This window comes from Verrucomicrobiia bacterium, assembly GCA_019634635.1.
Classification (GTDB): domain Bacteria; phylum Verrucomicrobiota; class Verrucomicrobiia; order Limisphaerales; family UBA9464; genus UBA9464.
This window is the reverse complement of the sequence record JAHCBB010000029.1, coordinates 1-57,671: the sequence shown is the minus strand read 5'-3', so window position 1 is coordinate 57,671 and position 57,671 is coordinate 1. Positions and strand designations below refer to the sequence as shown.

Sequence of the window (57,671 nt, the reverse complement as noted above, 5' to 3'; positions counted from 1 at the left end):
GTTGTCCCGGAGCCCAATGCGTCGTCCGAATCCTGGTGGCCGCCGGATGCCTCCGGCTCGCCGCGGTGACTCCGGCCCCGGACGTCGTACGCCCTCCCCAGCCGCCGCTTCCTGAAATCACCACGCTGCGCCTGGAACCCGCGTCGCTGACCCTGGGGGACGGCCGGGATGCCCGGACGGTGCTGGTGGTCGGCGAGCGGGCGGACGGCGGGGTGCTGGACCTGACCGGCATGGCGCGCTTCGCGCCGGATTCGGCGGCCGTGACGGTCTCCGAGGACGGTTTCATCTCCGGACACGTCGTCGGTGACGCCTCGGTCACGGTGTCCGCCGCCGGTCGAACGGTCCGCCTGCCGGTCGCTGTGAAGGGCACGAACCATCCCCCTGTGGGCTTTGTGCGCGACATTGAGCCGATCCTCAACCGGGCCGGCTGCAGCCAGGGGACGTGCCACGGATCCGCCGGCGGCAAGAACGGGTTCAAGCTGTCCCTGCGTGGCTACGACCCGCACTACGACTATCAGGCACTGGTCAACGATCTGAATGGGCGCCGCTTCAACCGCTCGGCCGTGGATGAGTCCCTGATGCTCCTGAAGCCCCTCGCCGACCTGCCCCATGAGGGCGGCCAGGTGCTCCGCCCCGGATCCCGCCAGCACGAACTCCTGCGTCAATGGATCTCCGAGGGCGCCCGGTTCGAGCCTCTCGATGTCCGCGCAACAGGCCTGACCATCCTGCCGGAAACGGTCGAACTGGACCTGCCCGGACGCGAGCAGCGGTTCCTCATCCTTGCCCAATATCCGGACGGCTCGACCCGCGACGTCACCCGGGAGGCCATCCTGTCGAGCAACAACGAGGAGGTGGCCCTGGTCCGTGGCCACACCCTGACCGCACTCCGGCGGGGGGAGATGGCCGTGCTGGTGCGCTACGAGGGGCTGTATGCGGCGCGCGAGGTGGTCGTGATGGGGGATCGAACCGGGTTCGATTTCGCACCGATGCCCGAACACAACTTCGTGGACCGCCTGGTCAACGCGAAGCTGGAACGGATGAAGATCAATCCTTCGGACCTGTGCACCGATGCCGAGTTCATCCGCCGTGTCTTTCTGGACCTCACCGGCCAGCCCCCGACGTCGGACCGGGTCCGTGCCTTTCTGGCCGACCTCTCGGAGACGCGCGCCAAGCGGGAGGCCCTGATCCAGGAACTCCTGGTGTCCCCGGACTACGCCGCCTACTGGGGCAACAAGTTTGCCGATCTCCTCCAGTGCAACTCGGAGAATCTTGGAAAGAAGGGCGTGTGGGTGTTCCGGGAGTGGATTGGACGCCAATTCGCCACCAACCGGCCGTACGACGCATTCGTCCGTGACCTGATCCTGGCCAAGGGGAGCACCTTCGAGAACCCCGCCGGGAACTACCTGCGGGCCCTTCGTGATCCCGACAAGATGACCGAGGACATCTCCCAGACCTTCCTCGGGGTGCGGTTCAACTGCAACAAGTGCCACGATCATCCCTTCGAACGCTGGACCCAGAACCAGTACTACGAGTTCGGCGCGTTCTTCTCCCAGGTTGCATTCAAGCGCGGAACGCTGGGGCGGGACGTCCTGATCCGCGGCAACGAGACCTACGCCTCGGAACAGGTCTCGGAGGACGTCGTTTACCACAATTACAACGGCGGCGAGGCGCGGCACCCAAGGACCGCCCAGGTGGTGCCGCCCCGGGTTCCCTACGGGACGACCCCTCCGGTGCCGTCGGGCGACGACCGCCGGATGGCGTTCGCCGCCTGGCTGACCTCGCCGGACAACCCCTATTTCGCGAAATCCACGGTGAACCGCTTCTGGAGTTACTGCTTCGGCCGCGGCATCATTGACCCGGTGGATGACATCCGCGCCGGCAACCCACCCAGCAATGCCGCGCTGCTCGACGCGCTGACCGAAACGTTCGTGGCCGGCGGCTTCGACGTCCGCAGACTGCTGCGCACCCTCTGCGAGTCGCGAACCTACCAGTTGAGCATCGTCCCCAACCGCTGGAACGAGGACGACGCGGTCAATTTTTCCCACGCCCTGCCCCGACGCCTCGGCGCCGAGCAACTGCTGGATGCCGTCGCCGTGGCGACGGGGTACCGCCCACCGTTCAAGGATCTGCCCGCGGGCCTCCGGGCCGTGGACCTTCCCGACGGCATGGTGCGCGGCAACGATTTTCTGGCGCTGTTCGGGCGTCCGAAACGACAGAGCGCCTGCGAATGCGAGCGTTCGTCCAACGTCACGCTTTCCCACGCCCTCAACCTGATCAATGGTCCGACCCTGGGCGAGTGTGTGACCAGCCCGCACAATCGTTTGAAGGCGCTCGTGGAGTCGGAGCCCGACGATCGCAAGGTGATCGAGGAGCTGTATCTCGGCTGCCTGAACCGCCCGCCCACCGAAGCGGAACTGGCCGCAATCCACCTCGGCGAGGGCCCGCAGCGCCTCGAAGCGGCACAGGATCTCACCTGGGCCCTGCTCAATACCCCTGCGTTTCTGTTCAACCGATGATCCCATGATCTCCATTCCCGGCGAATTCGGCGCCACCTGCGACGGCTTCAGCCGCCGCGAATTCCTCCGCCTGGGTGGGGCGGGTCTGGTGGGGGTGAGCCTGGCCGACCTGCTGCGCATCCAGGCCGGCCAATCCCCCGATGCCGGGCCGGCACCCGGTGCCCCAAAAAACGGCTGGGGCCGCGCCAAATCGGTGATCATCCTCTACCTTCAGGGCGGTCCCAGCCACATTGACATCTGGGATCCCAAACCGGATGCACCGTCCAATGTCCGCGGTGACTTCAAGCCGATCCGCACCAAGGTCCCCGGCATCCTGCTCAGCGAGGTCATGCCGCAGCTTGCCGGCCAGATGGACAAGGCCACGCTGATCCGGTCCATGAGTTACACGCCGGTCGGTCTGTTCAACCACACGGCCGCCATCTACCAAATCATGACCGGTTACACCCCGGACCGCGTGTCGCCGTCGGGACAACTTGAACCGCCCGCCCCCAACGACTTCCCGCACCTCGGCTCGCAGATCGCGCGCCTCCGTCCGCCCGAGGTGCCGATGCTGCCCTTCGTGATGCTGCCGCGTCCCCTCCAGGAATCCAACGTGATCGGCAAGGGCGGCACCGCCGGCTTCCTCGGAGCCGCATTCGACCCGTACTATTTCTACCAGGATCCCGCAAAGGAGATCAACCTGGCGGACCTGACACTGCGCCAGGAGGTCTCGCGCGAACGGCTGGGGCGCCGTGAGTCGCTGCTCAAGACGGTGAATGAGGCGATGCCGGAGATGGAGCAGGCCGTCGCCAGGTACGCGCTCGACAGCTACTACCAAAAGGCGTTCGACCTGGTGAGCAGCGGACGCGCCCGCGACGCGTTTGACCTGGCCCGGGAACCCGATGCCTTGCGCGACCGGTATGGACGCCACACGTTCGGTCAGGGCTGCCTGCTGGCGCGTCGCCTGATCGAGGCCGGCACCCGGGTGGTGCAAATGAACTGGCCTGCGGTGGCGAACGGCGACCCGACGGTGGATGCGTGGGACACCCATGCGGCGAACTTCGGGCCCCTGCGCAATCTCCACTGTCCGAAGCTGGACTCGGGGTTGAGCGCGCTGATCGAGGACATGGATCAGCGCGGTCTCCTTGAGGAGACGCTGGTGGTGGCGCTGGGAGAGTTCGGCCGCAGTCCGCGCCTGGGCGTGAGCACGAGCGGCAACACCAACTCGCCCGACGGACGCGACCACTGGCCCTACTGCTATACCGCCTTCATCGCCGGCGCCGGCGTGAGCCGGGGGGCCCTGTATGGGAAGTCGGATGCCACCGCCAGCAGTCCGGCGGAGAACCCGGTCCACCCCACCCAGATTGTGGCCACCATTTATCACGCCCTGGGCATTGATCCCCACACCATGGTGATGAACCACCTCAACCAGCCCCGTGAACTTGTCCAGGCCGAAGCGGTCCTTGGGTTGTTCAGCTGACCGGGGTTTGCGGACAACCGTGGCCCGCCAGCCTTCCTCCATTGGCATGCGCGGGAGCACAGGCCCGGAATGCGAACCGGAAATGCCGTCACCTCCCGTCCCGGACCCTGAGTCGGGCGTGTGCCGGAACGGAATGCAGCGTACGATCTGGAACACCGCATTGTGGTTGCTGGTCCCCATGGGACTTCTGGCTCCGGCACAGGTGCACGCGCAACCGGTCCCCCAGCTGGGTTCAACTCCAGTCACCTGGTTTCAACGAGGCACCACCCTTGAAGTCACCCTGCCTGGGGAGGCGCTCGCCCCAGTGGATTTGGTCCTCCTGACGGGCAGCGGCATGTCGGGACTCCTGGTCCCCCGCCCCGAGTCGCCGCTGACGCTGGAAAGCTCGGCCGGGGGATTGTCGGCAGCGCCCGAGGCTTCGAAATCGCTCACGGTGCGGCTCACGGTAGACCCGGATGCCCCCCTAGGTGTCCGGGAACTCCGGGTCGCCAGCCCGGACGGTGTCTCCAACCCGCTGACCCTCGAGGTCAGTGACCTGCCCGAACTGCTGGAATACGCCGCGGCCGCCTCGGTGATTTCCCTGCCGGCCGGGATCTCCGGGGTGATCGGGGCCAACACCGAGGTGGACACCTTTCGATTCCGCGCGAACAGGGGCGACCCGGTCGTTCTCGACGTTCAGGCCAACCGGTTCGGCTCGCCGCTTGATCCCACCCTCGTCGTTCTTGATGCCGACGGAAAGGAACTGGCGCGCAGCGAGGACGTTCACGGACTCGACCCCTTCCTGGTGTTTCTTCCGCCGGCGGATGGGGAATATCGGATCCGGATCTCCGACCTGCGCTTTCAAGGCGGGGGCGACTACCGGTATCGCCTGGTCGCCGGCGCCCTGCCCTACCTGGAATCCCTGTTTCCGTTTGGCGGGCGGCGCGGATCCACCGTTGAACTTGAGCTCGACGGGCACCTCCTTGAGGAATCGCAGCGCATGGTCCTCGACATCGCGGCAGACGCCCCGACAGGGCGCCAGGAAATCCGTGCCCGAACCCCACGGGGCCGGTCCAATCCGCTGCCATTCGAGACCACCGATCTTCCCGAATTCCGCGAAACCGAACCCAACAATTCCAAGGACAAGGCAGGCGCCCTCCCCGCGCCAGGCGTTGTCAACGGAAAGATCGGGACCGCGGGCGACGTGGACTTCTTCCGGATCACCAGTGCCGCGGACCAGAACCTGGCGATCGAAGTCCACGCACACCGGTTTGGCTCCGCTCTGGACGCCCTGCTGACCCTGATGGACGACCAGGGAACCGTGCTCCAGCGCAACGATGACGCCGGCACTCCGGATGCCCGGCTGGAATTCGAGGCCCGCAAGGGAACCGCCTATCTGGTGTCGGTGCAGGATCTCACCGACCGCGGAGGTCCCCGATTTGGATACCGGCTGACGGTCCAACCGCCGGACCGCACACCGGACTTCGCAGTCCGCGCGCCCGCGGGACGATTCCGCATCCCGCGGGGTGGGCACCTTGCGATCCGTTGCGAGGTGGAGCGCCGGCACGGGTTTGACGGGATGGTGCGCATCCAGGGCGCGGGGCTCCCGCCGGGGGTCAGTTCGGGTCCCCTGGTCCTGGGCACTGGCACGAAATTCGGCTGGCTGATCCTGTCCGCCGACGAGGAGACCCCCTTGGGGCACGCGCCGCTGCGCCTCACGGCCTCCGGCGAACAAGGGGGGCGCGCCCTGGTTCACGACGTGAGTTTTCCCGAGGCCGCATGGCTCACCGTGTTGCCGGCGGTTTCGTTCTCCATTGCGGTCGCACCGCCCGCCATCGGCGCGGAGCAGAACGGGGCCGCGGAACTGGAGGTCAGCGTCTCGCGCCGCGATGGATTTGACGGGGCGATCCGGATTGTCGCCGAGGAGCTGCCTGGAGTGAGCGTGCCTGCGGTGGTCATCCCCGGCGACCAGTCCCGCGTCCGCGTCGCCGTGCGTCCCGCCTACAATTCGGAGACCGGGATCCGTCCGGTGATGTTGCGAGGCGAAACCGGCGAGGGCGCCGGGATGCGGCTCAGTGCCGCGCCGGCAGCCGTTCCCCTGAACACCAGCGGCATCCCGATGTTCCTCACCGCCATGCTGCCGGGGTCCCCCTTCTTCCGCACCGATCCCTTCCGGCTGTCTGCCGTCGCACTGCCCACCAACAGCGCCTCCGCCGCCAGCCGCACGGAGTTTGTCGTCAAGGTGGACCGCCGGGGCCTGCCGGGGGAGATCGCGCTGTCCCTGGACGATCTCCCGGACGGCGTGCTGGCCACGGTCGCTCCGATCCCGGCCGACAAGAACGAGGTGACCATCCGATTGCAGGTGACGGATGCCGCCGAAACCGGCCGGGAAACTCCGTTTACCGTCACCGGCTCCGCAACCCACAATGACCGGATCTGGCGCCAGAAGACCCAGCCAATCACCCTGGTCATTGCCGCGCCGGAGCCGGAAACAGCCGCCATTGCTCCGGCCCGGGACCAGCGGTAGATGGAATCCAAAACCCGACGCCATTGGATCCGGGGAACCGGACTGCTGCTGATGGGTCTGGCGGCCATCGCGGCGTGGGTGCTGTGGCCCCGGACGGCACCGCCGGTGGACGAGCGCCTGTTGAAACCCCGAATGCCCTCCGGATCCACCAATGGCAATGCGGTGTTCCTGCTGGAACGGGCAACGGCGCTCTTCTGCTCAACGAACGAACTCAACCAGATTGTCAGAAATCGGAACGATGACGCGCCACCGGATCGCGAGTCGGCACAAAGGCTCCTCGACGCAGAAGCGGAAGCCCTTGGGTTGATTCGCGAGGCATTCCGACAACCCCAGTGCGAACTCACCCGGGCACCGGAGTGGACCACCAACGATCTGGTGGTGCCCAACTGGGGCGCACTGGCGAGGCTCGCCAGCCTGGAAGCGGAGCTCTGGGCCGCAGACGGCGCGTCTGCGCCCGCCTGGAACCGGGCCGGCGATCTGGTCGCCCTCGGACACCGGTTGGAAGATTCCGGCGGCGACTGGTTCACTTATCTCGCGGCGTGCAGCACAAAACGGACGGGGCTTCGATTGATGCGGCGACTGGCGGCCCGCGGGGAAGTGTCCGCGGACCAACTCCAGCGACGCATTCTGCAACTCGAATCGTTCCCCTCGAATGGTGCCGGCCTGACCAATGCGGTCGCCTGGATGTTTCGACACGGGATCCTGGATCTGAGCAATACCATTACCATGGCCGGCGTCGCCTTCCCGGTTCCCGGAGGAAGCACACTGGCCCTCTCTCCGCCTCGACTGCTTTATGACCCCAATCGCACCCGGCGCCGGATGGCACAACAGCATCTCGACCTTCTGGCAGCCCTGGCGACGCCAGGCGAGGAGACGATTGACGATGCGGATTCACGCGGTGCACGGACTTCACCCTTTCTCCTCCTGATCCAGGGAAACGCTGTCGGGACAATCCTGGCCGACATGGCAGCGAGTTCAGGACAGTCTCTTTTCCGAACAGCGCGACGCGAAAACAATGAGGTCGCGGCGACGCGACTTCTCCTGGCGCTGAGGGCCTACCAGGAGGCCGAAGGCCACCTGCCCGAGGCCCTTGAGCGGCTCGTCCCCACATACCTCGACCGGCTGCCTCGCGACGCGTTTGACGGCGAGCCCCTGCGCTACTCGCGCGAGCGACGCTGCATCTGGTCGGTCGGCCCCAACCGGGTGGATGATGGCGGCATTGCGCGCAACGCCGCGAAAGAAATCCTGGATGACGTGTTTGAACTGGGATGGTAGCCGCCACGACACGACGAAACGCGTCAGAAGGGCGTCCTCCTGAACACTGCTCCGGACGGACGGGAATCCGAATCAAGGCCGCCTGGACGATCCGGCGCACGGAACGCAAACCACTGCGTCAGGCTGAACTTCGAGACGTTCGACCGCGATCGGCCCGCGGCACCGGCGGCATTGCCCGTAGGTGCCATTGCGAATGGCCTGCAGGGCATTGCGGACCCGCTGAAGCGCCTGCTGCTGCCGGGACTTCAATCCGAGGGCCATCTGCTGGGACTGGATCGCGTCCATTCGCGACAGGCGACCGATGGACGTGTCGAGCGTGACGGTTGCCGTGGAATCCGACCGGGCCTCCAGCGACGCACACAGCTGAGCCTCCCTGTCCTCCAGTTGTCTCCGAAACTGATCGAGCACTTCCCAGTCCATCGCGAACGAGCGTAGGTCAGACAAGTCCTCCCATCCACCGGGCACCTATCGGAACATCAGGATGGGAATGTCACAGGTCCGCACCATGTTCGTGGTCGTGCTGCCGAGGAGGAACGTCCGAATGGGGGAATGCCCGTAGGCCCCCATGACCATCAACTGGATGCCCTCGCGACCGATGACGTCGGCGAGGACCGCTTCCGGCGGGCCGGCGATCGCATGGGTGACGACGGGATATCCCACCTGCCGCAGCCGCGCGGCGGCCTCCTCAAGGTACCACTTCGCGGTGTCATCCACCTGCCCTGCCCGGAGGAGATGACAGCGCACCCCCTGGAGCAACGGATTCCGCATCACAAACTCCAGCGCGCGGATCACGCTGGGGCACGCCCACCACCCCGGGGTGCCAGTTCAACGCCAGGCGTACTGGGTTTGTTGGTGGCGGGAATGGGGCGAAACCCAGGGTGCCCGACAGCGCAAGGGGCCGATTCGCGGTGGTCCAGCGCAATTCACGAAGTCCAAGGCCGCCACCGACCCGCTTGCATCCGCGGGAAATCGGGCGCTTGATGCCCAAGGTTCCCGTTCCCGCCGTTTATGATCACCGGTTTCGGTTCTCCAATCCGTTCTGCACGAATCCTCGCGTGGATGATCGTCCTCAGCATGACCGCTCTCGGCGCGGACCGGACGCTCCACAGCTTCCAACGGCAAACCTTGAGCGACCAGTTCTGGTGCGAGGGGGCGAATGTCGCGGATTTCAACCGCGACGGCGTGATGGACATCGTCTCCGGTCCCTGGTGGTACGAGGGACCCGGCTTCACCAACCGCCACGAGATCTACCCTCCAGAAGCCAGCTTCGAGCTGGCCCTTGGGCCGCTGACCCGCGTGACCGTGCCGGGGTTCGAAGGGGCTCTCGGGGTCAACAACACCTATTCGGACAATTTTTTCGCCTTCCCTTACGATTTCAACCGGGACGGCTGGATGGATGTATTGGTCGTGGGGTTTCCCGGCAAGGAGACCGTCTGGTACGAGAACCCAAAATCATCCGGCCGCCACTGGCCGCGCCACGTGGTCTTCCACCAGACCGACAATGAATCCCCGACCTTCGCCGACCTCACCGGGGATGGGCAGCCCGAACTGGTTTGCATCACCGGGGGTGCCTACGGGTACGCCACCTGGGATCCGGCGGATCCTCAGAAGCCCTGGGCCTGGCACCGGATCACCCCGGTGAAGAATTACGGAAACTTCACCCACGGAATGGGAATCGGGGACGTCAATGGCGACGGACGTCTGGACTTGTTGGAGAAGGATGGCTGGTGGGAACAGCCTGCATCGCTTGCCGGGGATCCGGAGTGGACGTTTCACCCCGGACCGTTCGGGCTCGGCGGTTCGCAGATGCACGCCTACGACGTGAATGGCGACGGACTCAATGACATCATCACCGCCCTGACGGCACACGCCTACGGACTCGCCTGGTTTGAGCAGTACCGGGAGGGCGGCGACATCAAGTTCCGCGAACACATCCTGATGAACAAGGAACCCGCGGAGAACCGGTACGGCGTCAAATTTTCCGAGCTGCACGCCGTGGAACTCGTGGACATGGATGGCGACGGCTTGAAGGACATTGTCACCGGCAAGCGGTTTTGGTCCCACGGCCGCATGGGCGATCCCGATCGAAACCAGGCTGCCGTCAGCTACTGGTTCCGCCTGGTGCGCGGTCCGGGGGGCACCGTGGACTTCGTGCCCTACCTGATGGATGACCAGTCCGGAGTGGGCACCCAACTGGTGGTGGCCGATGTGGATGGCAATGGCCACCCCGACCTCGTGGTGGGCAACAAAAAGGGCACGTTCGTGTTGTTCCACGAGGCCCGGACGGTGTCCGAGGCGGAGTGGACCGCGGCCCAGCCACGACCGATCGCACGGTAGGCGCGACATCCACGGGCCATGAATTGTCGGGCCCTTTGGCGAACCCATTGGCCCGGCCCTGCCCTCGATTGCCCGACCTCCGATGGCGGTACATGGCGGATGCATCCGCCTTGACCGATCGGCGAGCCCCGGCTTTCTAGGCAAGGGCAACGGCATGCGCTCCCTATTCGAAACCGGGTTGGTCCCCGCGATGCTCACCGTGTTGCTTGCGGCTGTGGGGCTTGGGTTGTGGGCGGTGTGGCGGATCGTGAACGAGGCCGGACGCGCCGGGGCCGCGGTGGCGAAGGCATCCGGCGATGCGGCCGGTGCCGTCGCCGAGGGACTGGCCCGGGTCTTGCGCGACTCCTTCAATCTACAGCCGCATGTGACCGTTGCCGGGGAAACGCGCATTGAAGCGCCGCGATCCGCCAGGGAACTGGTCCTGATCAAGCAGACGATGGAGCGGCGCCACCGATGGACCCATCAGCGCCTGTGGAGCACCAAGCGGCTGGACGTCGGGGCGCTGTTCACCGTGAGCGTGGGCTTCGACCTTGGCCAGGCGATTGACATCGAGGTGAACCGCGGCGGACGCCAGGCGCGTGCCACGCTGCCACGGCCCCGAATTTTGTCCGTGAACCTCGACACGCTGCATCCCGCCCGCGAGCTGGACGGCTGGTGGAATCGCATCACGCCCGAGGATCGGGCCCAGGTACACGCGCACCTGCAGCGGCTGGTCGAAGACGACGCCCGGGCGGCAGGCCTCCTGGAGATGGCAGAGCAGGAACTTCGAAACGTGCTGTCCGCCGAAATGCACCGGCAGGGCGGCCAGATCGAATTTCGCAGTATTGCGGATCCAGCCTCCGGCAGTCCGACCAGTACTCCCGGCTTGTGACGCCACTCGTTGACCGTTCGCCGGAACATCCGGCGCTCCGGCGGCAATCCGGTTCCCTTCGCTCCCGCACGGCAAAATAGATGTCACCCACACCCCAACCGGGATCCTCCGCGAACCATCGTTGAACGAGGTTCGCGGAAACCGCTTCCAAGCGCGCACCACGGTCGGCAAAGCCACCGGTAAGGCAGCGGTTCGGGGCCGCGACAGCCGCATATCGGTCTGGAGTTTCTGTGGGGTCCCGGTAGCGTTCCACCGTGCAACCACCCCGATTTCGTCCGTCGGCCCGGAGTCGTCAGCTCTGCGGCTCAGCCGCCGCGATCCTTCTGCTGGCACTGGCTTCCGTACGGGGCCAGAACCTCGAAATTCGTGAAGCCTTGGAACTGCTGCTGCCCACGACCCCGGGAACAGTCCACGCACTGGAGCGTTCCGACGACCTCGCAGGGTGGATGCCGATCGAGTCGGGCATCCTGGGCGAGGGCCGGCCGGTGCGGCGATTTCTCCCGGCACCACCGGAAGGGTCCGCCTACTACCGCATGACCTCGGAGTCTCCGGACGACCTGACGCCGATGCTCGAGCCCATCCGCACCCGGACTCGCGTTCCGGCACTCGGAGCCATATTGGTCGTGTCCAATCGCGTCGTGGCGATGGGTGCGGTCGGCCTGCGTCGGCATGGCTCCAGCGTGGAAGTGACGATCACCGACAAGTGGCATCATGGTTCGATCACGAAATCCATGACCGCCACGGCCGCCGCGGTCCTTGTGGAGCGGGGCCAGCTGCAGTGGTCGGCCACCATGGGCGAACTCCTGGGGCCCTTGCTGCCCTCCATGGATGACGCATGGAGACCTGTGACCCTCGACCAGTTGTTGCGACACCGGGGCGGCGCCCCCACATCGGCCCAGATCGCAGGAGTCTGGGCGACCCTTTGGAACCACACGGGAAGTCCCCGGCAGCAACGCCTGACCTGGTTGGAACTGATCGCCTCGCGACCGCCGCCCAATCCCCCGGGCGGCGACTACCAGTACTCCAACGCCGGATACGTCTTTGCCGGCATGATGCTCGAGCAGGTCACCGGAAAATCGTGGGAGGAATCCATGGTGGAGCTGGTCTTCCGGCCGCTGCAGATGGATTCGGCCGGATTTGGCGTTCCGGCGACGCCCCGGTTTCTGGATCAACCTTGGGGACACCAATGGAACAGTGGCGTACCGCGCCCCGTCCCTCCGGGAAACGACTCGGACAATCCGGCGGGAATGGGACCGGCTGGCACGGTGCACTGCACCCTTCTCGATCTCGCCAGGTACGGCACGTTCCACGCGCGCGAAGGACGCGGAGACGCCAGCCCGTTGATCTCACCGGGCAATTTTTCCCGCCTCCATGAGGCGCTTTCGGGTGAGACCTATGCCTTCGGGTGGTCCACGGGGACGCGCCCCTGGGCCGGAGGTCGTGTCATCAGCCATTCGGGATCCAATGTGCAATGGTACACCAGCGTCTGGATCGCCCCGCTGAAGCAGGCGGTGCTGATCGCCGTCACCAACATCGGGGACAACACGGGGACCGTGGCGAGGGACACCACCAATGACGTCATCACCGCACTGATCAACAGCTACCTCCGCTGACACGGGGTGCCGGGGGCCACCGGGGTTGCTGCCACCCTTTCAGACGGACTTCAGCTGTCCGTCGTGCAGGTGCAGGATCCGGTGGCCGAGCCGGAACGCCGCCGGGCGGTGGGTGACGAGCAGGACGGTGCGGCCGCGCACCAGCATCGCCAGACCATCCAGGACCGCCGCCTCACTGGCTTCATCCAGGGCGCTGGTCGGCTCGTCCAGAAGCAGGACCGGGGCATCCTTCAGGAATGCGCGCGCGAGTCCGATCCGCTGCTGTTCGCCGACGCTCAACCGGGCCGCGCCCTCGCCGACGACCGTGTCGTAGCCCAGCGGCAGCCGCCGTATGAAACCGTCGGCGTCCGCAGCGCGTGCCGCCGCCTCCACGGCCTCGCGCGAAGCCCCGTCACGACCCAGGGCGATGTTCTCCGCAAGCGTTCCCGGCAGAAGCCGGGACTCCTGAAGGACCATCGTGATCCGGCGCCGGAGCCCCTCCACCGGATACGCGATCAGGTCCTGCCCGTTGAGCCGGATCCTCCCGGAATCCGGATCAAAAAATCGGGGCAGCAAATGCAGCAACGTGGATTTCCCGGAACCGCTCGGGCCCGTCAGCACGATCACTTCACCCGGCTCGATCCGGCACACAAGGTCGTGCAACACCGGCTGGCCCGGGACATGGGCGAACGACACGTGCTCGAACTCGATGGCCGGTGCGGTGTCCGGCAACGCCGCGGGGCCGAAGGCACCGTCGGCGGCCCGCGGAGCCCCCGGATTCGACTCCAGCAACTCCAGCACGCGCACGGTACCGGCCCGGGCCTGGCTGACCGTCGAACCGACATGCGACAGCTGGCTCAACGGCTCGTAGAGCTGGAAGAGGTAGGCCACGAAGACCAGCAATTCCCCGACGGTGAGGCGCCCGGCTTCGACACGGCCGGACCCTGCCCAGACAATCGCCCCCGTTCCCGTCGCCAGCACCAGGGCCACGAGCGCGAGATAGGCCACTTCAAGCCGGTGTTGCCGCCACCGGTTTTGGAAGGCCCCCTCAACACGCTCCGCGAACCGTGAGGTCTCAAAAGCCTCACGGGTGAACCCCTGGATGAGGGGCAGCAGCGCCACCCCCTGCTCCACGGCACCGGCCACCTGGGCATCCGCCGATTGCGCCGCCCCGGCCCGCTCGCCGAGTTGGGGGCCAAAGCCCCGCATGACAGCCATCAGCACCGGGATCGTGGCCAGGGCCACCAAGGTCAGGCGGCCGTCCAATTGCGCCATCACCAGCGTCATCGCCACCACCGAAAGGGTCGCCCCAGCCGCGGTGAACACCCCCTGGGTGAGCAGGGTTTGAAACGCGTAGGAGTCCCAAGTGGCCCGATAGATGAGATCCCCCGCCCGTGAACCCTGCAGGCGCCTGAGGGAAAGGCGGAGCAGCCAGGCAAATACGGCCTGGCGCACCCGGGCCAGCCCGCGCAGGCCGGTGACAATGACCACCCCCTGCTGCCACGCTCCCACCAGCGCATGGGCGCCGTGGATCAGAACCAGGGCGCCTGACAGGACGGCGATGAAAGCCGGTGTGGAACCCGTCCACATCGCGGCAACGCCAGCGTCCGCCCCGCTCAACCGGTCCACAATCCACGCCAGCGGCCACGGCTTGAGCAGCGCGAGCCCGGTGCTGGCCAACAGCAGCGCAAGGGCTCCGAGGATGTGCCGGCGATCATCCCGGAAGAACTTGAGGGCCTGAAGATAGGTGCGCATGGCCGGAGGCGGGGCAGTACGGACGCGAAGTTCAGCGCACCGCGACCCGCAGCCCGGTGGTGCCCGGGGCGCCGTGGAAGGTCATCCGGCCGTCCACGCATTCGACACCCCGGTAGGGGTCGTTGGTGATCAGGAGATTGCCATCGAGATCCAGATAATCGGTGAGGTCCGCCAGATGTGCGGCCGCGGTGATCAGCACGGAACTTTCGATCATGCACCCCAGCATGGTCTTCAATCCAAGGCGCCGCGCGGCCTGCAGCGCCTCAAGGGCGCCGGTGACGCCGCCGGTCTTCACGAGCTTGACGTTGACCCCGTGGAACCGCTCCGCACACGCCTCGGCGTCGCGCGCCGACTGGTACGATTCATCCCCCATCAGCGGGAGCGGGGACCGCTCCTTCAGCCACAGGGCATCGGCCCTCGGCGTGGTGGCAGGCATGGGCTGCTCAACAAATTCCACCCGGCCCGCGGCCGCCAGCCACTCAAGGTTCCGCAGCGCCTCATCGGAACGCCGCCACGCCTGGTTTGCGTCCACGCGAATCCATTTCCCCGGTGCCGCGGCGCGGACGGCGCCGAAATTCTCCCGATCGCGGGGACTGCCCAGCTTGACCTTGAGCACGGGCATGAGCACGGCCTCGGATGCCTTCGCCGCCATCCGTTCCGGGGTGTCCAGGCCGATGGTGAACGAAACCACGTGCCGCCCTTCGGTGAATCCAATGCCAAGCAAATCTCCCACCGACCTTCCCACGCCGCGCGCCGCGCCATCCAGCAGCGCAAGGTTCAGCGCACACTTTGCGGGAAACGCACCGGGCGCGACCGCGTCGAGATAATCCATGCTGCCCCGGACGTCGTCGAACGACAGCCGGTCCGGGTCCACCCTGCGGAGGAACGCCGCCACCGTCTCGTGGGACTCGCCATATTGGCCGGACGGGGATGCCTCGCCGAGGCCCTGCCGCCCATCCCGACCCGTCAGGGTGACGAACACCACGGGATAGGTCCATCGGCCCCGAGCAACCCCTGCGGGAGGATCGGCCGCGATCGCCCAGGGATGACGCAACGCGAGATCGAACCTCCAAGACCTCAATTCCATCCGGCCCCAACGGGATCAGGGGCCGGCAGATTTGTCCAACCCGCCGGATCACGCACCCCTCCATTCCCGGGTCGAATTCCCCTAACCGCCCCCGATGGCCATCAGCTGCCGCGGCGTCAACAACCACTCGAGGCGGGCGCAGCGCGCGGACGCCACATGGTCCAGCTTCAGCTTGCACAGCCCGCATTTCTTGAAGGTGAGCCGCAGGCGGGGCCCACCGGTGAGCCACAACGAGACGAGATGGCCAAGGTCAGGCTCATGCCCCACCAGCAGCACCGCCCCCAGGGCCTTCGAATCCTTCCGCAGTCGCGCCGCCACCGCCCGGGGATTGCCGCCGATCCACAGCGCTTCGAGGTCCTCCAGAACGGGTCGTGGCCGCAGCGCTGCAACCACCGCCTCGGCGGTTGCCCGGGCCCGGGGAGCCGGAGATGTGAGGACGATCTCCAGCCCGGGATCCATTCGTGCCATCGCGCGACCAATCCCACGGGCCCTGTCACGCCCCTCGGCACTCAGCTCGCGCCAGCGATCTCCGGTGCGGTCCGGGGGTGGCGACGCCTCGGCCTGGGCATGACGCAACAGGTACACATCCATGGCCGGGATGCTGTCCGCTTTGCTTCACCCGGGCAATGCGCCGTCCCGCCCTCGACCGGTTGATTCCCGATCATCCGGAGCCGCCGGCATCCGGGGTCACCGCGGGAAGCAGGGTCCGCCGCCGGCGAAGCACCCGCCGGATCCGGGCGTCACGACGTCGTTCAAGCCAGCGCTGGAGGGGGGCAAGCTGCCGCGCATCGTCCGGATGCGACTCGACCCTCGCGAGGACCAACGCCCGACAGACGTCCGCATCCTGGATTTCCCCCAGCACCGCCTGCAGGTCTCGAAGTCGTCTCGCCGCGGCAGCGGGCGCCCTGGGATCTGCGGTCCATGCCAGTTCCAGACCGTACCGCAGGTGTTTCACGGCAATTCGCAGACCATGGAGCGTTTCAGGTCTTGCGGCGCGGGCGGCTTGGAGCCGGTGGCGGGCTTCCCGTTCCAATCCGGCCAGCCATCGCGCCAGATCCCGCACCAGCCGGGCGTCGGACTCCGGTACCACCGGCGTTGCTCCAACGGGGGTCGCTCCGGCAGCCTCAAGGATCAGCCGACCTATGCGGGACGGATGGAGCCCGCGGCATCGCGCGTGGACGCGCCGCGCACGCTCCGGTTGCTCGCGACGGAGCTCCCGTCGAAGGATGCGTGCCGCAGGCTTCAGTGCGGAGGGCACGGTGGCGAGCAACTGGCGCTGCACATGCAGGTCCCGCAGTCGGGCGAGGGATCGGAGCATGCGCTTGACGCGACGACGCGCCTCGGAGGCCCGGGACCCGGCGCCCAGGATCTCGAGGAGCTCGCACCAGACGACCAGCCGGCGGGAGACCACTCTCAGGCGGTGGATGGACGCGGCATCGCCCCGACGCCGGCTGTGCCGCACCTGGCGCCGGAACTCCTTGAGTGCGGACTCCAGGGAGGTCCGCATGGCGGCACCCCGGGATGTTGGCAGCGGCCTCACTTTGAGGCTCAAGGAGGCAGTTCTGCGATCCGGGCGCAAGGCAATGAAACCGGAGCGCCGGAGGAACCCGTTTGCGAGACCGGCCCATCGGGTGCCGCCCCACATCAGCGCCGCCGCCGGCTCCCGCCCCGGGAGAGGCTTGCCCGGCCCCGCGCCGCAGGACCCGTGGGGGCCGGCGATTCTCCGGAGATCCGCAGTTTCAGTTCGCGGATCTGGTCCCGGAGCAGCGCCGCCTTCTCAAACTCCAGGCGGTCCGCCGCGGCGATCATTTCCGCCTCCAGCTCGCGGACGGTCTCCGTGAAGTCGAATTGGGCCGCACTCTCCCGGAGGACCGCGGCCGCGGCGGGTGCACGGGCCCCGGCGTGGCTCGACAGGCTCCCCTCCACCGGTCGGGTCACCGAGCGCGGGGTGATCCCATGCTCACGGTTGTAGGCCAGTTGCTTCTCCCGGCGATAAGCGGATACCGCCAGAAACTTCTGGATGCTTTGGGTGCGCACATCCGCGTACAGGATCACCCGGCCGTTCAAATGCCGCGCCGCCCGCCCGGCGGTCTGGATCAGGCTGGTCGCGCTGCGTAAATAGCCCTCCTTGTCCGCATCCAGGATCGCCACCAGCGACACTTCCGGCAGGTCCAGCCCCTCCCGCAGCAGGTTGATCCCCACAAGGACATCGCAGTCCCCACGGCGCAGCGCACGCAGGATCTCGACCCGCTCGATCGCATCAATCTCGCTGTGCAGGTACCGGACGTTGACGCCGAGGTCCCGCAGGTAGTCGGTGAGCTCCTCCGCCGTACGCTTGGTGAGGGTGGTCACCAGCGTCCGCTCCCCGCGCTCCACCCGCTGGCGTGCCTCCTCCATCAGGTCATCCACCTGGCCCTTGAGCGGCTTGAGCACGATCTCCGGATCCACCAGGCCGGTGGGCCGGACGATCTGTTCCGCCACATTGGCCGGACCGGCGAGCTCCAGTTCGAGCGGGCCCGGCGTGGCGCTTACGTGGATCGTCTGGCGGATGATCGAGCGGAATTCCTCGGAATTCAGCGGACGATTGTCGAGTGCGCTTGGCAGCCGGAACCCGTGTTCCACCAGCACCGTCTTGCGGGCCATGTCGCCGGCATGCATGCCTTGGATTTGCGGCAACGTGGCATGCGACTCGTCCACGATCAGGAGAAAATCCGGTGGGAAGAAGTCGAGCAGCACCCCGGGACGCGACCCGGCCGGGCGGCCCGCGATATGCCGGGAGTAATTCTCGATGCCCGAGCAGAACCCCAGCTCCTGGAGCTGCTCGAGGTCAAACTCGGTGCGCATCTTGATGCGCTGCGCCTCAAGGAGCTTCCCCCGCGCCTCGAACCACGCGACGCGTTCGCCCAGTTCCTCGCGAATGGAGAGCAGCGCCCGATGGATCTTTTCCTGGGGTGTTGCGAACTGTTTTCCAGGAAAGATGTTCAGCGCGTCGAGGGAGTCCACCGCCTCACCGGTCAACGGTTCAAACCGGGTGAACCGCTCGATCTGGTCGCCGAAGAATTCGATGCGCACGGCATCCTCCGCGAACGCCGGCTGCACCTCGACCACGTCCCCGCGCACGCGGAAGCGCCCGCGCTCAATCTGCACATCATTGCGGGAATACTGGAGGTCCACCAGCCGCGCCAGAAGGGTGTCGCGTCCGAGCTCCTGCCCCACCCGAAGCGGGAGCACCATGGACTCGTAGTCGTCCCGGTCGCCAATGCCATAGATGCAGGAGACGCTGGCCACCACCACGACGTCCCGGCGGCTCAGCAGGCTCGACATCGCCGACAGGCGCAGCCGTTCGATCTCGTCGTTCACCGACGAGTCCTTCTCGATGAAGGTATCCGTTCGCGGGATGTAGGCTTCCGGCTGGTAGTAGTCGAAGTAGCTCACGAAGTACTCGACGGCGTTCCGGGGAAAGAACGACTTGAACTCCGCATAGAGCTGCGCGGCGAGCGTCTTGTTGTGGGAGATGATGAGCGTTGGCCGGTTGGCGGCGGCAATGACGTTCGCCATGGTGAACGTCTTCCCCGATCCGGTGACCCCCAGGAGCACCTGATGCGGCTCCCCACGCTCCAGTCCGGCCGTCAGCCGGGCAATGGCCCCGGGCTGGTCGCCGGCGGGTGCGTAGGGGGCAACGAGTTCGAAATCCGCCATGACGGCGACCACCCTACCCGAAATCGACCGGCGGCGCGACCTGCGGGTCGTCCGGAAACGCCTTCGGCCCTCCACGAGCGGAGCCGACCCCGCCGCCGGCCGCGCACCCCGGATTTCGACACCGGATTTCGAGGTTCCCGTGCGGAGCGGTCCGGGTAGGCTCCCGCCATGAGCTCGGCCCCCCTGGTGCCGGACCGCGGAGCACCGCGATCCCGGCGCGTCGAAATCGCCCATCTGGAAACCCGGCGAACCGGATGGACCGGGCACCTGGCCACCCCGCTTGGATTTCTGGAATTCGAGACCGGACGAGAAGCGGTGCACCAACTCAAGTTCCTTGAACCCGGCGACGAGCCGGTGGCGGCCTCTGCGATCCGCGGGCCGGTCCCGACACTCGTCCGACGTCTGGGCCGGGAGCTTGAGGAGTACTTCCGGGGCACGCGGCAGCATTTCTCGATCCCAATCCGCCCGGAGGGCACCTCCTTCCAGTTGCGGGTATGGCGCACCCTGCAGCGAATCCCCTGGGGAACGTCGCTGACCTACGCCGAGTTGGCCCGGCGGAACGATCAACCCGCCGCCGTTCGCGCTTCGGCGCGTGCGGCGGCCCGGAACCCCATCCACATCCTGATCCCCTGCCATCGCGTCATCACATCCAGGGGCGCGGCCGGCGGCTACGCGGGAGGGACCTGGCGCAAGATTCACCTGCTCACGATTGAAGGGGCACCCGGGGGCGTGGCGCCCGGAAGGACGGGTCCCCGCCCCGCGCTTGCAGGATCCGGGGTGACCGCCTGAAGTCTCCCGCCGTCCCGGTGAACCCCACCGCGCCGGCACCGCATGAGCGATCTTCGCCGTTCGTTTCGTCCAGGGGAGACCGCCCCGGCACCCAGGTCCCGGTCCATCGTCTGGACCCTCCTTGGCCTGGCCGCCGGGGCGGTGACCGCGTTTGCCGTGCTGGAGGCCGGCGCCCTGCCCCGCGAGGCGGGGTTCATGGCGGGCATCTTTGTCACCGCGGCCCTGCTTTGGATCACCGAGGCCATCCCGCTGTTCGCCACATCCCTCCTCGTCCTCGGGTTGCAATCGGTGCTGCTGGCCAATCCCGGGGGCTGGGCGGGCCTCGGCTTCGCCGCCGGCGATGGTCCCACGTTTCGGGCGCTCGTCCAGGAGGCCGCGGATCCCATCCTGCTGCTCTTCCTCGGCGGGTTTCTGCTCGCACGTGCTGCCGTGAAGACCGGCGCCGACCGGTCGCTCTCGGGGCTCCTGTTGCGGCCCTTCGGAACCCAACCGCACCGCATCCTGCTTGGCGTGATGCTGGTGACGCTCTTCTTCTCGATGTGGATGAGCAACACGGCGACCACCGCGCTCATGCTGGCGCTGCTGAACCCGCTGCTTTCGGTGATCCCCGCCGGCGATCCGTTCCGCAAGACCTTGGTGCTGTCCGTCCCCCTGGCGGCCAACATTGGCGGCATGGGCACTCCGATCGCCTCGCCACCCAACGCCATCGCCGTCGGCTACCTCAGCCAGGAGGGCCGTCCGATCGCATTCTTCACCTGGATGTTCGTGGCCGTCCCGGTGATGCTGATCCTGGTGGCCACGGCCTGGAAGCTCCTGCGCCGGCGCTTCCCCTCCAGGATCGCGAACCTGGACTTTGATCCCGCCCTGGTACCGCTCACCCCGCGCGGACGCTGGGTCACCGTGGTGGGGGCCGCCACCCTGCTCCTGTGGATCACCGACTCCGCCCACGGCCTGCCCGCCCCCCTGGTGGCGCTGCTCGCGGTGCTGGTGCTGATCGTGTCGGGGATGATCGGGACCGACGATCTCGCCGGCGTGGACTGGGGCGTGCTGATCCTGATCGCCGGCGGCATCTCGCTGGGCACCGGCATGCAGCGGGTGGGCCTGGACCGGGCGATCGCGGAGGCGCTGCCGCTTTCGGGGGCCGGTCCTTCGGTGCTGCTCGCCGTCCTGATGCTGGTGACCCTGGTGCTCGGACCCTTCATGTCCAACACCGCCATCGCGACCCTCCTGATTCCCGTCGGCCTGGCGGCGGCCGGAGGCGCGTCGGCACACCCCACCGGAGTGCCGCTCGTCGGCTCCATCACCCTCGCCATTGCCCTGTGCGCCTCCCTCACCATGGCGCTCCCCAGCAGCACCCCGCCCAACGCCATGGCCTATGCGACCCGCGAATTCTCAACCCGCGACCTGCTGCAGGTCACCCTGCCGGTCAGCGGCCTCGGCGGCGTGTTGATCTTCCTCGTCTGCCGCTTCGTCCTGCATTGGCTCCCCGGAATGCGCTGAGTTCCGGGGCCCCGCACGCCGCATCCAGATTCAACTCGTTCCGGGGACCGGGAAATCCTACACTCCACGACGCTGCATGACGCTGGATTTCGTCAAGATGACCGCGGCCGGCAACGACTTCATCCTGGCCGACAACCGCGACGGCACCCTCCAACTGACCCCGACGCAGGTGGCACGACTTTGCCATCGCCAGTTCGGCATCGGGGCCGACGGACTGATCCTGCTCGTGCCGTCGCCCGACGGCCGGGCCGACTGGGCCTGGCAGTTTTGGAACTCCGACGGTTCCGAGGCGGCCATGTGCGGCAACGGAGCCCGGTGTTTCGCACGCTACGCCCGGCGACTCACGGGATGGAGCGGCCCGGAGCTGGCCTTTCACACCGCGGCCGGCGTGATCCGGGCCACCTTCGACGGCGAACAGGTGACCGTGACCCTCACCGAGCCGCACTCGCTGCGCCTGCGGGAACTCATCTCCACCTCGCAGGGGGATCTCGAAGTCAGTTCGCTGAACACCGGAGTGCCCCATGCGGTGGTGTTCGTGCCGGACGCCGACCGCGCCATGGTGCAGCGACTCGGTGAGGAGCTCCGGTGGCACGAGCGGTTCAAGCCCGGCGGCACCAACGTCAACTTCGTCCAAGTCCTCGGCCCCTCCAGCATCCGGGTGCGCACCTACGAGCGTGGTGTCGAAGGTGAGACGCTTGCCTGCGGCACCGGGGTGTCGGCCGGCGCCATGATCGCCGCGGTGCTTCACGAATTTGCCCCGCCCATCCGGGTCCAGGTCCAGGGAGGCGAGACCCTTGGCGTCCACTTCCACCGCGAAGGCGGCGGATTCGCAGACGTCCGGCTCACCGGCCCGGCCACGTTCGTGTTCGAGGGCCGCATCGCCCTCTGACGGCCCGCCCCCATGACCGGAGCCGAACCAACGCCCGAATCCGGTCCCGCATCCCGCCATCGTTCCTTTCCGGCGCTGGCGCTTGCGGCGGTCCTGCTCGCATCCGGTGTCCGCGCCCACGGACCCATCCATGAGCAAATCCTCCAGCTGACCTCCGAACTGGCGGAGCATCCCGACGACCCCGACCGGCTGGCGCACCGGGGTGACCTGTACCTGCGGCACGGGCTCTCAGGAGAAGCCCTGGCAGACTTCGAACGGCTGGCAGTGCTGCAGCCGGGCGAGATCACCAACGCGTTCCGGTTGGGCGCGGCGGCACTCGAACTCGGACGCACCAACGAAGCCTCGCGCCACCTGGAGCGCTTCGTGCAGGCCTGCCCGGGAAGCGCCGCCGGACAGCGCCTGCTTGGCCGTGCCCTGTGGGCGGCAGGACGCCCTCGCGATGCCGCCGACTGTTTCGGGGTGGCCATCACCCTGGACGCGGACGCACCGCCCGATGCCTATCTCGAGCAGGCACGCGCCCTGATGGCCGCCTCGGCCGACACCCCGGAGGTGCTGGTCTGTCTCGATGCCGGAATGGAGCGGCACGGTCCCCTGCCCGCCCTGCAATTGCTGGCCATGGACCTGGAACTGAGCCGGGGAGCCACGGACCTTGCCCTGCAGCGACTGGACGCACTGGCCGCGCGGGCGGAGCGCAAGGAACGCTGGCTGGCACGCCGCGGAGACCTGCTGTTGCAGGCAGGCCGGAGCGCGGAAGCCCGTGAAGCGTTCCTCGTCGCCCGACGGGCGCTCGATGCGCTTCCGGACAAACAGCGGCGGGCCTGGACGGCGACCGAATTGCGCCGGCAGCTCGAGACCCGGCTGGCCGAATTGTCAGAGGCACCGGAGGCCGCCCATTCCCAGCCCCGATGAAGTGTCTCCTGTTGCTGATCCCCGGCCTCCTGTCCCTCCAGGTCCAGGCCGCGCCACGGCTCACCCGCGGTGCCTACCTGCAGCTGCAGACATCAAATTCCATGGTCATCCGATGGCGGACCGATCGGGCGACCCGGGGACTGGTCCGCTTCGGCACCACTCCGGAATCCGCCACCAATCTGGTCCGGCACGCGGGCCTGCTGCAGGACCACATCGTGCGGGTGGGCGGCCTGTTGCCCGACACCCGCTATTTCTATGCGATCGGGCGCGAAACCAACCAATGGTTCAACGAGCCGGGCGGGACCCATGCGTTTCGCACGGCACCCGTGCCGGGCCCCCCGCGTCCGACGCGCATCTGGGTGATCGGGGATGCCGGCACCGCCGGCACCAACCAGTTTGCGGTGCGGGATGCGTTTCATCAGTTTTCCGCCGGACGCCTTCCGGACGCGTGGCTGATGCTTGGAGACAACGCGTACAACTCCGGCACCGATGCCGAATACCAACGGGCGTTCTTTGATCCCTACGCCTGGTGGCTCCGCCAGGTCCCCGTCTGGCCGACCCTGGGAAATCACGACGCGGGCAGCGCCAACTCCCCGACGCAGTCCGGCGTGTATTACGACCTCTTCACCCTGCCCACCCAGGGCCAGGCCGGTGGACTTCCGAGCGGGACGGAGGCGTACTATTCCTTCGACATCGCCAACATCCATTTCATCTGCCTCGACTCGCACGATACCGACCGCCGTCCTGACGGCGCCATGGCCCAGTGGCTGCGAGCGGACCTGGAGAGCACCGGGCGCGACTGGATTGTCTGCTTCTTTCACCATCCCCCCTACACCAGGGGCTCCCACGATTCCGACAGCCGCACCGACAGTTCCGGCCGCATGGTGGAGATGCGCCAGAATCTGCTGCCGATCCTGGAGGCGGGTGGAGTGGATCTGGTGCTGGCGGGCCACAGTCACAGTTACGAGCGCAGCCACCTGCTGGACGGGGCGTACGGCTTCAGCGGCGACCTGCGCGACGAACACTTCATCAACCGTGGGGATGGCCGCATGGATGGAGACGGACCGTATCTCAAACCGGGCGGGAATGCGCCGCGGGCTGGCGCGGTGTACCTGGTCGCCGGCAGCTCGGGCAAACTCGGTGGCGGGCCGCTGAACCATCCGGCGATGTACCTGTCGTTGAACAAGCTGGGGTCCTTGATTCTCGACGTGGTGGGTCCGGAGTTGCACGGGACCTTCCTCAACCACCGGGCGCAGGTGCGCGACTACTTCACGCTGCGAAAGCCCTGATCCTGCCGCCGCCTGTGGGCGGGGTCAGAGCAGCCATCGGGCAAGATTGAAGTACACCGTCAGGGTGCCGAGGTCGGCGAGAGCCAGCGACACGGGCCCCGCCGCGATCTTGGGATCCAGCTTCAGCGCGTGGAGGATCGTGGGCACGCCCAATCCAAAGAAGCTCGCACCCAGCAGGGCCAGGGCAATGCTGGCACCGATGACACCGGCGGCCTGAAGTTCGCCCCGCCAGATCCAGGCGACCAGGGCCACGGAGATTCCGCAGGCCAGTCCCAGCAGGACGGCCGTACCCAGTTCCCGCCGCACCGCACCACCAAACCATTTCCACGAAGGCCGGGTCGCCCTCAGGGCCTGGATCGTCACCGTCATGGACTGCATGGCCACCCCCTCGCCCAATCCGAGCACCAGCGTCATGAAGAATGCGAGGACCAGACTCTTGGAAAGGGTCATCTCGAAACGCCCGGCCAGAAGGGCGCAAAGCGTCCCGCTGGCAATTGTGGCAAGCAGCCAGGGAAACCGATACTGGAATGCCAGCCACGACGTGGAACTGTTCATCGCGCCGGCCCGGATGCCAATGGCCTCGAACATGGCGTCCAGCTGCTCGCGTTCCGCAAGGTCGAAGACCTCATCCGTAAACAGGCTGACATCCACCATCCCCACCAGACGGCGGTCGGCATCCACCACCGGAAAGGCCAGGAACTTGTGCAACGCGAAGGCCTCGCAGGCTTCCGCCACCGTCGCCGTGGACGGCAGTGCCGCCACCTTGGGAATCATCAGTTCGGAGAGCGGTTTGCTCCCTTCCGCGGTCAGCAGACGCCGGGTGGGCAGGACACCCGCCAATCGGCCGTCCTCCTCAGTCACATAAAAGTAAACGACCCGTTCCCCGATCCCGTGACGCCGGATGTTGTCGAGCGCCTGGTCCGCAGTGAGATGACGCGGCAACGCCGTGAAATCCTTGCGGGCCAGCTCAAGGATCGGCTGGTCCAAGGACCGGGGGGAAGGTGGATTCGAGGCCACGCACGCGGATGCTGGGTCTTCATTGGCCCAGTTGCAAAAAGCAAACGCCCCGAAACCCGGCAATCCCTCAGTTTGCCAGCCAGATTCCAGCTGGTCCCTCCACACCCGTGCGGCTGACGGGAACCACCCGGACCTCCTCCGGCAGCACCTGACCCAAACGCCGGTCAAACGTGCGCCCGGTCACCGCGGGCAGCAGAATCTCGCTCATCCACGCCGTCCCGACCCGCTGCTGCAACACCTGGCTGCGAACCGGTGCATTGGTCGAGAAAGTCCAGCTCAGCGAGAGCAGATCCTTCCGAGGGGATTCGGCCTGGATCTGGGGTGCAGCCGGGACTCCCTCCTTCAGCCAGGGGACCGCAGGCACCAACGCCGGCGCTGCAAACAGCTCACGGGGCAGGAGACCCGCCAGGCCGCCGAAATTCTTCATCAGGCTGGAGCCATTCCAGAAAATTTCTCCGGCGGCACCCTGCTCCCGGACGATCCGGATCTGTCCCAGGGTGTCCCCAACCCGCCGGTCCTGCCCGATCTTGGCGCTGTTCAATCCCGGGGTGATCAGACGCCCCATGGGATTCTGCTGCTGCCACCACCGCAGCAGCGCCGGAAAACTCTGATCCCGCCGGTCGAGCGACCAGTACAATTGCGGCGCGAGGTAATCGCACCAGCCCTCCTGGATCCAAAGCCGGGCATCGGCGAACAGCATCAGGTACTGGTCGAGTCCCTTGATCCCGGGCGGATTCCCGGGACGCCAGATGCCGAAGGGGCTGATGCCCACCTTGACCCAGGGCTTGACCCGATGGACGCCCGCATAAAGTGACTGAACGAACTGGTTGACGTTGTCCCGCCGCCAGTCCCCGACGTTCAGGCGTCCGCCAGACGACCGGTAGCGCCTGAAACTCCCCGCGTCAGGAAAGGTCATCCAGTTGCCATCGGCTCCCCGCTCGGGATACGGGTAAAAATAGTCGTCCACGTGGAATCCATCCACGTCATATCGTTTCACGATGTCGAGGGCCACCTGCAGCGCATGCTCCCTCACGTCGGGGTTTCCCGGATCCATCCAGAGCATCGTGCCGTACGGAATGATCCACTGGGGCTGGCGTCGGATCACATGGTTCTGCGCGGGGCTCGAGAGCGCCCGATGCGATCGTGCCCGGAAGGGATTGATCCATGCATGGAGCTCCAGACCCCGGGCATGCGCCTCCTCGCAGGCGAACTCCAGCGGGTCCCAGCGCGGGTTGGGCGGCTGTCCCGAGCGTCCGGTGAGAAACTCGCTCCATGGCTCCAGCGTCGAGGCGTACAGGGCATCAGCCGTCGGACGCACCTGCAGGATCACCACGTTGAGGCGCACCCGGACGGCCATGTCGAGGAGCGCGCGCAACTCGGCCTGCTGGCGCGCAACGGCAAGCCCCGGTTGAGAGGGCCAGTCAATGTTGGCCACCGACGCGACCCAGACCCCGCGGAATTCGCGGGGCACCGGCGGAGGCTCCGGAGCCCATCGGGCGGGGGCCTGGGCCAGGGCGCCGCAGGCCAGCAGAACGTTCAGGAGCAGACGCATGTGCCGCTAGCGTGGCCGCCGGCCACCGGGCGGGCAAGCCGCGGCCGCCGGTCGGGCGACCCGGGACCGTCATCGCCGAGCCACGCGAAGCTGGCGCCCGCATCCCATCGGGTGCATGCTGAACCACTGAAAACGAAACGTCCTGTGTCCTGCAACCTGCGGTTGGCGGGCCGATGGGTGTCCCTCGCGGGGCTGCTCACGGCGCCGTGGGCGGTTTCCGGCTGCTCCCCCGCCCGGGGGTTCAAGCCCGAGACCTCCCCGCCTCCCGAAACCAACAAGAGCTCCGAGACCACGCGTCCTTCCACGACCCCTCCGCCCCCGAAGCCGGGCAGCCGGTGATCGCCGCCACGTCCGACGACCCATCGGCGCCGTCCGTTCCGGTGCCACTCGCGGCCTTGACGCCGGAGACCTCTGCTCAAATAATTGTCCGCTCGTGTCTGGACTCCGGGACAGCGCCACCGGAGGACCTTGTTATGTCAAAAACGAAAGAGAAGAAGTTGCCGGCCAAAACCTCCCCCCCACGACGTTCCCCGACCCCGAAGCACGCGGCTCCTTCCCCGGCGACCAAGGCCGCCGGCGGCAGGTCGCCCTCCCGGAAGTCCTCCGGCAAGTCCGTCGCATCCGCAGCAAAGCGCCCCTCGACCTCCCCGGACCCTTCGGCGGAACCGAAGGCGGCCCCGGCGATGCAGGTGCTCCCGGAGGTCGCCACGACCACCACCACGGTCATCCGGGAGGTGGTCTCCATCCACCAGGCCGGGCCCGGCGGCGTGGTCCGCAGCGTTGCACAGGCCCTCGTGGCCCGCGCCACCACCGGTCCGGGCATTGACCTGGAAGGTCTCCCCAACACGCTGGGCACGATCAAGAGTTCGGCCGGGGTGGACCTCACCGAGAAGATCAAGGAACTGGTGCGGCTCGCCCAGGAGCAGGGCTACCTGACCTACGGCGACATCACCGACGCCCTGCCGGAAAACCTCGCCGCCGAGGACCTCGACGACATCTACATCCGGCTCCGCAACCTGGAAATTGACATCGTGGACCAGGCGGAAGTGGACCGCCCGAAGGCCCAGGAGCAGGAGGAGGAGCAGCCGGATGACAAGGCGCGCCTCGACATCCTCGACGACCCGGTGCGGATGTACCTCAAGCAGATGGGCCAGGTGCCGCTGCTGACCCGCGAACAGGAGGTCGAGATCTCCAAGCGCATCGAGGACAACGAAAACGAGGTCAAGCGGATCATCTACAGCTTCGGATTCGCCGGCAAAGAGCACATCGCCCTCGCCGAAAAGCTCATCTCGGAACCGCCCAAGGAGCGCTTCGACCGGGTGATCGTGGACAAGAAGATCGAGACCCGTGACGAGCACCTGAAGGCGTTGCGCAAGCTGGTGAAGGATGTCCGGGCGATTGACCAGCAGGTGGACGCCCACTGGCGCGACCTGCAGGACAGCCCCTCCAAGGGCCGGCTGGAGAAGCTGCAGACCGAGTACCGGAAGCTGGACGACAAGCTCCAACGGTCGTTCCCGAAGTTCTACTACAAGCAGAAGGTCATCGAGGAGATGTGTCTCGTCGCGGACAACATCCACGACAAGTTCCTGTCCAGCCAGCGCGCCATCGCCGACCTGCAATCGCAGAAGAAGGCCGCTCAGGCCCAGGTCATCATCCACGCCGAGGAGCGCAAGACGAAAGCCCTTGAGGAGTTTGTCCGGATGTCCCACGCCGGCTACACGGAGGCCTTCAGCCAGCTCAAGCAGTTCGAGAGAAAGGCCCTGCAGGCGAAGACCGAAATGGTCGAGGCCAACCTGCGGCTGGTGATCTCGATCGCCAAAAAGTACACGAACCGGGGCCTCTCCTTCCTGGACCTGATCCAGGAGGGCAACATGGGCCTGATGAAGGCGGTCGAGAAATTCGAGTACCGCCGCGGCTACAAGTTCTCCACCTACGCCACCTGGTGGATCCGGCAGGCCATCACCCGTTCCATCGCCGACCAGGCCCGCACCATCCGCATCCCGGTGCACATGATCGAGACGATCAACAAGCTGATGCGGGTGCAGAAGCAGCTCATCCAGGATTTCGGCCGTGAGCCGACCCCGGAGGAGATCGCCGACGAGATGCAGATGCCCGTGGAGCGGGTCCGGGCCGTGCTCAAGATGGCCCAGCAGCCGATCTCGCTGCAGAGCCCCGTGGGCGACTCCGACGACACCAGCTTCGGCGATTTCATCGAGGACAAGTCCGCGGAGAACCCCTCCGACATGACCTCCTACAGCCTGCTCAAGGAGCGGTTGACCGAGGTGCTCGACACCCTCACGGAACGGGAACGGAAGGTGCTGGAACTTCGGTTCGGGCTGGTGGATGGCTACAGCCGCACGCTCGAGGAGGTCGGCAAGCAGTTCAAGGTGACCCGCGAGCGGATCCGTCAAATCGAAGCCAAGGCGCTACGAAAGATGCGCCATCCCACCCGCCTGCGGCAGCTTCACGGCTTCCTCGAAGGCGAGGAGGTGCTGGTGTGATGCCGTCTCCCGTCCATTTCAGGTGAGGCGTACGGCTCGTGAGGACCCTCGCCCCACCGGTCTCAACTCAGCGGCTTAATCCTCCCTGCACAATTGGCAGGCAGGTTCGGGTTCAGCTGACCGGGATCAGCGACACCCGCTGATTCTGGTCGTTCCGCGTGATCCCCTGCGCCCGCGGATCGAGGGTCAGCACGCCATCCACCAGGAAGGCATAACGGTGATGGCCCGCCTTCAGGTTGACGGTGGCCGTCCACGCCTTGTCCGGCCCCTGCTGCATCGGGGTGGTGTGTGGGTTCCACACGTTGAAATCCCCCACCAGGCTCACGGCCTGGGCTTGGGGGGCCACGCACATGAAATTGACGGGCTTGATCGTGGTCCGGGGAGTCATGCGTCTTCGGTTTCTGGAGTCAGGATTCGAGGGCCAGGGTCGGGGTTCGTTCAGGGCAGCAGATTCTGGAGGAGGGTCTGTGCGGTCCGCCGGACGCAGTCCGACTGGTCCTCAAGCGCGCGATACCGGGAGACCCACGACGGATCGGATTCGTGCTGGGCGCGCCAGAGGGTCTTGAGCACCCGTTCGGTGCGCTCGACCTGCTGCAGCGCGGAGGCCAGCGTCTCACCCCCATCGTGAAGGTCGGTGATCTGCCCGACACAGAACCGGCTGATGCGCCGCCGCTGAAACACCGCGTGCAGCAGCGTCACCACCGTCTGCTCGTAGGCAAACCAGCGCTGCCGCAGCACGTGCCCGAGAAACTCGTGGCGGATGGCAAAAAACTCGGAGCGCGGCCGCTCGGTGTACTCGCGGATCTCCTGCGCCTCCCGCGGGAACCACGTGTACATCAGCGCGAAGGTGCCATAGGTGTCGATCAGCTGCTTCGGGTTGTTGTGGTCCGTCGCAATCTCGCCCACGCAAAAATCCTGGTCGAGCTCCATCAGGATCTCCGGCAGATCGTGCAACCGGCTCAGCACCTCCTGCCCGACCGCCGTGCCATAGTTGAAATCCCCGGGAATCAGCCAGTAGATGTCCCCGTCCCTGCCCTGGTCATACGCCTGCCCCAGTCCGGAATACCACATCTGACAGGTGTCCACACACCATGCATCCACCACGTCCGAACACGTCGCCGCGGTTCCGTTTCGAAAATCAAGGTATCCGGGGTCCGTCATGTTCGCATGGTGGGTCTTGCGATCCACAACGGTCATCGGGCGCGCATACGTCCCGGGGTCCGCCGCCAGCTGCGCGACAAAAGTGTACAAACGCTGGAGATGACTGAGATCCGCCGGGTGCCGGAACGGATAGATCACCACAGGATGTATCCGCCCACGCGGGACCTTGGCGGCTGTCCTGCCGGGGGCGGCGGCACGGGACGACACTCGTCGGGCAGAGGACTTTTTCATGGATCCGATGGAAACGTCAGGCCGATCGCCGGCGGGGACGTCCGGCAACCGCGGAGGGAAAGTGGTCTGAAAGACGGGGCACGACAACCCCGAAGCGACACGAAGCGCCTTTGGTCCCCGGCTTTGGACTGCGAGGACGCAGTCGCAGCCGGAACTCGGATCCCCCCGGGTCCCCCTCACGGGATCGCGGGCACCGCTACCGGGCCTCGAGGGCCGCCTCCAGCACCTCGTATCCAATCACGCGGCGGTACGCGGACTCCGCCTCGACCCGCTCGGTGGCGTTCAGGATCCGGATCCGGACCACTCGCACCGCCAGCCGTTCGAGCAGCGTGCGGACGATCAGGCGCGCATGGGCGGCCCCCAGACACAAATGCACCCCGCTGCCAAAGGCCATGTGAGGGTTCGGTTTCCGGTCCAGGCGCACCTCGTCGGGCGCGTCGAACACGGATTCGTCCCGGTTTGCCGAGGCCCAGCACAACGCCACGAGGCCGTCGGGTTTCACCGTCATCCCATGCACGTCGGTCTCCACAGGACACACCCGACCGATATGGGTCAGTGGCGTCACCACTCGGAAAAATTCCTCCGCCGCATTCACCACCCGCGCGGGATCCTCCCGGAGAAACTCAAGGGCCTCCGGATGTCGCGCCAGATACCCCACGACGGAGGATACGGTGTGGATGACCGTGTCGCGTCCGCCAGCAAACGTCAGATTGGCAAATCCCAGCATCTCCTCGCGCGTCAGAGGGCGACCGCGAAAGGTCGCCTGCGTGAGGGCACTGAAGAAGTCCTCGCCCGGATGCGCCGCGGCGGCATCCAGTTGCGCGTTGAGATAGGCCTCGAGCTCCGCGCCCTTCTCTTTTCCCGAGCCACCGTCGCGAAAGACATGCGTGCCCCACCGGATCCACACCGCGGACTCCGAGTCCGGCAAATTCAACAGGAGCGCCAGCGTGCGCGACTGCAGGGGCAGGGCGAATTCCCGCACCACTTCAATGGACGTCCGCCCCAGGGCGTCCAGCACCATGGCGTCCACCAGGGACTCCATCTGCGCCGCGACCACCGGGTCCTTGGGCCGCCGGAAGAATGGCTCGACGATCTGCCGGTAGTCGGTGTGATCGGGCGGATCCGTCTCGACGGGCAGCTGGCGGACACTGCGCACGGCCTCCTCCGATGGAATTGGAACCCGGAACGGCGCATCCGAGCTGAAGGTCTTCCAGTCCTTCGCCGCGCGACGAACGTCCTCATGACGGAGGATCATCGGCACCGTCTCGCCCTGGAACTCGCAGGGAAGCATGCCGGACTCGTTGCGGGCGTTGCGAAAGGGATCGGGAGTCGTATCCATGAACGGGGTGTTGCGAAGATTAAGCGTGCGGAAGCGGGTCGGGATCAAGCCGTCCCGGGACCCTGGTCCCGCCGGGACGCCCGCACCTCGGCAACCCAGTCCTGATGGGCCAGGTACCATTCCAGCGTTTCCCGGATCCCGCGCTCAAACGTGTGGGCCGGGGTCCACCCGAGCTCCCGCTCCATTTTCCCCGCATCAATGGCATAGCGGCGGTCGTGACCCGGCCGGTCCGCGACCCGCGTGATCAGCCGCCGCGACGCGCCGCCCAGGTCCGGCCGGACGGCATCCACCAGATCGCACAGGTGCTCGACCAGCCGCAGATTGGCCCATTCGTTGTGCCCGCCGATGTTGTACACCTCGCCGTCGCGTCCACGCGTGAGCACCTGCCAAAGCGCTTCACAGTGGTCCCGGACGTACAACCAGTCCCGAACGTACAAACCATCGCCATACACCGGGACGGGACGTCGTTCCACCAGGCACTGAATCACCACCGGGATGAGCTTTTCGGGAAACTGCCGCGGGCCGTAGTTGTTGGAACAGTTCGTGGTCACCACCGGCAGCGCATAGGTGTGGTGATAGGCCCGCGCCAGAAGGTTCGCGGAGGCCTTGCTCGCCGAGTAGGGTGAGTTGGGGGCGTACGGAGTGCTCTCGGTGAACCGTCCGGTGGGTCCCAGCGAGCCGTACACCTCGTCGGTGCTCACCAGGTGGAAACGCCGCCCCGGAAACCCCTCAGGCCACACCGCGCGGCACGCCTCCAGCAGGTGGAACGTCCCGACGATGTTGGTGGCGATGAAGTCGGCGGGACCCCGGATGGAACGGTCCACATGCGACTCGGATGCCAGATGCAGCACATGGGTGATCTCGTGCCGAATGAGGACCTCCCGCACCGCCGGGGCATCCCGGAGGTCCACCCGCTCGAAGACATGACGGGGATGCCCGGTCACGCCCCGCAGATTGGCCAGATGGCCGGCATAGGTGAGACAGTCGAGGTTGACCAGACGCCGGATCTCCGGCCGGCCGATCACGTGCTCAATCAGGTTGGACCCGATGAATCCGGCGCCGCCGGTGACGAGAAGGTTCATGACACAGGGGCGCCTTTCACCCGCGCCATGGGCGGCATTCTGTCATCAACCACCGGCGATCGCCAATCCCGTCCCGGCGAGCAGCCGTTCCAGAGGTTCCCGATAGTCGCACGGGGGCATGGCCGCCACCGCCGCAGCCAGCATTTCCCGGTCCAGAAACCCCCGGTGATAGGCCGCCCACTCCGGACACCCGATCCGGATGCCCAGCCGCCGCTCCGCCTCGCACACCGCCACCGAGGCCGCATGCCGGCTGCTCCCGGTGCCGGCATCCAGACAGACCGCCCCCTCCGGCAGACGGTGCACCCGGAGCTGGCCGCGCCGCAGAAACTCCCGGTTCACGTCCGTGATCTCCAGTTCGCCGCGCGGTCCCGGCCGCAGCGCCCTGGCGATGCCGACCACCGTCGCGTCATACAGGTAGAGTCCGGGGACCGCCCACGAACTCCGCGGTTGGGGCGGCTTTTCCTCCAGGGCGATCGGACGTCCCTCACCGTCGAGCTCCACGACGCCGTACCGCTCCGGATCCGACACCGGGAGCCCAAAGACCGTGGCGCCTCCGGTGAACCCCGCCACGGCCTCTCGAAACGGCGTCGCGTCCAACAGCAGGTTGTCGCCGAGGGCCAGGGCCACCGGATCGCTCCCGACAAACGACGCGGCGATCAGAAACGCCTGGGCGATGCCTTCGGGACGCGGCTGCTCCCGGTACTCCAGCCGCACGCCGAACCGCGACCCGTCGCCCAACAACGCCCGATATCGCGGCAGATCCCCGGGCGTGGAGATCAGACACAGGTCCCGCAGGCCGGCCTCGATGAGGTTGGCGAGCGGGTAGTACACCATCGGCTTGTCATACACCGGCTGGAGCTGCTTGGACGCGACGAGCGTCAGTGGATACAGCCGCGTACCCGCACCGCCGGCGAGGAGGATGCCTCTCATCAGTTTGTCCGCCGCATTCTACGAACCTGGCCCGGATTGGAAAGGATGCGAACGCCTCCCGGGTTCAATCCGGTTGCCGTTCGTCGGAGTGGGGCCAATGGTCCCGCCCGATGTTTCTCAACGGATTCGGAACGGCCGTCCCCGGGCACCGGTACCGTCAGTCGGACTGCTGGGCCGCGCTCCAGGGAACTCCCGATCTCGACCGCCTCGCGCCCCGCTCCCAGGCGCTGTTGCGCAAGGTGCTCCTGGGTGCCAACGGCATTGAAACCCGCCATCTCGCCCTCAACTCCCTCGCGGAGGCGTTCCGGCTCGATCCCGACACCCTCCATGAGCGCTTCCTTCGCCATGCCCCGGATCTCGCAACCACCGCGGCGCGGCGAGCCCTGGAGGATGCCCGGATATCGGCGGAAGACGTGGACGCCCTGCTGGTGGCCACCTGCACCGGATACCTTTGCCCGGGCTTGACCAGCCACGTTTCGGAGCGCCTCGGCCTCCGGAATTCCGTCGAGTTTCTGGACCTCGTCGGACTCGGCTGCGGTGCGGCCATCCCCACACTGCGCACGGCGGCAAATTGGCTGGCCGGCGGAACGACGCGCACGGTCCTGAGCGTCTGCGTCGAAGTCTCCAGCGCGGCCATGTACCTCGATGACGACCCCGGCGTGCTGATCAGCGCCTGCCTTTTTGGTGACGGGGCGGCGGCCGTGGTCAGCGCCGCCCGCCCTGTGGACCATCGGCGCCGGGTTCAATGGCGTCATGCCGCCTCCCGCCTGCACCCGGAGGCACGGAGCGCCCTCTGCTTCGAGCCCCGGGGCGGCTGCCTCCGGAACATTCTGACGCCGGCCGTCCCCTCGCTTGCCGCCACGCACGTCGGGCACCTCGCCGACTCCATGTTCCATCAGGCGGGCATCCACCAGCTCGACATCCGTGAATGGATCCTCCACCCGGGAGGCCGCGATGTCCTGGTCGCGCTCCGCGACCGGCTGGGTCTCGAAGAGGCCAGCCTGCGACATAGCGCCGCCGTCCTGCGCGATTTCGGCAACCTGAGCAGTCCCTGCGTATTGTTTGCCCTTCGCGATGCGCTCGCCAATGGCGCTCCCGGCGGTTGGTGGTGGCTGTCGAGCTTCGGTGCCGGGTTCTCCTGCCACGGCGCCTTGCTCGAAGTGTCCTGAGCCCCGACCCCGCCCCATGGAACGTCGCGTCCAACCGGAACTGCTCGACGCGCTGCCGCCGGCGGATCCAGCAGGCCGTCGCTCCCGGCGGGATCTGCAATGGATCAACCGCCTGATGGGAACGGCGGGAATCCTGCGTCGCGCCGTCGCCAGGTCCCTGCAGAGCCGTTCGGAAGGCTCCCTGCGGGTCGCAGAACTCGGGTCCGGGGACGCCACCCTGGCGGCGCGCGTCTGGACCCGGCTGCCGCGTCCACCGCAGGGAAGCGTGCTCGAACTCATGGACCGATGGGCCGTCGCGAACACCTCGGCCCTCGACCAGCTCCGGGCGCATGGCTGGGCTCCACAGGCGGTCGTCCAGGAGGTGGCCGGCTGGCTGGCGCTGCCGGAGCCGCCCCGGACCGATCTGGTGTACACCAATCTGTTCCTGCACCACCTCACCCCTGCAGAACTTCCCGGCACGCTCTCCCGGATCGCGGCGCGCACGGCATCGGCAGTGTTCATCGAGCCGCGCCGCTCACGTTTCGCCCTCTTCGGGGCGCGGTGCCTGGGGCTTCTTGGATGTGACCCGGTGACGCGCACGGACGCGGTCCGCAGCGTCCACGCCGGCTTTCGCGGCCGGGAATTGACGTCGCTCTGGCCCGGGGCGGAGGGCTGGAGCGTCCACGAGGCGGCAGCCGGGCTGTTCGCCCACCGCTTCGAGGCGCGGCGCCGGACGTCCGCATGAGCCCCCGGCCCATCACCATCGTTGGCGGCGGCCTCGCGGGGCTCTCGCTGGGATTGTTCCTGCGACGTGCCGGGGTCCCCGTGGTGGTCCTCGAGGCCGGCAACTATCCTCGACACCGGGTTTGCGGGGAATTCCTCAGCGGCCGGGGCCAGGCCATCCTTGACGAACTCGGCCTCCGACCCGCCTGCGACGCCGCCGGTGCCCGGGAGGCCATCACGGCCTGTTTCGCAGATCATCGCACCCTGGGTCCGGTCCGACGCCTGCCACAGCCAGCCCTCTGCCTTTCGCGATATGCGTTGGATGCCCTGATGGCGTCCGTATTCCTCCGGTTGGGCGGCAACCTCGAAACCGGCCAGCGCATTCCCATACCCGGGCCGCGTCCCGGATGGGTCCGGGCAACCGGGCGGCGTCCAGCCCCGCCCGGCGGCCGCTGGCGCTGGTTTGGGGTGAAGGCGCATGCGCTCGGGGTGGCCACGGAAGCGGATCTGGAGATGCACTTCAGCGCCGGCTCCTACGTGGGCCTGTGCCGGTTGGACGCGGATCGGGTCAATGTGTGCGGACTGTTCCGTCGTCGTGGAGCCACCGATACGCCGCGGGTGCCGTCGGCGGAGGACTGGCTCCGGGGTGATCCGGGTTCCCTGAGGCGACACCGCCTCGGGGCGTGCCCGTTCGATCCCAATTCCGTGTGTGCGGTCGGAGCCCTGGATCTGCGGATGCCGGGACCGGCGACCCCTGGCGAGGTCTCACTGGGCGACGCGCTGGCCGTGATTCCACCGTTGACCGGCAATGGGATGTCCCTCGCCTTGGAATCCGCACGCCTGGCCGCCAAACCGTTGACGCAGTACGCCCGTGGAACCTTCGAATGGCCGGAAGCCTGCGCAATCATTGCCCGGCTGCAACGGGGGCAGTTCGGAAGCCGGCTGCGGACCGCCTGGATGCTGCAGCACCTGCAGGGCTGGCCGGTCGTTCCCGGTGTCCTGCGGACCCTGCTGCATCGCAGCGATCGCGCCTGGCGTCACCTGTTTGCCGCGACCCGGTCCGGCACCGGATAGCGCCTCCCCGGTTGCCGGCAGCCCCATGGAGGTGGGTCTTGGGGCCCGATTCGAAGGGAGTTTTCGTCCGACACGCCCGCCGCTACCCTCGAGCCATGCCATACCATCCGCACCTCCCCGGCCGGGCACTGATTGCGGCCATTGGGGCGATGCTGACCTTCATCCTTCCGGGCGTCGCCGAGGACGAACTGTCCCTCGGGGTCCGCACCACCGAACCCCTCGCGCCCGCGGACCAACAGACCCGGTTCCATCTGCCGCCGGGATTCGAGATCCAGTTGGTGGCTGCGGAGCCCGACATCCACAAGCCGATGAACCTCGCGTTCGACGCCCTGGGCCGGCTCTGGGTGACCACCAGCATCGAGTATCCGTGGGCCGCACCCACGAATGCGACCGGCCGGGACCGGCTGATGATTTTCGAGGATTTCGGACCGGACGGACAGGCTCGCAAGATCACCGAGTTTGCCGGCGGCCTGAACATCCCGATTGGGGTGTATCCCTTCCGCACCGGGGACAGTCCCTGGAAGGCGCTGGTCTGGAGCATTCCCCACATCTGGTTGTTCGAAGACACCAATGGGGACGGCCGGGCCGACCGCCGAACCCCGCTCTACGGCCCCTTTGACCACACCCGGGACACCCATGGCAATCAGGCCTCATTCCGGCGGGGATTCGATGGCTGGCTCTATTGCACCCACGGCTTCAACAACGATTCCCACGTCACGGCCCGGGATGGGAGCCACGTGGATCTCAATTCCGGCAACACCTACCGCATCCGCCTCGACGGCTCGCGCATCGAACAGCACACGCACGGCCAGGTGAACCCCTTCGGCCTCACCTGGGACTCGCGGGGCAACCTGTATTCCAGCGACTGCCATTCGGCGCCCATCTACCAACTGCTCGCGGGTGGCTGGTATCCCAGCTTCGGCAAGCCCCACGACGGCCTCGGCTTCGCCCCGGTCATGCTGGACCACGCCCACGGCAGCACGGCGATTGATGGCGCACTGTACTACAGCGACGACCTGTGGCCGGACGCGTTCCAGAACGCCTTTTTCATCGGCAACGTCATGACCAGCCGCCTGAACCGGGACCAGATCACCTTCCGCGGCTCGACACCCGTCGCCACCGAGCAGCCCGACTTCCTCACCAGTAGCGACCCGTGGTTCCGTCCGGTGGACACCACGCTCGGGCCCGATGGCGCGCTCTACATCGCCGACTTCTACAACCGCATCATCGGACACTACGAAGTGCCGCTCACCCACCCGGGACGCGACCGCGAACGGGGCCGCCTGTGGCGGGTGGTGTACCAAGGGGCGGACGGCAAACCGGCCCTGCGGCCCGGTGCCCTGCCCAACGATCGGGCGGGCCTGATCCGGGAACTCGGCTCGCCCAGCCTCACCCGGCGAATGCTCGCCATGAGCGAGCTGCAGGACCGCATGGGTCCCGACGCCATCGAACCCCTCCGCCCGGCCCTCGCGACCCCCGCAAACGCCCACCAGCACGTCCATGCGCTCTGGCTGCTGCACCGGTTGAACGCGCTGAACCCGGAGGAGTTGACGGGCGCCGCGCGATCGGCGGATCCCCTCGTGCGGGTGCATGCGCAGCGCATCGGCGCTGACCGGCTCGATCAAGCGGCACGCGGCCTGCCGGGATCCGAAGCCGCGGCGCCGAACTCGCGCGAACTGGCGCTCACCGGCTTGCAGGATCCCGACGCCCTCGTCCGTCGCTGTGCCGCGGAAGCCCTTGGCAACTTGCCGGACGCCGGAAACCTGCGTCCGCTGCTCGACACCCTCGCCGGCACGGACCCGGCCGACACCCATCTCGTCTACGTGCTGCGGAAGTCGCTCCGCGACCATCTGAAAATCGCCACGATCTTCGAGCCACTGCTTGCCGGAAGCGACGTGTCTCCGTCCGACCAACGCGCCATTGCCGACGTCTGTCTGGCCGTGCCGACACCCCAGGCTGCGAACTTCCTGCTGGGCCGTCTCGAGACGCTCTCCGACAGCACCTCGCCCCCATTGAGTGATGCCCTCCGACATGTCGCGCGTCATGCCCCGGAGGACCTCCTTCCGGAACTTGCGGCGTTCGTCCGGACGCGGTTCCCGGATCAGCCCGATTTCCAGCTCAGCCTGTTTCGTTCAGTGGACCTGGGCCTGCAGCAGCGCGGTCTGGCCCTGCCGGAGGGCCTCCGTTCATGGGGTGCCGAACTCGTTGCCCGCCTGCTTGCAGGCGATGCGGCCTTGGGCTGGATCAACACACCGCTGGATCCGCCAACGGAGAATCCGTGGGACTTCCAGGAACGCAGGCGCCGCGACGGCAAGACCCTGCGAGTGCTCTCGAGCCTCGCCCGTGGCGAGCAGCAGACCGGCACATTGCGATCTCCCGAATTCACGGCAGGGGGCACCGTGGGCTTCTGGCTGTGCGGGCACGACGGACCGCCGGACAGACCCGCAAAGCAACGCAATGCGGTGCGTCTCCGCGAGACCACCACCGGCGCCGTCCTGTTCGAGGCCCGGCCACCGCGCGACGACGCCGCGATGCAGGTCCTCTGGACCACCGCCCCGCAGGCCGGCAGGCGCGTGGTCCTGGAGGTCACCGACGGCGATACGGGCGACGCCTATGCCTGGCTCGCGGTCGGGGAGATTGAAGGGGCGCCCGCGCTGCCATCCGCCTCACCGCGGGCGATCGCCGACCGCACCGCCGGTGCGGCCGAACTCGCCGCGCGCCTCGGCCTCCGCGAGGTGGCACCGACACTGAAGTCTCTGGCCACAAGAACCGGCGATCCCGACGTGCGGGCTGCCGCCGCACGGGGGCTTGCCGCCCTGGATCCGGATGCGGCCATGGTTACGCTGACCGGCGTGCTGGCCGACGGCTCCCAGCCGCTGTTCGTCCGCGAACGCATCGGGGTGACGCTGGCCGAAATGAACATGCCGGCGGGCCGGGACGCCGTCGTCGCAGCGCTGCCGGGGGTGCCCTATAGGGTGCAGCAGTCCTGGGCGGTGGCGTTGACGGCGACCCGGGATGGAGCGGAAGCGTTCTTGCGGGCGGTGGAAGCGGGGGCTGCGGCGCCGCGCATCCTGCAGCTCACAGGTGCCCGCAACCGCCTGCAGCGCGCCAATCCGGACCGCTGGCAGGCCCGGGTCGAGGCGCTCACAAAGGATCTGCCGCCGCCGGACGAGGCCCGCGAGCAGTTGATCGCCGTCCGTCGCAACGCCCATGCGCTCGCCAATGCCAGGCCCGCGGAGGGCCAACGCATCTACGAAGCGCATTGCGCGGCCTGCCACCAACTCAATGGCCGGGGAGGTCTGGTCGGCCCGCAGCTCACCGGCATCGGCAATCGCGGCGTCGAACGGCTGTGCGAGGACATCCTCGACCCGAACCGCAATGTGGACCACGCCTTCCGTCAGTCGCTGGTCACCCTCAAGGCCGGTGAAGTTCTGGCCGGCCTGTTCCGCCGCGAGGACGGCGACCTGCTCGTCCTCGCCGATGCCGCCGGCTTGGAGTTCACCGTGCCCTCGGCCGAGGTCGCGGAACGGCGCGAACTGGATCAGTCCCTCATGCCGGACAACTTCGGTGAAATCATTCCCGAGGACGACTTCCATCATCTGATGGCCTATCTGCTCCTCCAGCGGCAGTGACGAACCGGGCGCTGCAAGCCCGCCTCACCCGTCCAGCGCACCAACGGTCCCGGGTTCACCCGCGCTCCCTCCCATCCGTGCCGTCATTTCCTGGCGCCTGCAAGGATGCCGAAGTCAATCCGGCCCTGGAAGAACTGGGCAATGCGGGTGGTGCTGCGCCCGGTCCGCAGGTCCTTGATCCGGGAGCCGATGCCCAGCTCGTAGCACCGGACCAGGGTGCCCGAACCGGCGGCGCCGGGAGGCCGCTGGACCTGGGCGTGGAGCAACCGTCCCGCCGATTTCAGCGCCTCGGCCCTCGTGCCGGGAAACCAGAGGTCCAGAGAGACGACCGACGGCTCGTGGAATGCCGTCACACGCCACGGCGCCTCCACCAGCAGGTGCCCGGTGCGTGCCGCGCGTGCGGACACCTTGATGCCGGCGCTGGTGGCGAAGCCGGCGGGTGGTTCCGGCGGTGCCGGGAATACGTCCACGCGCACCAACGCCTTGTGGTCGCGGGTTTGTTCGCGTCCGATCCGTGCATTCTTCACCCGGACCCGGTGGTGGAATTCATGGAGTCCGGCCTCCCCGCTGAACAGGGCCGTCGCGCCAAGGCCCTGAACCAGCAGGACCGCGACCTCGGCGGGCTCCTCGTGGCGTTCGGCGGCCCGCAACACCTGGAATTGCCGGCGCGTGGACATCCCCTCATAGGCCCCGACCAGCGACGCCAGCGATCCCGCCGACTCCCCCTCTGCCTGAACCCGCGTCAGCACCACCCAGGCATCGGCCAGCGCCTCCGCGCCTGGATGCCGGATGATGAATTCCAGATGCCCGAGTTCCGTTTCCACCTCGTCGAGGAGATCCCGAAGCGCCGCACCAGGGTCCGCACGCGTCTCCCGGGACTGCACCCGGTCCATCGCCTCCCGCAGCCGCCGGCGGCGGCTGAGAAATTCCTCGATGCGGTGCAGCTCATCAAACGTCGCGTCCCGCCGGGGATGGTCCATGAAGAAACCGGGCTCGGCCGTGCGGGCGACCAGCTCGGTCTTCCGCTCCGGCGAAGGCCATCCGGCGGATTCAAGCGCCGCGAGTCGCTCCCCGAGCAGAACCCAGGGATTCGAGGCGGACGGCACCGCGGCGGGCATGTTCTGGACGCCCGCCGCCGCCGGGCCGGCCGCCGGCGGGACGATGCGCACCCGCACCTCGCCCTCCTCGACCCCGAGGTGCACCACGCTGCCCGGGCGTGTCCGGCCGGTGGAGATGGCACGGGCCAGCGGCAGGACCACATGGGTCTCCACCGTTCGCTTCAAGGGACGCGCGCCGAAGTGGGCCGAATAGCCGCGCTTCACGAGGAGCGAGAGAACCTCCGGGTCGAGATCCATCGTCAACTGCCGTCGCACGACGCCGCTGCGCTTGAGCACCTGGTCCAGCTCGCGCCGCGCAATCCGTTCGGCGGACTCCAGGGAGAGCGCCTGGAATTGGACAATGCGGTCGAGGCGGTTCAGGAATTCCGGACGGAAGACCCGGGAGAGCTCCCGAAAGGTCCGATCGCGCTCCGCCGCCGGCGAGGTCTCGCTGCGCCCGAATCCGATCGGTGCGGCCGGAGTCCCGGCGCCCACGTTGGAGGTCAGAATGACGACGCACTTTCTGAAGTCCACCAGGTGGCCGCGGCCGTCGGTCAGGCGCCCGGCATCGAACAGTTGGAGGCACAGGTCGAAGACGTTGAGGTGGGACTTCTCGATTTCGTCCAGCAGCAGCACGGAAAAGGGCCGCTGCTTCACGGCGTCGGTCAGCAGTCCGGGCTCCCCGGGGGCCCCAATGAGCCGGACGAAGCTTTCCGGACTGGCAAACTCGCTCATGTCGAAACGCAGCAGCCGGCCGACGTCGCCGAAAATTGCCTCGGCCAGCGCACGGGCAAGCTCGGTCTTGCCCACGCCCGTCGGCCCGACAAAGAGCATCACGCTGAAGGGCTTCCCGGGGTCGGTCAGTCCGGACTTGATCAGCGTCGCGGCATCCATCACTGCGGACACCGCCTCGGGCTGCCCGATGATCCGTTGATCGAAGAAATTCCGCAGCCGCTCGAGGTCGAGTTTCTGTCCGTCGTCCAGCAGTTCCACGGGAATGCCCGTGGAGGTCGAGAGCACTTCGAACACGTCCCGGGTGGTGACAGGACGCGCCGCGTCCTTGACCGCCACGACGACGGAGCGCAACAGCGTCGCGGCGCCGCCGGGGCGTCCAAGGTGCCCCAGGAAGGACTCGCTGGCCTCCTGAATCGCCCGCAGCACATCGTCCCCGAGATCCGGACGCTCCGCGAGCCGCAGCGCGTTAAGCAGGTCCCGGGTATCCGCCACGGTGGCCTCCTCGACAAGGATGCGGTCAAAGAGCCGCTGCAGCGCCGGTTCACCTCCAAGCCCTCGTTCAAATTCTTCCGGCGTGCTTTCCCCCAGGATCACCACCGAACCATCCGCCAGCTGCGGCGCAAGCGCTGCGGCAACGTTGTTGTTGGATCCCGACCATCGGCCAACTGCGGACAGGTCCGAGAGGTTGGGCACGTAGAGCAGCACCTTCCTGGGGCGGCTGATCAGTCGCACCAACTCCGCCAGCTTGGTCTCCCACTCACCGGAGTACCGGGTTCCGGCGACGAAATCCGTCGGCGACATGCGGATCACCCGCCAGCCGCCGTTCTCTGGATTCCACAGTCCCCGGACCAACTCGTTGACGAGGGCGGTTTTCCCGACGCCGCTTTTCCCGAGGAGTGCAATGGACCGCGGGCGTTCGCACCGGAATCGCTGCAGCAGTATTTGGAGCGGTTCGTCCACGTTGAACGAACGGCCCAACGATCCGGCAAGCGCCGATGCCGTCAGGTCGGTCCCAAAACGCACCAATGCGGCCAGGTTGATGCGCGTCGCCGTCTTGCCCGCAATCCAGGTCTTCAGCCGCAGCCAGGAATGCCCAAAACGCTCCAGCACCGCCGCGACCTCGAAAAACAACTTCGTATCGTCCAACGCCGCCTCGGCGACCGCGTCGCTGTGGTCGGTCAAAATCCGCTCGGAACAATCGCCACAGGCGCGCACCACATCCTCATCCTTTTCCCGAGCAAGAGCCGCGAGCAGGTCGGCAAAGCCGGTTCCCGGGGCGGCTGCGGCCAGTGCGGGCACCGCGGCCTGACGGACGGTCCAGGACGGGTCTTCCCGGAGCATCCGGCGAAGCTCCTCCACCAGCGCCGGCCGTCCGGACGCCACCCGGACTGCCTCGATTCGGACGTCGCCGTCCTCATCGCGAATCAGGACGCGCAGCAGTTCGGTGCCCCGCTCCGCGTCGAACCTGCCCGCCGTCTTTGCCAACTCGGCGCGCACCCGGCAGTCCGGATCTCGCAACAACCCTTCAATGACCGGCATCAACAGGGGATTCACGCCCTCGCCGCACGCCTGAAGCGCGATCCTTCGAAGCATCGCCTCAGGCGCCTTGAGCAGCGATTCCAGCAGGGCGACATCTCCCCGAAGTTCGGCCAGAAGCTCCGCAGGGGTCTGGATCGGGAACAGTTCCAGCGAGGAGTCCGCGCGGGCCCATTCGATCAATTTCCTGAGTTCTTCGGTCATGCCGGGTTGCAAGCCCCGGGGTCAATCCCGGCGAGGCTTCGCGACAGGCTGCCGGCCGAAGGCACCGGAGGGCAACCCGGAAGCGGACCCGCTGCGTCCGCCATCGCCAAGTTCCAGTTCAGCGCGGAAATCAATCGCTCCGCGGATCACGACCGTCCCGTGGGCGGGAAATGGGGCAGAACAAGGGACAGGTCCTCGGTCACAAAATCTCCACGATCGCAGGTTCCGGCTCAGGAGGACCTTTCCCCCCCACCATTGTGGGCCCCGGTGGGGCAAGGCTCCCGCCGAGCCGTACGCGGGACTGCGATTCGGTCCTGTGGGGACTCCCTGCGCGGACGGCTCAGGAGGACCTTCGCCCCACCACCGGGATGGGAATTGGAGCCCCACAATCAGGGGACACCGGTGAGGCTCCCGCCGAGCCGTTCGTGCATCTGCAAGCCGGGCTCGTGGCAACTCCACCCGCGGACGGGTGCCCCGGCGGGGTGAAGCTCCGCCGAACCGCACGCGCAACCGGGCATCGGGCCTGTAAGGCCTACACCCTTCGCAGGCTTGGACCTATTTGGAAACCGCGGCACGCGGTCCCTCCGCTGCGGCCGCCCATTCGAGCGCCTCAATCACGATGGACGGGGTCAGGAGCTCCGGCAGCACCCGGGGTGCGCCCGCCGGATCCCTCGGAAACACAAGCACCAGGGGGACACCGGCGCGTCCAAACCGCCGCAACTCCGCCGTAATCGCCGGATCCTCCACCGTATAGTCCCCCCGCAGCGTGGCCACGTTCAAGGACCTGACCAGGGCGGCCACCTCGGGGATCTCGATCGCCAGCCGCTTGTTGCTCTGGCAGGTGATGCACCAGCTTGCCGTGAAGTCCACGAGGACCGGCCGCCCCTCGCCACGTGCGATCTCCACGGCCTCCGGTGACCAGGGACTCCACGCGATGCCGCCGCTCACGGAAACGCCCCCTTTGCTGGAGGAGGTCACCGGCGGCGGCGAACGCCATTGCAGCTCACGCTCAAGGATGAACCCGACGCCCACCGCCAGGGCCGTGACGATGCCGATCCATGCCAGCTTGCGGTTGCCCTGGCCCATCTGGATTGATCGGCCGTACAGCCACGCGGCGATGGCAACGCAGAGGAGGAACATCCCCAGCCAGAAGACGCCCTTGGAGCCGAAGTGATCGGGAGCCAGCGACAACAGCCAGAGGCCCGTGGCCAGCATCGGAAATCCCATGAGCACCTTGAAGGTGATCATCCAGTTGCCCGGCTTGGGCAGGAACCGGAGCCACCCCGGCTGCAGCGACAGGAGCAGGTACGGCGCGGCAAGGCCGGCGCCCACGGTGAGGAACAGCAACAGCAGCAGCAATGGGGGCTGGCCGAAGGCGAATCCAAGCGCGACGCCCAGGAAGGGTGCCGTGCAGGGCGTGGCCAGGATGGTGGCAAACACCCCGTTGAAAAACGCGCCGGAAGCGCCGCCCCGCGACGCGAGCCCCGACGCGGCATCCGCGGCGCCGGCGGCCAGGGACACCTCGAACACCCCGAACAAGTTCAGCGCCACGACCGTGACCAGCGTGGTGATGGCCACGAGGAACACCGGATTCTGGAACTGCATGCCCCAGCTCGCCGCCCGGCCGGCCCCCTGGACCGCGATCACCAGACCCGCCAGGACCGCGAAGGAACACAGCACGCCCACCGAGTAGATCATGCCCAGGAAACGGACCCGCCCCGGATTCTCGCGGCTCTGCTTCACAAAACCCAGCACCTTCAGCGCAATCACCGGCAGCACACAGGGCATGATGTTCAGGATCATTCCGCCGACAAAGGCCAGCCCCAGCATCGTCCAGAGCGACCGGGTCACCACGTCCACGGACCCCGCACCCGTGCTCCCGGAGGCCGTGGTCACGGAGGACGCCCCGGATTCAATTGGAACCGAGAATTCCACGGGGGTTCCGGTACGGAATCCCAGCACCCCCGATACACGCCCGGGCCATTCCCCGGCATTCTGCGTCACCACCATCCGCAGGGTCGCCGGTCCACGGGCGCCGGCCGCCGGCAGGGTCGCGGGACCAAACACCGCCGCGGGGTCCTCGTACGGAAACAACCCGGTCAACTCCCGGCCGTCGTCCGAACCAACGATCACCTCGAGGGACCGTTCATCGCCGGATGCGGCACCCGCCCAGGCGGCGGATACGCGGACCGAGGGATCCGGACGCGGCAGCCCGGCCACCGCCTGCTCAATGGCGGGGCGTGCCGGACTGGCGACCGCCGGGGAGCCGACCATCACCCGGTTGGTCACATCCATCCGGCCCGGGATGCACTCCTTGTCGCACTCCAACCACTGGACGCGGCCGACGATCTCGAGCGGGCCGGGAGCCGCATCCGACGCAATCGTGAACCGGACCGGAAGCAGGACCCGTCCCTCGTGCACATAGGTCGTCAGCCCGGCATCCACATGGGCCTCCGGGGCGGGCCATTGAAGCTCACCCGCCTCGACCCCCGGGGGCAGGGTCCAGCGCACCCGAGTGGCCTGACCGGACTCGCCGGAGTTCCTCCAATAGGTGTGCCAGCCCTGCGGCGGACTCAATTCCAAGGCCCCCATCAGCGCGGCACCGGGGGGAACCGTGGTCGCGTCGAGCAAGAGGCGAACCTGCGCTCTCCCCTGGGCCCAACCGGTCAACGGCAGCAAGCCCGCAAACAACCACAGGCAGACGCGACGCCAGTTCACGGCCGCAGCATCGCCAGCACGACGCCGGATGCAACCCGGACCCTCGACACCGGATCGTGACCCGTCCCGGGCGATCACCTCGCCTCCGCGGCCAACGCCGGACCCAGCCGGCGAATGGTGCCAATCACTTCGGAACGGAGTTCGATGCCGTCCGCCGCCTTGATGGAATAGCGCACACTGTACTGGTCCGCAGGCTCCAGTCCGTCCACCGACAACCGGAGCGTCGTGCCGTCCGCAGACAACTGCGCCCCGGTGACCTCAAGCTTGTCATGGGCCTGTGCGCCCGGCTGCTTCACCGACAGCTCCGGGGATCCGTAGTTGCCGCTGTAGCGATAGTTCCAAAGCTCGACCGCGTAGTTCTCCGGATCCTCGGCCGATTCGCGATCCAGCGGTGTCGCAAACGTGAGCTCGATCCCGTTGGCCGCCGCCCGGGCGCGGACCGGCATCCGAACCGGCTGACCGGTATAGCGCACCCGATAGAGGCCGCCGTCGCGCGTCGCGGCATTCTGCCACCCCTTGAGTCCGGCGACATAGAGCTGGCCATCCCGGGGATTGAACCGGCCCCGCATGATGCCGGAGGAAAACTTCAGGCCGAACGGCACCATGGACGCCTGGACAACGCCGTCCACTTCGTCCATGAGCACGCCGTAGAGCAGGCACTTGCCATAACTCAGGAACAACGGTGCGCCCTTCCACGGCCCCCAGGAGTCGCTGGTGACATAGACCTGGCCGCCGCTGCTGTTGTCCCAGCGCATGGGCAGCCAGCAGATGGGCTCGTCGTAGCTCTCGGGGATCGGCATGGCGCCGTCCCAGCCCTTCAACTGGTGGGCCCGCCGAAACTCCGGATCGCTGGGGTTGCCGCGCAGGGTCGTGCCATTGGTCTGGACCAGGGTCAGCTCGCGCTGGGCGGCCGGCACCATGCCAAGGAAGGCGCCCGGCTTGACCAGGCTGAGCTTGGACGAGGGCATCCAGTGCCCCTGATTGTCGCCCACCAGCACGGTGTCGTCGGGCCCCACCGTCATCCCGTTCGGCGCCCGCAGCCCGCTCGCAAACACTTCCAGGCGCTTCCCGTCAGGAGACACCTTGAGCAGCGTCCCCTGGTGGGGGGAGGTCACACTGGGCTCCCACGGGGCGCCCTTGCAGTAGTAGAAGTTCCCGGCGGAATCCGTGTGCAGGTCCAGCACGAACTCGTGGTAATTCGGGGTGACCACCGTGTCGTTGTTAAAGTTTTCATAGGCGTCGGCCTCGCCGCTGCCGTTGAGGTCCCTCAACCGCGTGATCTGGTCACGTCCCGCCACGTAGATTTCGCCGTGCTGCACCTTGACCCCGAGCGGCTGGAACAAGCCCGTGGCAAACCGCCTCCACACCAGCTTGCCGGACGGATCGTCCAGTCCGGAGACCACCCACACGTCCCCATGAAACGTCGCGACCACCGCGCGACCATCCGGCAGGAAATCAAACCCGCCGATGAAGGTGCGGGTCCCATAGGGGTTGGGATACGGTTCCGTCAGGGTATCCACCACGTACGGCCCATCCTCCATGCCGCGACGCAGGTCCGTCACGACGGTCTCCGTCCAGGCCGGGGGGCCGCCCCGGGTCAACCGCCGCAGATCCTTCGCGTCGAAGGGCATCGAAACCGCCCTCGGTTTCGAGGATCTCGCAAACGCCAACCGGAACGGACGATGCGCTTCCACCTGCGCCAACCGCAGGAGCAGGGCGCCATTGCGGATCTCGAATCCCGCGCCCTCGGGAAGCCCGCTCACCGCCACGGCCAGCGGATCGCCCTGCTTCATGGCAAACACCTGGGCGGACGTTCCGGGCGGACGATTTGCCGGGGGTTCTGCCAGGCCGTCCGCCAGCAGCAGGGTGGCCTCGCGCACCGTCCCCGAAAACTGAAACGTCCGGGTGAACGCGCCGCCCAGCTCCCCGACGGCGTAGCCCGGAAGTTCCAAAACCTCGACTCCTCCGAGCGCATACTGGAGCACGACCTCCTCCCCATTGACGAACAGTCCTTCATAGTGGGCCCAGTCCTTGGGCAGAGGTCCCTGATGATCCGTTCGCGGATCCCCAAGGCGTCCCTGCGCGTCCCCCCACCCGGGTCCGGACCCGGAGCTCAGCACGAGATTCGTCGCCTTCACCGTCGGCGGCGGCGGCCACTCGATCTTGGTGAGCGTATTGCCGAATTCGAGGAACGGCCCGGACCAAGCGGCGGCCAGGCGCAGCGTGTCGAGGTCATAGACCATGTAGTTCGTCCGCCCGGCACCCACCGTGACGGCCAGTCCCTTCATCGCCGCGGGGACATTCGGAGCCAGCATGATGGTCCCCGACCAGAAGGGACCCCGGACCGGCTCCGGATCCGACTGCGCCCGGGCGGCCACGGTGAGGGCAAGAAACAACAAGACGACGCGCGAACGGCTCGTCGCGGTCCGAAACCATCGAAGCAGCGGTGACATCGGGCGACGATGCGCCAACCCGGGGCATCCGACAAGCCACCGGCCCCTCCGCGGGCGCCGGCGGCCGGTCATTGGATCAGCCAGAAGAAGACCACCGCCACCAGCGTCGGGCCCAGGGCTCCCAGAAGCAGTCCCAGCGGACTGATTCCCTCATCGCCGAAGACCCGGGCGTCCTGCAGGATGCCCACCCCCGCCGGATTGGGCGCATTGGCGATGACGGTGAGGCCGCCACCGACGACCGCCCCGGCCACCAGCGCATACTGCAGCTCGGGCGAAATGTCCTTCACCAGCGATCCGAGGTAGGTGAGGGCCGCATTGTCGGTGATCGCGGTCAGGGCGGTGGCGCCGAAGAAAAGCGCGGACCCGCTCAACCGGCTGATCAGCGGTTGCAGCCAGTACGATTGCAGCGATCCCAGGGTGACCAATCCCGCAAGGAAGAACCCGACCAGCAGCCCCTCCCGAAGCTTGAGGGAATCCTGGTACTCCTTGGTCGCGGTCACCACGCCCAGGAAGAGCACGAAGACCCCGAAGACGATGTCCGGGTGATGCGCGAGGGCGACCACCAGGGCGAGGAAAACGATGTGGGTTCCCGTCAGCCACAGCGGTACGCCGGGATCCCGGGCGGTCTCAAACGGCAGCGCCACCAGCTCCTTGCGAAACCACCAGGTGACCAGGGCGGTGGACACCACGCAACTGGCAGCAGACCGCCAGCCGAAATGGGTGAGCATGAACGCGTTGTCCCACTTCCATTTGCCGGCCACCATCAGGATGGGTGGCGCCGCGAAGTTCGTCAGTGCGCCGCCGATCGAGACGTTCACGAACAGCAGCCCCAGCGTGGCGTAGGCCAGCGTCTTGCCGATCCCCTGATTGAAGTACCGGCGCTTGAGCACCAACGCCAGCAGGGTCATCGCCGCGGGCTCGGTGATGAACGACCCCAGAAGCGGGCCAAGAATCAATGCCGCCACGTAAAAGGAGACACCCGGACTCCAGGGAAGCAGACGGGACGCCGCGAGAATGAAGGATTCCGCCAGCTGGACGATCGGACGCGTCGCCGCCACGACCATGATCACCAGCACGAACTTCGGCTCCGTGAAGTCGAGGCTGTCCACATACGCAATGGCGTCGTGAAACGTCCCCTGGATCACCCCGATGCCCAGGAACAACGCCGCCGCCCACAGCCCGAACACCACCTCCGTCTCCGCCAGGAAGTGCAGCAGGTTCTCCTGCAAGGATCCCTCCGGATACCGGTGAGCCCAGTGGGCAAACCGCTTCACCGAAAAGGTGTGGAGGACCGCGAGCGCAAAGAAGACGGTGGCCAGTTGTTCCATCGCGCGGCTGTCTTAAGGGAACGGGTTCCCGGAGTCGAGTGAGGTCCCGACAATCGGCCCGCGGCACGGACTCGCGGACTCGCGGATTGTCTCGCGGCCCGCGCGTTGCCTAGATTCGGAGCCCGATGCCGGAATCGGACACCTCGACGCAGACTTCCAGCGCCACAGGAACCCAGGCCCACGCCTGCATCCCCGACCGGTTCCGCGAGGAGGCGCAGCGCCGGCCGGATGCCGTGGCCCTGGAGTGCGACGGACGCCGATGGACCTACCGGGAGTTGGACTCGCAGTCCGATCAGATGGCGATGCGACTGCACGGAGCGGGGATCACGCCCGGGGGCCGCGTCGGACTCTTCCTGCGGCGTTCCCCGGAATGGATCCTCAGCGCTCTCGCCACGCTGAAGGCGGGCGGAGTCTACGTGCCGCTCCTCCCGGACTGGCCGGAACGACGGCTCCGTGAACTGGCCTCCGCGTCCGGCATCACCGTCCTGACAGGCGCCGACCCGGCCCGGCCCGCCTGGCTGGACTCCGCGATCCCGTATCTTGGAACGGCGTCCCTTGAAACCACCCCGAGTCAGCGGTCCCCCGGAATCGTCGCGATCACTCCGGAGGATCCTGCCCTCATCCTATTTACCTCCGGCTCGACCGGCCGGCCCAAGGGAGTGCTGGTGCCGCACCGGGCGGTCTGCCGGCTGATCCAGGGGCAACAGTACGTGCCGTTCGGCCCGTCACTTCGGTGCCTTCACCTGTCCTCACCGGCCTTCGATGCCACGACCTTCGAGGTCTGGGGTCCCCTGCTCTCCGGCGGCACCTGCATCGTCCACGCGCCGCAAACGCCCGACCTCGACCTCTTGGAACGCGATCTCAAGGCCTCGCGCGCCAGCTGTGTCTTCCTGACGACGGGACTTTTCAACCAGGTCGTTGACCTGCGGCCGCAAGCCCTGGCCGGCATCCGCCACCTGTTGACGGGCGGCGAGCGGCTTTCGGAGTCCCACGCCCGCCGTGCCCTGGACCTCCTGCCGTCCACCCAACTCGTCAATTGTTACGGCCCGACGGAGGCCACCACCTTCGCGACCACAGGGGTGATCGCCCCCCCGGGCGAATGGATCGAGGGGCGCTCGGTCCCGATCGGACGCGAACTGGCCGGCACCCGGGGCGAGGTGGTGGATGCCGCCGGCAACACGCTGCCCGATGGCAAGCCTGGGGAACTGGTGATTGGCGGGGACGGCATCGCCCTCGGCTATCTTGATGATCCGGAGCTGACGGCGGCGCGGTTTCTGCCGGATCCTTCGGACCCCACCGGCAAGGCGCGGCGCTACCGCACCGGCGACCGGGTGCGCCGCCTGCCCGACGGGCAATTCGAGTTTCTGGGCCGGATGGATTCCCAGGTGAAGATCCGCGGACACCGGATCGAACCCGGAGATGTCGAGTCGGCCCTCCGCTCCCATCCGTCCGTGCGTGCCGCAATCGTCGTGGATCGCCCGGCTCCCGGCGGCGTGCGCGAACTGGTCGCCTGCATCCAGTATCACAAAGCCACCGCCTTGGATGTTTCCGATCTGCGGAATCACCTGTCCGAGCGGCTTCCCGACTTCATGATCCCTGCAGCGTTCCGCGCGGTGGACACATGGCCGCTCAACACTTCCGGCAAGGTGGACCGGGAGTCCCTCGCCACGGGGGCCGATGCCGTCCGCACCGGAACCGGGGCGCACGATGAGCCGCGAACCCCGCTGGAGGAGATCCTCTGTCGCGAGTGGGCGGCCGTGCTGGGCCGCCCGCGGGTCGGCATCCACGATTCGTTCTTCGATCTCGGGGGCCAATCCCTGCTGGCGCTGCGCCTGATGGCGCGGCTGCGCCCGGCCCTCGGGCGTCCGGTCCGGCTCGTTGATCTTTTCCAGCAGCCCACCGTCGCGGGACTCGCGGCGCTGCTGGATCCGGCGTCCCGGCCGTCCCCGCTCCCCAGCGGCATTTTCAAGGGGCGGTCCACCGGTGTTCCCTGGTTCCACGTGCCCGGGGTGTTCGGACTCGAGGTCCTCCCGCCCTCGATTGCGGAGGTGGTCGGACGCCACCGTCCGTACTTCGATCAGCTGCAATTTCCCGGTACGGATGGACGGCAGCCACCCCTCCGGGACGCGTCAGCCATTGCCGCCGCACTGGCCGGACAGATCGAGGAAAAGTATCCCGAAGGCCCGCTGTGCCTGAGCGGCTTTTCGTTTGGAGGGGAAGTCGCGTGTGAACTGGCGCTCCAGTTGGGCGGGCGGGGGCGCGCGGTGGAACGGGTCGTCCTGTTCGACACCTGCCTCAAGTCCGGAGTCCGGCGCCGGACACCCGCGGAGCGACTGCAGTTCCTTCGCGGCCGGATCCTCGCGCAACCGGCGGGTGACCGGCTCGCGTTTGTGGCCGCGATGATCCGGACAAAGCTCCGGGAAAAATCGCGGCCATGGCTCGGGCCGCGAACCGCCGCCTCGAAAATCCGGCGCCGTGTGGAACGGGCGAGCGTCGAGGCCCACGCAACCTTCCGTCCCCGCCCCTGCGCCACACCCGTCTGTTTGATCCGCGCCGGACTGCCTTTACGCCACGAAACGGGCGCCTGGGAGAAGGCGCCGGACAACGGCTGGGCGGCCGCCCATCACCCGCAGTTCGAGGTGCGTCAGGTCGCCTGCGACCACGAGCGGGTGTTCATCGAACCGGTGTCCCCGGAGGTGCAGGCCGTGCTGGGGGACCTGCTCAGCCCTTCGGCTTCAACTGGGGGAACAGGATGACGTCGCGAATGCTTTCCTGTCCGAGCAGCATCATGCACAGACGGTCAATGCCGATGCCGATGCCCCCTGCGGGCGGCATGCCATGCTCCAGCGCGGTGAGGAAGTCCTCGTCGAGCTTCTGCTGCTCCCCGCCCGCCTGATGCTCCAGCGCCTCGCGCTGGGCGATGGGATCGTTCTGCTCGGTGTAACCCGGGGCGATCTCCTGTCCGTTGATGCACAACTCGAAGACCTCAACGGTGGTTGGGTCGTCGGGCGTCCGCTTCGCCAGGGGCACAAGCTCCCTGGGCAAATGGGTGACGAAGGTCGGCTGGATCAACGTCGGCTCGACCAACTTCTCAAAAACCGCCCCGGTCACTTCAAAGTCCTCATAGCCGGCGGCAATGTCGCCGCCGAGCTTCAAGTCTTCCGCCGCCCGGCGGCGGCGTTCCGCGGCCGGCACATCAAACCAGTCCGCCCCGGCCCGTTCGCGGACCAGGTCGCGATACCGCACGCGCCGCCAGTTCGACAGGTCAATGGTCCGCACCACCTCCCCCTCCGGCGAGCGGTGGACGACTTGCAGGGTTCCCAGCACCCTCATGGCAACATGGCGGATCAGCGACTCGACCGTCTCCATCATGGTCTCGTAGTCCCCAAAGGCCTCATAGGCCTCCAGCATGGTGAACTCCGGATTGTGCCGGCGAGACAACCCCTCGTTGCGGAAGTTGCGTCCGATTTCGAAGACCTTGTCCATGCCGCCGACGAGCAGACGCTTCAGGTACAACTCCAGCGCGATGCGCAGGAAAAAGTCGCAGCCGAGGGCGTTGTGATGCGTCTTGAAGGGCTGCGCGGCGGCCCCGCCCGGGATGGACTGCATCATCGGGGTCTCCACCTCCGCGTAGCCCCGCTCATGGAAGAAATTGCGGATCTCCCGGACGATGGCCGATCGCCGCTGAAACACCGACCGCACCTCCTCATTGGCCATCAGGTCGAGATACCGCTGGCGGTATCGGATCTCGGTGTCGGCGAGTCCCTCCCACTTGGCCGGCGGCGGCCGCAGCGCCTTGCCCAGCACCGTGAAAGACTCCGCCTTGACCGTCGGCTCACCGCTCCGGGTCTTGAAGAGGGTGCCCTTCACGCCGATGAAATCCGCCAGGTCCAGGTGCCGGAACACCTCGAACGCCTCGTCGCCGAGGACGCTGCGCTGGGCGTACACTTGGATCCGGCCGGTGCCGTCCCGCAGGTCCACAAACTGGCTCTTCCCCATGTCGCGATGTGCCGTCAGGCGTCCGGCAACGGCCACCGCCCGGCCCTCGGGCCATTCGCCAGCTTCAAAGCGCTCCCGGGCAACCCCGCAACCGGTGTCCGGCGTGAACTTGTTGTGAAATGGCCGGATGCCCCGCGCCTCCAGCGCCTCCAGGTGCGCACGCCGCTGCGCGATCAATGAATTGGTGTCTTCCATTCCAGAACCGGCATCGAAGCACGATCCACCCACGGGTGCCAAGAACGCCGCGGCACGTCTCGACGGCGCTCGTTCCACTAAGCGGTCAGCCAGCGAGGTGGAATCTGGAGGCAAAGCGGCAGGGAATTCTGGCCAGGGGACAAGTCAATCGGTTGGGTCGTTTGCCCCGTTGGCAATCGCACGGGCCAGACAGGTGAGGGACGGCGTCACGTCGTCGCTTTGCCGCCGCCTCCCGCCTCCCGCCTCCTGCAGACTGGCCCCAGGTCCGGCCCTCGGGCAGGGTGCGTCCATGCTCGAACGGTTCCGCTACGTGCGGCAGACCTTCCAGGACCTGGTGCGCTCGCGGGAAATCGTCTCGGTCTTCCTCAAGTATGGCTACGCCGACCTCGCCCAGCGCCTGCACCTGCCGCGGATGCTCGGGTTGCCCACCCGACGCCTTCGCGAGGAGGCGGCCACCATCCAGGGACTCTCCAAGCCCGAGCGCCTCCGCCGGGCACTCGAGGAATTGGGGCCGACCTTCGTGAAGGCGGGGCAGATTGTGTCCGGTCGCTCCGGCCTCGTCCCCCCCGAGTACGCGGCGGAACTGTCCCGGCTCCAGGATGACGTCACCCCCATGCCCTTCGAGGCGGTGACCGCGGTGGTGGAGGCGGAACTCGGACACCTGTGGTCCGAAACCTTTTCCGAGGTCGAGGAGGATCCCATCGGATCGGCATCCATCGGCCAGGTCCACCGCGCGCGCCTGCTGAGCGGCGAACCGGTGGTCTTCAAGGTGCAGCGGCCGGGGATCCGGGAGAAGGTGCAGACCGACCTCGACATCCTCGCCCGGCTCGCGGGCCTGCTGGAAAACCAGGTGGAGGAGGTGCGCGTGCTGCGTCCGGTCGCCCTCGTGGAGCAGTTGCGGCGCGACCTGTTGCGGGAGCTCGATTACGAGGTCGAGGCGGGCAACATGCGGCGGTTTGCGGAACAGTTCGAGGGGCAGCCCGGACTGCGGGTTCCCCGGCCGGTCCCCGAACACAGTACCGGCCGCCTGCTGGTGATGGAGCGGATGGACGGCCAGAAGCTCGCCGCGTTCGCGGCGATTGAACCTTCGGGTCCGCGCCGGGTCTGGGTCGCCGAGACCATCGCGGACCTCGTCATGCGCCAGATCTTTGTCCACGGCTTCTTCCATGCCGATCCCCATCCGGGCAACCTCATGATCCTGCCAGGCCCCACGGTGTGCTTCCTCGACTTCGGGATGATGGGATTTCTCCCCAGGGAGTCCCGCGAGGGATTTGCCCGGCTCGTCGGGGCGATCGCCGAGGCGGACGAGGAAGCGGCCACGCGGGCGCTGGTGGACCTGGCGGAACCGGGGCTCGGGGAGAATCGCAACGGACTCGACGCCGACATGGCGGACTTCATCCATCGCAATTTCAATCTCTCCATGAAGGAATTCTCCTTCGGACGCGTGACGCGCGAGCTGCTGGCATTGACGGCGCGGTACCATCTGGTGATCCCGCCGGACCTGGTCTCGATGCTCAAGGCGTTCGGCCAGATGGAGGAGGTGGTGCGTGCACTCGACCCGCAGCGGGATCTCATGGCCCAGGCGCGGCCGTTCCTTCGCGAGGTGCAGCTGCAACGGCTGGGTCCGAGGCGACTGCTGCGCACCCTGATGGATTCGAGTCAGGATCTGGTGACCCTGCTCCGGTCGCTGCCGCGCGATGTGCGGGCGCTCCTGGGCAAGCTCAAGGCCGGCGAGGGGCGGCTGGTCCTGCGGCACGACGGACTCGAACCGCTCCAACGATCGCTGGATCAGGTCACGAACCGCATCGCGTTCGCCATCGTCCTGGCCGCCCTGATCGTGGGCAATGCGCTGATCGTCCACTCCCGCATGCCGCCGCTGTGGCATGGCGTACCGCTGGTCGGCTTGTTCGGCTTCATTGTCACCGGTGTCCTCGGTCTGTGGCTTCTGGTTTCCATCCTGAGACACGGCCGGATGTAGCCCTCGGCCTCGCCATCCTCCGGCCTGCGGTCGGCCGCCGATGGGATGCGTCCTTGCCCGGCCGCGGCGCCGGGGCACGCTGGCGCGGTCATGAACGATGCGTGGATCCAACGGCTCCTGAGGGCAGCCGCCCTCTTGGCCATCACCGCGATGTATCTCACCGTGTGGGGGTTCTCCGGGATCGGGAAACTGATTGCCGGATACCCGCCGTGGTTTGCCGACAAGTTTGGCGCCACGCTGCTGGCCACCATCCCCGGATTACGTGCGGGGTATTGGATCCTCGCGCTCTCGGAGGTCCTCGGATTCGCGCTGGCGTTGGGCTCCCTGCTCCGGGGTGAGCCCTTCGGACGGCGCCCCCCTGTGCTGTTGACCGCCATGCTGGTCTGGAGCCTGTTCATCTTCGTGCAACTGGCCTTCGGCCAGTGGCTCACCGCCGAGTACACCGGCACCGCGCAACTGTTCGCGTACTTCAGCGGCACCCTTGTGGCGCTGATGTTCGTGGGAGCCCCCGGACCCGACTCAGGCCGTCGCACCGGATGACCCGGGGCGTCCGACTTTCCCGGTA

At 67.3% G+C, this 57,671-nt stretch carries 39 protein-coding genes (1 of these 39 running past the window's edge); 20 read left to right on the top strand and 19 right to left on the bottom strand.

The window, feature by feature from the left end; all coding sequences use genetic code 11:
- From KF791_16420 to KF791_16405, 4 genes are all read left to right on the top strand, one after another.
- Positions 1-2,516, top strand: the 3' portion of a protein-coding gene (locus KF791_16420) for a DUF1553 domain-containing protein (protein MBX3734163.1). Its footprint begins 4 nt before the window's first position; only the last 2,516 of its 2,520 coding nucleotides appear in the window; its start codon lies off the left edge, out of view; it ends in the stop codon at positions 2,514-2,516.
- Positions 2,517-2,520: 4 nt separating this feature from the next.
- Positions 2,521-3,975 carry a DUF1501 domain-containing protein gene (locus tag KF791_16415; protein ID MBX3734162.1) on the top strand — a complete coding sequence of 485 codons (1,455 nt, stop codon included), beginning with the start codon at positions 2,521-2,523 and terminating at the stop codon, positions 3,973-3,975.
- Positions 3,976-4,108: 133 nt separating this feature from the next.
- The gene (locus KF791_16410) at positions 4,109-6,481 is read left to right on the top strand and encodes a PPC domain-containing protein (protein MBX3734161.1); all 2,373 of its coding nucleotides are present in this window, start codon (positions 4,109-4,111) and stop codon (positions 6,479-6,481) included.
- Positions 6,482-7,756 carry a hypothetical protein gene (locus tag KF791_16405; protein ID MBX3734160.1) on the top strand — a complete coding sequence of 425 codons (1,275 nt, stop codon included), beginning with the start codon at positions 6,482-6,484 and terminating at the stop codon, positions 7,754-7,756.
- Between the two features lie 72 nt (positions 7,757-7,828).
- On the opposite strand, the gene KF791_16400 is transcribed toward KF791_16405, so the two are convergent.
- Positions 7,829-8,176 (bottom strand): TraR/DksA C4-type zinc finger protein, encoded by a 348-nt coding sequence (locus KF791_16400; protein MBX3734159.1) that lies wholly within the window; start codon positions 8,174-8,176, stop codon positions 7,829-7,831.
- A 45-nt stretch (positions 8,177-8,221) separates the two neighbouring features.
- Entirely contained in the window at positions 8,222-8,548 is a 327-nt protein-coding gene (locus KF791_16395) for a universal stress protein (protein MBX3734158.1), read from the bottom strand.
- Positions 8,549-8,815: 267 nt separating this feature from the next.
- On the opposite strand from KF791_16395, the gene KF791_16390 reads away from it, so the two are divergent.
- The 3 genes from KF791_16390 to KF791_16380 all read left to right on the top strand — a co-directional run bounded on the left by KF791_16390 (position 8,816) and on the right by KF791_16380 (position 12,577).
- Entirely contained in the window at positions 8,816-10,093 is a 1,278-nt protein-coding gene (locus KF791_16390; protein ID MBX3734157.1) for a VCBS repeat-containing protein, read from the top strand.
- 154 nt (positions 10,094-10,247) lie between these two features.
- A complete protein-coding gene (locus KF791_16385) occupies positions 10,248-10,964 on the top strand; it encodes a DUF4230 domain-containing protein (protein ID MBX3734156.1) in 717 nt (238 codons plus the stop codon).
- Positions 10,965-11,218: 254 nt separating this feature from the next.
- Positions 11,219-12,577 carry a beta-lactamase family protein gene (locus KF791_16380; GenBank protein MBX3734155.1) on the top strand — a complete coding sequence of 453 codons (1,359 nt, stop codon included), beginning with the start codon at positions 11,219-11,221 and terminating at the stop codon, positions 12,575-12,577.
- 39 nt (positions 12,578-12,616) lie between these two features.
- On the opposite strand, the gene KF791_16375 is transcribed toward KF791_16380, so the two are convergent.
- The 5 genes from KF791_16375 to uvrB all read right to left on the bottom strand — a co-directional run bounded on the left by KF791_16375 (position 12,617) and on the right by uvrB (position 19,097).
- Complete coding sequence (locus KF791_16375; protein ID MBX3734154.1) at positions 12,617-14,311, bottom strand: ABC transporter ATP-binding protein; 1,695 nt, start codon at positions 14,309-14,311, stop codon at positions 12,617-12,619.
- Positions 14,312-14,342: 31 nt separating this feature from the next.
- A complete protein-coding gene (locus KF791_16370; GenBank protein MBX3734153.1) occupies positions 14,343-15,398 on the bottom strand; it encodes a dipeptide epimerase in 1,056 nt (351 codons plus the stop codon).
- Between the two features lie 81 nt (positions 15,399-15,479).
- Positions 15,480-15,989 carry a histidine phosphatase family protein gene (locus KF791_16365; GenBank protein ID MBX3734152.1) on the bottom strand — a complete coding sequence of 170 codons (510 nt, stop codon included), beginning with the start codon at positions 15,987-15,989 and terminating at the stop codon, positions 15,480-15,482.
- Between the two features lie 70 nt (positions 15,990-16,059).
- Positions 16,060-16,905 carry a CHAD domain-containing protein gene (locus tag KF791_16360; GenBank protein MBX3734151.1) on the bottom strand — a complete coding sequence of 282 codons (846 nt, stop codon included), beginning with the start codon at positions 16,903-16,905 and terminating at the stop codon, positions 16,060-16,062.
- Positions 16,906-17,042: 137 nt separating this feature from the next.
- Positions 17,043-19,097 carry an excinuclease ABC subunit UvrB gene (gene uvrB, locus KF791_16355; protein ID MBX3734150.1) on the bottom strand — a complete coding sequence of 685 codons (2,055 nt, stop codon included), beginning with the start codon at positions 19,095-19,097 and terminating at the stop codon, positions 17,043-17,045.
- A 168-nt stretch (positions 19,098-19,265) separates the two neighbouring features.
- Here uvrB and KF791_16350 point away from each other — a divergent pair, with 168 nt between their 5' ends.
- The 5 genes from KF791_16350 (at position 19,266) to KF791_16330 (ending at position 24,473) form a co-directional block, all read left to right on the top strand.
- On the top strand, positions 19,266-19,886 hold the full coding sequence (locus KF791_16350; protein ID MBX3734149.1) for a methylated-DNA--[protein]-cysteine S-methyltransferase: 621 nt from the start codon (positions 19,266-19,268) through the stop codon (positions 19,884-19,886).
- 42 nt (positions 19,887-19,928) lie between these two features.
- Complete coding sequence (locus KF791_16345; GenBank protein MBX3734148.1) at positions 19,929-21,386, top strand: SLC13/DASS family transporter; 1,458 nt, start codon at positions 19,929-19,931, stop codon at positions 21,384-21,386.
- Positions 21,387-21,462: 76 nt separating this feature from the next.
- Positions 21,463-22,275: a diaminopimelate epimerase gene (locus KF791_16340; GenBank protein ID MBX3734147.1), complete on the top strand. Its 813-nt coding sequence runs from the start codon at positions 21,463-21,465 to the stop codon at positions 22,273-22,275.
- A gap of 12 nt (positions 22,276-22,287) precedes the next feature.
- Positions 22,288-23,184 (top strand): hypothetical protein, encoded by an 897-nt coding sequence (locus KF791_16335; GenBank protein MBX3734146.1) that lies wholly within the window; start codon positions 22,288-22,290, stop codon positions 23,182-23,184.
- Positions 23,181-24,473 (top strand): metallophosphoesterase family protein, encoded by a 1,293-nt coding sequence (locus tag KF791_16330; GenBank protein MBX3734145.1) that lies wholly within the window; start codon positions 23,181-23,183, stop codon positions 24,471-24,473. The genes KF791_16335 and KF791_16330 overlap by 4 nt, the downstream gene beginning before the upstream one ends.
- Positions 24,474-24,497: 24 nt before the next feature.
- Here KF791_16330 and KF791_16325 read toward each other — a convergent pair whose 3' ends face one another.
- Both KF791_16325 and KF791_16320 read right to left on the bottom strand, forming a co-directional pair.
- Positions 24,498-25,460, bottom strand: coding sequence for a magnesium transporter (locus KF791_16325; protein MBX3734144.1), 963 nt, complete (start codon positions 25,458-25,460; stop codon positions 24,498-24,500).
- A gap of 97 nt (positions 25,461-25,557) precedes the next feature.
- Positions 25,558-26,961, bottom strand: coding sequence for a family 10 glycosylhydrolase (locus KF791_16320; protein ID MBX3734143.1), 1,404 nt, complete (start codon positions 26,959-26,961; stop codon positions 25,558-25,560).
- 554 nt (positions 26,962-27,515) lie between these two features.
- On the opposite strand from KF791_16320, the gene rpoD reads away from it, so the two are divergent.
- The gene (gene rpoD, locus KF791_16315) at positions 27,516-29,543 is read left to right on the top strand and encodes an RNA polymerase sigma factor RpoD (protein MBX3734142.1); all 2,028 of its coding nucleotides are present in this window, start codon (positions 27,516-27,518) and stop codon (positions 29,541-29,543) included.
- 112 nt (positions 29,544-29,655) lie between these two features.
- Here the strand turns inward: rpoD and KF791_16310 are convergent, their stop codons facing one another.
- The 5 genes from KF791_16310 to KF791_16290 form a co-directional block, all read right to left on the bottom strand.
- Positions 29,656-29,931 (bottom strand): isoamylase early set domain-containing protein, encoded by a 276-nt coding sequence (locus KF791_16310; protein ID MBX3734141.1) that lies wholly within the window; start codon positions 29,929-29,931, stop codon positions 29,656-29,658.
- Between the two features lie 50 nt (positions 29,932-29,981).
- Positions 29,982-30,842: a hypothetical protein gene (locus tag KF791_16305; GenBank protein ID MBX3734140.1), complete on the bottom strand. Its 861-nt coding sequence runs from the start codon at positions 30,840-30,842 to the stop codon at positions 29,982-29,984.
- A gap of 289 nt (positions 30,843-31,131) precedes the next feature.
- Entirely contained in the window at positions 31,132-32,274 is a 1,143-nt protein-coding gene (locus KF791_16300) for a cytochrome P450 (protein MBX3734139.1), read from the bottom strand.
- 44 nt (positions 32,275-32,318) lie between these two features.
- Positions 32,319-33,356, bottom strand: a complete 1,038-nt coding sequence (gene rfbB / locus KF791_16295; GenBank protein MBX3734138.1) for a dTDP-glucose 4,6-dehydratase — start codon at positions 33,354-33,356, stop codon at positions 32,319-32,321.
- Between the two features lie 45 nt (positions 33,357-33,401).
- Entirely contained in the window at positions 33,402-34,286 is an 885-nt protein-coding gene (locus KF791_16290; protein MBX3734137.1) for an NTP transferase domain-containing protein, read from the bottom strand.
- Between the two features lie 110 nt (positions 34,287-34,396).
- Here KF791_16290 and KF791_16285 point away from each other — a divergent pair, with 110 nt between their 5' ends.
- From KF791_16285 to KF791_16270, 4 genes are all read left to right on the top strand, one after another.
- On the top strand, positions 34,397-35,455 hold the full coding sequence (locus KF791_16285; GenBank protein MBX3734136.1) for a stilbene synthase: 1,059 nt from the start codon (positions 34,397-34,399) through the stop codon (positions 35,453-35,455).
- 16 nt (positions 35,456-35,471) lie between these two features.
- Positions 35,472-36,179, top strand: a complete 708-nt coding sequence (locus tag KF791_16280; protein MBX3734135.1) for a hypothetical protein — start codon at positions 35,472-35,474, stop codon at positions 36,177-36,179.
- Positions 36,176-37,231 (top strand): FAD-dependent monooxygenase, encoded by a 1,056-nt coding sequence (locus KF791_16275; GenBank protein ID MBX3734134.1) that lies wholly within the window; start codon positions 36,176-36,178, stop codon positions 37,229-37,231. Before KF791_16280 ends, KF791_16275 begins: the two co-directional genes overlap by 4 nt.
- A 95-nt stretch (positions 37,232-37,326) precedes the next feature.
- A complete protein-coding gene (locus KF791_16270) occupies positions 37,327-40,863 on the top strand; it encodes a c-type cytochrome (GenBank protein MBX3734133.1) in 3,537 nt (1,178 codons plus the stop codon).
- An 83-nt stretch (positions 40,864-40,946) separates the two neighbouring features.
- Here the strand turns inward: KF791_16270 and KF791_16265 are convergent, their stop codons facing one another.
- The 4 genes from KF791_16265 to KF791_16250 form a co-directional block, all read right to left on the bottom strand.
- Complete coding sequence (locus KF791_16265; protein ID MBX3734132.1) at positions 40,947-44,435, bottom strand: AAA family ATPase; 3,489 nt, start codon at positions 44,433-44,435, stop codon at positions 40,947-40,949.
- A gap of 555 nt (positions 44,436-44,990) precedes the next feature.
- Positions 44,991-47,153: a thioredoxin family protein gene (locus tag KF791_16260; GenBank protein ID MBX3734131.1), complete on the bottom strand. Its 2,163-nt coding sequence runs from the start codon at positions 47,151-47,153 to the stop codon at positions 44,991-44,993.
- A 74-nt stretch (positions 47,154-47,227) separates the two neighbouring features.
- The gene (locus KF791_16255; protein MBX3734130.1) at positions 47,228-49,606 is read right to left on the bottom strand and encodes a hypothetical protein; all 2,379 of its coding nucleotides are present in this window, start codon (positions 49,604-49,606) and stop codon (positions 47,228-47,230) included.
- A gap of 68 nt (positions 49,607-49,674) precedes the next feature.
- Positions 49,675-50,934 (bottom strand): putative Na+/H+ antiporter, encoded by a 1,260-nt coding sequence (locus KF791_16250; protein ID MBX3734129.1) that lies wholly within the window; start codon positions 50,932-50,934, stop codon positions 49,675-49,677.
- Positions 50,935-51,059: 125 nt separating this feature from the next.
- Between KF791_16250 and KF791_16245 the strand changes: the two genes are divergently transcribed.
- Positions 51,060-53,690, top strand: coding sequence for an amino acid adenylation domain-containing protein (locus KF791_16245; protein ID MBX3734128.1), 2,631 nt, complete (start codon positions 51,060-51,062; stop codon positions 53,688-53,690).
- Here KF791_16245 and lysS read toward each other — a convergent pair.
- Positions 53,656-55,128 (bottom strand): lysine--tRNA ligase, encoded by a 1,473-nt coding sequence (gene lysS, locus KF791_16240; protein MBX3734127.1) that lies wholly within the window; start codon positions 55,126-55,128, stop codon positions 53,656-53,658. The two genes, KF791_16245 and lysS, sit on opposite strands and share 35 nt — an antisense overlap.
- 289 nt (positions 55,129-55,417) lie before the next feature.
- On the opposite strand from lysS, the gene KF791_16235 reads away from it, so the two are divergent.
- Both KF791_16235 and KF791_16230 read left to right on the top strand, forming a co-directional pair.
- Positions 55,418-57,106 carry an AarF/ABC1/UbiB kinase family protein gene (locus KF791_16235; protein ID MBX3734126.1) on the top strand — a complete coding sequence of 563 codons (1,689 nt, stop codon included), beginning with the start codon at positions 55,418-55,420 and terminating at the stop codon, positions 57,104-57,106.
- A 90-nt stretch (positions 57,107-57,196) separates the two neighbouring features.
- Positions 57,197-57,646, top strand: coding sequence for a hypothetical protein (locus KF791_16230; GenBank protein MBX3734125.1), 450 nt, complete (start codon positions 57,197-57,199; stop codon positions 57,644-57,646).
- The last annotated feature ends 25 nt before the right edge of the window (positions 57,647-57,671 follow it).

What these genes read in the sequence shown, in the direction of transcription:
- KF791_16360 (MBX3734151.1), bottom strand. Translation starts at nt 16,905, where the DNA reads ATGCGGACCTCCCTGGAGTCCGCACTCAAGGAGTTCCGGCGCCAGGTG.
- rpoD (MBX3734142.1), top strand. Translation starts at nt 27,516, where the DNA reads ATGTCAAAAACGAAAGAGAAGAAGTTGCCGGCCAAAACCTCCCCCCCA.
- KF791_16365 (MBX3734152.1), bottom strand. Translation starts at nt 15,989, where the DNA reads ATGGATGTGTACCTGTTGCGTCATGCCCAGGCCGAGGCGTCGCCACCC.
- KF791_16370 (MBX3734153.1), bottom strand. Translation starts at nt 15,398, where the DNA reads ATGGAATTGAGGTCTTGGAGGTTCGATCTCGCGTTGCGTCATCCCTGG.
- KF791_16285 (MBX3734136.1), top strand. Translation starts at nt 34,397, where the DNA reads ATGTTTCTCAACGGATTCGGAACGGCCGTCCCCGGGCACCGGTACCGT.
- KF791_16275 (MBX3734134.1), top strand. Translation starts at nt 36,176, where the DNA reads ATGAGCCCCCGGCCCATCACCATCGTTGGCGGCGGCCTCGCGGGGCTC.
- KF791_16375 (MBX3734154.1), bottom strand. Translation starts at nt 14,311, where the DNA reads ATGCGCACCTATCTTCAGGCCCTCAAGTTCTTCCGGGATGATCGCCGG.
- KF791_16410 (MBX3734161.1), top strand. Translation starts at nt 4,109, where the DNA reads ATGCAGCGTACGATCTGGAACACCGCATTGTGGTTGCTGGTCCCCATG.
- KF791_16300 (MBX3734139.1), bottom strand. Translation starts at nt 32,274, where the DNA reads ATGGATACGACTCCCGATCCCTTTCGCAACGCCCGCAACGAGTCCGGC.
- KF791_16230 (MBX3734125.1), top strand. Translation starts at nt 57,197, where the DNA reads ATGAACGATGCGTGGATCCAACGGCTCCTGAGGGCAGCCGCCCTCTTG.
- KF791_16290 (MBX3734137.1), bottom strand. Translation starts at nt 34,286, where the DNA reads ATGAGAGGCATCCTCCTCGCCGGCGGTGCGGGTACGCGGCTGTATCCA.
- KF791_16235 (MBX3734126.1), top strand. Translation starts at nt 55,418, where the DNA reads ATGCTCGAACGGTTCCGCTACGTGCGGCAGACCTTCCAGGACCTGGTG.
- KF791_16270 (MBX3734133.1), top strand. Translation starts at nt 37,327, where the DNA reads ATGCCATACCATCCGCACCTCCCCGGCCGGGCACTGATTGCGGCCATT.
- KF791_16345 (MBX3734148.1), top strand. Translation starts at nt 19,929, where the DNA reads ATGAGCGATCTTCGCCGTTCGTTTCGTCCAGGGGAGACCGCCCCGGCA.
- uvrB (MBX3734150.1), bottom strand. Translation starts at nt 19,097, where the DNA reads ATGGCGGATTTCGAACTCGTTGCCCCCTACGCACCCGCCGGCGACCAG.
- KF791_16280 (MBX3734135.1), top strand. Translation starts at nt 35,472, where the DNA reads ATGGAACGTCGCGTCCAACCGGAACTGCTCGACGCGCTGCCGCCGGCG.
- KF791_16350 (MBX3734149.1), top strand. Translation starts at nt 19,266, where the DNA reads ATGAGCTCGGCCCCCCTGGTGCCGGACCGCGGAGCACCGCGATCCCGG.
- KF791_16245 (MBX3734128.1), top strand. Translation starts at nt 51,060, where the DNA reads ATGCCGGAATCGGACACCTCGACGCAGACTTCCAGCGCCACAGGAACC.
- lysS (MBX3734127.1), bottom strand. Translation starts at nt 55,128, where the DNA reads ATGGAAGACACCAATTCATTGATCGCGCAGCGGCGTGCGCACCTGGAG.
- KF791_16310 (MBX3734141.1), bottom strand. Translation starts at nt 29,931, where the DNA reads ATGACTCCCCGGACCACGATCAAGCCCGTCAATTTCATGTGCGTGGCC.
- KF791_16335 (MBX3734146.1), top strand. Translation starts at nt 22,288, where the DNA reads ATGACCGGAGCCGAACCAACGCCCGAATCCGGTCCCGCATCCCGCCAT.
- KF791_16390 (MBX3734157.1), top strand. Translation starts at nt 8,816, where the DNA reads ATGATCGTCCTCAGCATGACCGCTCTCGGCGCGGACCGGACGCTCCAC.
- rfbB (MBX3734138.1), bottom strand. Translation starts at nt 33,356, where the DNA reads ATGAACCTTCTCGTCACCGGCGGCGCCGGATTCATCGGGTCCAACCTG.
- KF791_16415 (MBX3734162.1), top strand. Translation starts at nt 2,521, where the DNA reads ATGATCTCCATTCCCGGCGAATTCGGCGCCACCTGCGACGGCTTCAGC.
- KF791_16385 (MBX3734156.1), top strand. Translation starts at nt 10,248, where the DNA reads ATGCGCTCCCTATTCGAAACCGGGTTGGTCCCCGCGATGCTCACCGTG.
- KF791_16405 (MBX3734160.1), top strand. Translation starts at nt 6,482, where the DNA reads ATGGAATCCAAAACCCGACGCCATTGGATCCGGGGAACCGGACTGCTG.
- KF791_16255 (MBX3734130.1), bottom strand. Translation starts at nt 49,606, where the DNA reads ATGTCACCGCTGCTTCGATGGTTTCGGACCGCGACGAGCCGTTCGCGC.
- KF791_16250 (MBX3734129.1), bottom strand. Translation starts at nt 50,934, where the DNA reads ATGGAACAACTGGCCACCGTCTTCTTTGCGCTCGCGGTCCTCCACACC.
- KF791_16400 (MBX3734159.1), bottom strand. Translation starts at nt 8,176, where the DNA reads ATGGACTGGGAAGTGCTCGATCAGTTTCGGAGACAACTGGAGGACAGG.
- KF791_16265 (MBX3734132.1), bottom strand. Translation starts at nt 44,435, where the DNA reads ATGACCGAAGAACTCAGGAAATTGATCGAATGGGCCCGCGCGGACTCC.
- KF791_16340 (MBX3734147.1), top strand. Translation starts at nt 21,463, where the DNA reads ATGACGCTGGATTTCGTCAAGATGACCGCGGCCGGCAACGACTTCATC.
- KF791_16330 (MBX3734145.1), top strand. Translation starts at nt 23,181, where the DNA reads ATGAAGTGTCTCCTGTTGCTGATCCCCGGCCTCCTGTCCCTCCAGGTC.